Genomic DNA, 55,069 nt, shown 5'->3' with positions numbered 1-55,069 from the left:
TGACCCTACGCCAACTGGCCGATACGCCGTTCCTGCTGTATCACCGCAGCTTCATGCTCAACGACAAACTGCTCAGCGCCTGCGAGCAGGCAGGTTTCACCCCAAAGGAGGGCGGGCGCAGCGGCCAGGCGGATTTCCTCACCGCGCTGGTGGCCGCAGGACAGGGCGTGGTACTGCTGCCCAGCGTGGTGGCACGTGGGCTGGAGCGTGATGGGGTGGTGAGAGTGCCGCTGGTGGAGCCTGGCCACTTGCGCTGGGACATCGCGTTCATCTGGCGGCGCGGAGCGTACCTGTCGCGAGCGGCGCAGGCGTGGCTGGCGTTGGTGCAGGAGCGCAAAGGAGGGTGAGCGGCGAATCGCCACTCACCCTCCCTGGAAGAAACCTTGTTCGCAAGAAGATCGCGCAGACCCCGCGGCTTACGCCTTGAGCAGCTGCGCCAGCTCCGCCAGCCAAGGCTCTGCGTCCGTTTCCGGGGTCACGGTCTCGCTGGCATCCAGTCGCAGCATCGGCTGCACTTCCCGCACGCCGAGCTCGGCAAACAGCTCGCGCATCTGCTCGCCCCCGCCGCAGTAGGTGTCGCCATAGCTCGAATCGCCCAGGGCCAGCACCGCGCCCGGCAAACCGCGCCACTCGCCCGGCAGTACATCGCGAATCGTGCTGTACAGCGGCATCAGGTTGTCTGGCAGCTCGCCCATCCCGGTGGTCGAGGTCACCGCCAGCAGCGCCTGCGGCGCAAAACCGCGCAGATCCTCGAGGGTGGCACGCGCCGCATGCCAGGCGTCGAACCCGGCAGCCTTGAGCAAGGATTCGGCATGACGGGCGACTTCTTCGGCGGTGCCATAGACCGAGCCTGAAATAATGGCGACTTTCATCAGGAGAGGATTCCGAAACTGAGTGAAAACGTAGGATACTACCATTCGACAGTGGCAAAAGGCCGCTCCACTTGACTCCCATGGCCAGGAACATGATCAACGCGCAACTGCTACACGCCATGATCGACGCGTCGAACGACGGCATCGTGGTCGCCGAACAGGAAGGTGACGACACCATCCTGATCTACGTGAACGCAGGCTTCGAACGCCTCACCGGATACGCGCGCGACGAGATCCTCTACCAGGACTGCCGCTTCCTCCAGGGCGACGATCGCGACCAACTGGGCCGCGCCCGCATCAGCAAGGCCCTGGCCGAAGGTCGGCCGTGTCGCGAGGTACTGCGCAACTACCGCAAGGACGGCAGTGGGTTCTGGAACGAACTGTCGATCACCCCGGTGTACAACGAGGCTGATCAACGCACCTATTTCATCGGCATCCAGAAGGATGTCAGCCGTCAGGTCGAACTCGAACGCGAGCTGGCCGACGCACACACCCGACTGGCCGGGCAACCATCCGTCCAATGACCTGAACCAAACGCTCCGGGCACAGTCCATGGCAATGAAGAACCCACCGACGACGCCCGACCCGAGTCCGATCATGCAAGCAGACGCCCTCCTTACTCAGGATGAGCTGGATTTCATTCAGGACATGCAGCACACGCCCCAATTGAACCTGGCCGACCCCACCTCGAGCCTGCTGGTCAATGGCGACCGTCGTCTGCAGCAATTGCTCACCCGCCTGGTGGCCAACGAGCAGGTCACCCTGCAGGCGCAATTCAACAACCAGCAGATCAGCATTCCCCTGCAACTGGTAGAAGACGAGTTCCACGCCCTGCACCTGCAACTGGGCTCACCGGAAATCTATGAAGACGGCCCGATGCTGCGGCCCTGGCGCCTGTCGCTGGACCAGCCGGCCGCACTGGTCGACGCCCGCGGCACGCAGAGCGAGCTGTGGGTGCGCGATATCTCGTTCAAAGGGGTACTGCTGCAAGTGAACGGCGAGGCCCAGGCGCCCAGCCACTTCGAGCTGTTCTTCGCCCCACCGGGCATCGAGCCGATCGGGCTGCACGGCACGCTGCGCCGCCGCATCGGTCCGGACCTGGCGGCCTACGACCTCAGCCACAGCCCAGACGACGAAATCGACCGCCTGCGTGAGTACATTCTCCAGGCCCACCGCAAGGCGCACCCAGAGTTGCACGCTCAGGTATCGATCTGACCGGCGAGGAACTGGCGCAACCGCTGTTTCATCAACACCGCGTGGGCGCCCAGGCAGCCCACCGGCCCGCCCTCTAGATTGTCCTGAGCCATTTCGGCGGTCTCGCCTGCCAGCAACAGCGGGCAGTTCACCCGCTGCGCCAGGCGTGCCAGGCGCTTGTCCAGGTCATTGGCCGGGCGATGGTTGTCGAACAGCACCAGTGCATCCGGCGCCAACCGCTCGCAGACCAACGCCAGCTCTTCGACAGGCTGCCCCGGTGCCAGCACCGTGACCGCCACCTCGTCACTGCCCAGCAGCAGCCCCGCCACCAGCAACTCGAGCTCCTGGCCTTGTGCCGACAACGGTGACAGCAGTATCCGTCGGCTCTTGGGCTCACGTGCCAGTTGCAGGCGCAACAGCACCCGCGCGCGCAGGAACTGGTCGAGGAACAGCCACTCGCTGGCCTGCCCATACCCCGCCTGGCTGGCGCGCAGGGCCTGCCATACCGGCATGAACACCTCACCGAAGACCTGCTCCAGCGCATGGCTGGCAAACACCTGCTCGAACAACCGCCCCAACTGCGCGGCATCGAACTGGCGCACGGCCTCGCGCACCTGGGCCTGCCAGCGTGAGCGGTCGCCAACCGTGCTTCCGGCCCAGGCCCCCTCCGCCGGCCCCTGGCTACGTGCCAGGATACTGCCGACCTTGCTCACCGCGACGCCACGGCGCAGCCAACCCAGGATACTGTCGATGGCGTCGATGTCGGCCTGCGAATACAGACGATGGCCACTCTCGGTGCGGGTCGGCTGGATCAGCCCATAGCGGCGCTCCCAGGCGCGCAGAGTCACCGGGTTGACGCCAGTCAGGCGCGACACTTCGCGGATCGGAAACAGCTCCTGATGCACCAGCCCATGTGCGATCAGGGCACTCGCTTGTGGCTCTTTCATGAGCGTGACAACTCTGTCTCGTAGATATGTGACGGCCATTCTACGCCGGTATCGGCCAGGGGTCAGCGCAACCTTGCGGTCACAACACTGACCGGTCACGAAATATACGCGATAATCCGCGCCCGATTCTTGCATCCACGTCTGCGTCGCCCACCACCCCGGGCACAGGCCAAGGGGCCGGCTACCCGCCAGCCCCGTCGTAAGGAGATACACGATGTCTACCGCACCCGTCACCCTGATGGTGTCGCGCCGCGCCGCCAATGGACGCTACCAGGACCTGCTGGCCTGGCTCCATGAAGGCGAGCAACTGGCCACCGACTTCCCCGGCTACCTGGGCTCGGGCATCCTCGCGCCGCCCGCTGACAGCGACGCCTTCCAGATCATCTTTCGCTTCAACGACGAACCGACCCTGCACGCCTGGGAACATTCCGCCTCGCGACGCGCCTGGCTGCAGCGTGGCGATGGCCTGTTCGAGGGCCCCGAAGAGCGGCGCTTCAGCGGCATCGATGCCTGGTTCGGCACCGAAACGGTGCATAAACCGCCGCGCTGGAAGCAGGCTACCGCCATCTGGCTGGCGTTCTTCCCGGTGTCGCTGCTGTTCAACCTGTTGTTCGGCCACTGGCTGGCAGCGCTGGACCTGCTGCCCCGGGTACTGCTGAGCACCCTGGTGCTGACGCCGCTGATGGTTTACCTGTTCATTCCGTTGTCCACCCTCCTGCTGGCCGGCTGGCTCAATCCCCCGGCACGCCCGGCGTCACGGCGCCGCGAAGGGTTGCGCAGCCGCTGAGGAGCGGGCTCGCAAGCCCGCGCAGTTCGGGTATGCTGGGGCACGAACGAACAGACGAACAGACTGCCCCGAACATGAACAGCCCTATCCTCATCACCGGAGCCAGCCAGCGCGTCGGGCTGGCCCTGGCCCTGGCGCTGGCCAAGGCCGGCCATCAGGTGGTCAGCGCCAGCCGCAGCCTTCATGCGCAGGCCGCACACCCGAACATCATCCAGTTCCAGGCCGACCTCACCCGCGAGGCCGACCGCCTGGCGCTGATCGAACACCTGCAGCACAACTATGATGGCCTGCGCGCAATCATCCACAACGCCTCGCTGTGGCTGGACGACGACCTGCAGAGCCTCGACACCATGTTCCGCCTGCACGTCGAGGCGCCCTACCACCTCAACCTGGCGCTGGGCGAAAACCTGGCCAAGGTCGAGAAGGCCGACATCATCCACATCTGCGACGAAACCTCCTCACGCGGCAGCAAGAGCCATATCGGCTATGCCGCAACCAAGGCCGCGCTACAGAACATGGTGCTGTCGTTCGCCGAAAAGTACGCGCCCAAGGTGCGCGTCAACGGTATCCTGCCGGGCCTGCTGATCCTGAAGGAAGGCGGCGACGAACAGTACCGCCGGCAGACCCTGAAAAAGGCCCTGCTGGAATTCGAACCGGGTGCGCAGCCGCTGATCGAGGCGGTGATGTTCCTGCTGCAAAGCCAGTACAGCACCGGCAGCCAGGTGGTCATCAACGGTGGCCGCCATCTGAAGAACCGCATGACCTGAGGTAAGCCCCATGACTGAGCAACAACAGCTCGAACTCGAAGCCGCCGCATTCCGGCGCCTGGTCGATCACCTGCAAAAGCGTACCGACGTGCAGAACATCGACCTGATGAACCTCTCCGGCTTCTGCCGCAACTGCCTGTCCAAGTGGTACAAGGCCGCCGCTGACGAGCGCCAGGTCGAGCTGAGCCTGGACGACGCCCGCGAAGCGGTGTACGGCATGCCCTACGCCGAGTGGAAAGCCCAATACCAGAAAGAAGCCAGCGCCGAGCAGCAAGCGGCGTTCGAACAAGGAAAACCCCGTGACTGACCTGAACACCCTGCGCAACAGCCTCGCCAGCGGCGAACACGTTTTTGCCGACACCCTGGGCTTCATCGCCGCCAACTACAGCTACCAACCCCAGGCCTTCAACAACGGCGGCGTGGAAAACGCAGCCGGGCAGAACGAGGGCTCCTGCAAGACCCTGGGCCTGGCCCTGCTGGAAGGGCTGAGCGATGAGGAAGCGCTGCTGGCCTTTGGCGAACACTACCGCAGCGTGCTCGCCACCCCCGAGGGCAGCGACCATGGCAACATTCGCGCGCTGATCAAGCACGGCCTGGCTGGCGTGCAGTTTGCAGCACAGCCGTTGAATCGCAACGCCTGAGCGAAGCGACCGGCGCAGCAGTAGCCGCGCCGGCCCCCATCAGCTCAAGCGCTGGCCCGGCATCCCCTCCGACAGCACACCATCACGCAACCACTCCAGCGCAATCGGCCACAGGCTCGCCCGAAAGCGATCATGGAAAAACGCGAAATGCCCGACCTCCTGCTCGCCGATATCAACAGGCGATATGCGCAGATGGCGAGGTTGGGCGTGCTCCAGATAGCCCAGCAACCGCTCCGTCGCCGCCACGGTGCCGAAGGGATCGTCGCTCAGGCTCACCGCCAGCGCCGCAGCCTGAACCTGGGCGAAGGGCCGCGCCTGCAGCAGCCGTCCACTGGGCCGATGTTCATAGCGCGGTGCCGGCGTGCTCCAGTCACGCACCACCCCGGCCGGGGTGTCCTCCATCCAACCCAGGCGCTTGCCGGGGAAATAGCCCAGTAGCCGGGTCAGCAATGGCATCACCACATGCCACTTGCCCACCATCCGCCAGCGCCCTTCGGCCGCATAGTCACGCCAGTAGGCAAACTGTGCCCCGACCATCACCAGCCGCCGCACCTGCCCGGCCGAGGGCGCCAGGCCGGTTGCCCAGCCACCGAAGCTGTGCCCCACCACATTCACCGGCTGCCCAGGGAATTCGCTGGCAGCGCGCTGCAGGATGGCCTCGAAGTCCAGGCAGCCCCAGTCGCTCCACGACGCCTGGAAACCGCGCAACGATGCCGGGCGAGACTCGCCGATACCACGGTAGTCGTAGCTCAGCACATCGAAGCCGTGGGCGAACAGGTAGTCGGCAAAGCGAGCGTAGTAGCGGCAGCGCACCGAGGTGGCCGCGTTGATGATCACCAGCGGGCGCTGGGGGTCGGGTTCGGCGTGGCGCCACTGGAAACCGCCGAGGCTGTAGCCGTCGGCGGCTTCATGGCGAAAGGCAGTCGCAGGTTGGGTCAGGCTGCTCATGGTGGGCTCCCTGCGCCGTCGCGCCGGGAGGCGGGCGGCGTTTTTTGTCATCCGCCCACGCTAGCAAATTTTTCGCTGGCTGTACCGGCCTCAGGTGGTCGGCAACGCCCGCGCCACTCCAGGCTTGCGCAGCACCTCCAGCCGCGAACCTTCATAACGCGTTTCGCGGAACAGCTTCCAGCGCCCGAACAGGCCATACACATGCATCACCCGCCCCTGCTCGTGATAGCCCATGCGCAGGTGCAGCTTCATGGCCGGCACGTTGTGCGTCTCCACCACGTCCACCACCTTGCGGCAGCCCTTGGCATGCATGGCGTTCCACAGCTCGACCTGAGCGGTGACCGACAACTCGCTGCCGAAGTAGCGCCGGGTCATCTCGCCGCCGAACTCGAAGAACTCGCCAGGCTTCACCGGGAAGGTGCAGCCGTAATAGTGCTTGTCGTGGTAGTCGACCACGCTCGCCCAGATGAAGGCTACCGTGTCACCGTGCTCGTCCAGGTACATGTGCCCGGTATGGCCATCAGCAGCCAGTTCGCGCATGGTTTCCACTCGATCGCCGAAATAGCGCGCAAAGGCGTCGGCATTGGCGGTGGTGATTTCCACCAGGGTGACCGGCGGATGTTCCTTGAGTTTGTAGGGCGGCACGGGAGTGACCAGATCGCGTTCCATCCACAGCAATTCCCAGTGGAAGAATACGTAGCGTTCGACCAGGGTCTTGAAAGTACGCTTGAGACCCTTCTGGCGGATCCGTTCTTGTAGTTTTTGCAATGCGCGCATGCTGCCTCCCCGGCCCAGGCGAGATTGCCGGACCAATAGCTGCTGTATAGATCAGGGAGAAAGCGGCCATAGCAAAGGGCCAGCTGAGGATTTGTTGCAGAATGTTAACAAGCCCACGGAGGGAACCGCGCAACCGGGACAAACGGCTGCGCGGTCAAGGGCTTGCTTACAGCTCGACGCAGTCGAACCGTACGTCGGTGGCCACGTCTTCGTCGTAGTTGACGTCAGCGCGCTCGAAACCGAACAGGTTGAGGAACTGCTTCTTGTAACCGGCGTAGTCGGTCAGTTCGAACAGGTTCTCGGTGGTGACCTTGGGCCACATGGCCTTGCAAGCGTCCTGCACGTCGTCGCGCAGTTCCCAGTCGTCCAGACGCAGGCGAGCCTTTTCGTCCACTTCGGCCGGAGCACCATCGGCGCGGTACATGCGGTCGCGGAACATCCGATCCAGCTGGTCCTGGGTGCCTTCGTGAACGCCTTTCTCCTGCATGATCTTGAAGACCATCGACAGGTACAGCGGCATCACCGGAATGGCCGAGCTGGCCTGGGTGACCACCGACTTGAGCACGGCGACGTTGGCGCCGCCCTTCACTTCACCGGCCAGCTTCTTGTCCAGGCGCAGTGCGGTTTCGTCCAGGTCCTGCTTGGCCTGGCCCAGGGCGCCGTGCCAGTAGATCGGCCAGGTGATTTCGGTGCCGATGTAGCTGAAGGCCACGGTGCGCGCGCCTTCGGCGAGCACGTCGGCGCCGGCCAGGGCGTCGATCCACAGCTGCCAGTCCTGGCCACCCATGACGGTGACGGTGTCGGCGATTTCCTGCTCGGTGGCCGGCTCGATGCTGGCCTCGATGATGGTGTCCTTGTTGGTGTCGATGGCGGTCGACTTGTACGGCTGGCCGATCGGCTTGAGCGCCGAGCGGATCAGCTCGCCGGTCTGCGGCAGCTTGCGTACGGGCGAGGCCAGGGAGTAGATGACCAGGTCGACCTTGCCACCCATCTCGTTCTTGATCAGCTCGATCACCTTGGCGCGGGCTTCGTCGGAGAAGGCGTCACCGTTGATCGACTTGCTGTACAGACCCTCGGCCTTGGCGAACTTGTCGAAGGCAGCGGCGTTGTACCAGCCTGCAGTGCCGGCCTTGGTCTCGGTGCCCGGCTTCTCGAAGAACACGCCCAGGGTGTCGGCCTTGAAGCCGAAGGCGGCGGTGATGCGTGCTGCCAGGCCGTAGCCGCTGGAGGCGCCGATCACCAGGACTTTCTTCGGACCATCCTCGCGCACGCCCAGCTTGCGGGTGGCTTCGATCTGGTCACGGACGTTGAGCTCGCAGCCCTTCGGGTGAGTCGTGGTGCAGATGAAACCGCGTACCTTGGGATGAATGATGGCCAATGTCTGTACCTCGTCAGGTTTATGCTGGGGAAACGCCGCAGGGGCGATTCCGATTGATCAGAGGGTGAGACTACCCCCGCAAGTCATCCGACACATATTACGGGGTCAAGGGCCCGAGCAAAACCCGAATCCGAAAGCGACTCGCTCCCTGTAGGAGCGACCGTGTGTCGCGATCGGGCGCGAAGCGGCCGTAAACCAGGCGGCCGAGGTATTCCTCACAGATCGCGGAGCCTGGTTTTACGGCCGCTTCGCGCCCGATCGCGGCACAAGGCCGCTCCTACACAGGGACGGGTGGGGCCAGGGGCTCCAAGGCTGCGCGCAACCACGCCAGAAACTGCCGCGCCAGCGGATCGTCCTGGCTATCGCGGTGCACCAGGCAGCTCCACGCCGGGCCGCGCACGCGCTGCGCCGACAACGCTTGCAAGCGCCCTTCGTCGACCAGCCGCTGGGCCAGTAACTGGCTGACCAATGCAATCCCCAGCCCCTCTCCCGCCGCATCCAGCAGCAGCCCCGGATCGGAAAAATTCAGCCCCTTGCCCTGCTGCCCCACCGCTTCGCCGCCCTCCAGTTGCCAGTGGCTCCAGTCCATTTCCCGTTCGCCATGCAAGGTGGTGCGCCCGGTCTCGGGCAAGGCTGGATGACAGGCGGGATACAGACGGTCCTGATGCAATACGCTGAAACTGCACTCGGCCTGCGGGCCAAGGTCGTCGCGGATCGCCAGGTCGATGGTCTGGCTGCTCATGTCCGGCGCATCGAAGCTGGTGAACAGCCACAGGTCTACCTCCGGGCAGCGCGCATGGAAGTCGGCCAGGCGCGGCAACAGCCAGTGCCGGGCGAAGGCCGGAGTGGTGTTGACCACCAGTTGGTTGGGCTTGCGGTACTGGTCCAGCCGGCGGATGCCCACCGCCAGTTGTTGCAGCATGACCTGCGTGGTGCTGAGCAGGTCATGGCCCGCATCGGTGAGGCTGACACTGCGCCCGGTCCGGTGGAACAGCGGTTGCTCCAGGTAGCTTTCCAGGCTGCGGATCTGCTGGCTGATCGCCGACTGGGTGAGGTTCAGGGCCTCGGCGGCCTTGTGAAAACTGCCCAGGCGGGCAGCGGCTTCAAAGCCACGCAGGGCATTCAGGGGCGGCCAGTGCTTGAGCATGATCGATAAGCCTTTCTAATCAGAAATACGCTAAATCTATCGTTAGTCCACGCTGCTTCATAGCCATATCATGGACACCAACACCCGCGACGGCGGGCTTCGTTGATAAAAATCACTAATACATTGGAGCTAACCATGGACCTGTCCATCGCCAGCGGCTGGCGCATGCCCGCCGAATGGGCCCGCCACGCCGCCACCTGGATGATCTGGCCGCACAACCAAGGCTTGTGGGAGTCCGGTTGGCGCGTGACCCTGGCCGAGGTGCAGGGTGACTACGCCCGGGTCGCCAGCGCCATCGCCCGTTTCGAGCCGGTGAAGATGGTCGTCGCGCCGTCCGCCATGGCCAGCGCCCGCGCGCTGTGCGGCGCCGGTATCGAGCTGATCGAACTGGCCGTGGACGACAGCTGGTGCCGCGACAGCGGGCCGACCTTCATCGCTCACCCGCAACACGGCCTGGCCGGCCTGAGCTGGCGCTTCAACGCCTGGGGTGGCAAGTCCGAGCACGGACTGGACCGCAGCCTCGGTCGGCGCATCCTCGACCACCTGGGCCTGGAAGGCTTCAGCACGCCGCTGTGCAACGAAGGCGGCGCCATTCACGTGGACGGCGAAGGCACCCTGATCACCACCGAGTCGGTGCTGCTCAACCCCAACCGCAACCCCGGCCTGAGCAAGGCTGACTTCGAGGAGTGCTTCGCCCGCCTGCTGGGCATCCGCAAGACCATCTGGCTACCGGGCGACCCGCAGTACGTCACCGGTGACATGACCGATGGCCACGTCGACGGCGTCTGCGCCTTCGCCCGGCCCGGTGTGCTGCTGGTCGATGCCACCCACGAACAGGGCTCGGTCTACGCCGACGTCGCCCGGGAAAACCGTCGCGCCCTGGAACTGGCCAGCGATGCCCAAGGTCGGCGCTTCGAGCTGCTCGACCTGTTCGAGGCCAGCGCCGCAGTGGATAAAGACGCCGAAGTGTTCTGCGCCTCCTACACCAACTTCTACCTGGCCAACGGCGCAGTGATCATGCCCGCCTATGGCATCGACGCCGACCAGGCCGCCGCTCGTCAGTTGGCCCAGGCCTTCCCCGACCGCGAGATCGTGCCGGTGCGTATCGACCACATCGCCCACGGCGGCGGTGGCATTCACTGTATCACCCAGCAACAGCCGGCCTGGCCTGTAGCGGAGGACCGTCCATGAGCCTGCTGCGCATCGCCACCACGCAGATGAGCTGCGACTGGAACCTTGTCGCCAACCTCGACCGCGCCGAGCAACTGGTGCGCCAGGCCGCCGCCCAGGGCGCGCAGGTGATCCTGCTGCAGGAGCTGTTCGCCACGCCGTACTTCTGCATCGAGCAGTGCCACAGCCACCAGGCGCTGGCCCAGGACTACCACGACAGCCCGCTGCTGCGCCGCTTCGCCGCGCTGGCCAAAGAGCTGGGCGTAGTGCTGCCGCTGAGCTGGTACGAGCGCGCCGGCAACGCCTTCTTCAATTCGCTGACCGTGGCCGACGCCGACGGCCGTTTGCTCGGGGTCTACCGCAAGACCCACATCCCCAACGCCATCGGTTACCAGGAAAAGGAATATTTCAGCCCCGGCGACACCGGCTTCAAGGTCTGGGACACCGCCTTCGGCCGCCTGGGCATCGGTATCTGCTGGGACCAATGGTTCCCGGAAACCGCGCGTTGCCTGGCGCTGCTGGGCGCCGAGGTGCTGTTATTCCCGACCGCCATCGGCTCGGAGCCCGGCGCCGCCGAACTGGACTCACGTGACCACTGGCAGATGGCGATGCGCGGCCACGCCGCAGCCAACCTGCTGCCGGTGGTGGCCGCCAACCGCGTCGGCCAGGAAGTGGCGCGCAGCGACGAGCAGCTGTCGATGCGTTTCTACGGCTCCTCGTTCATCTGCGACCACAAGGGCGCGATGCTCGCCGCAGCCGATCGCGACAGCAGTGGTGTGTGGCTGCACGACCTGGATCTTGCGCGCATGCGTGAAGACCGCCTGAGCTGGGGCATCTACCGCGACCGCCGTCCCGAAATGTACGCACCGTTGATGACCCTCGACGGCCGCACCCCACAATCGACGAGGGCCTGAGCCATGTCACGCCGTCCATCAGCGCTGTTCGCCGCCCTCGCCCTAGCCTGCTGCGCGTCCGGCTCCCAGGCGCAGCAAGAGGCCCTGCGCCTGTACAACTGGGCCGACTATTTTGCCGAGGACACCCTCAAGCGCTTCACCGCCGAAACAGGCATCCCGGTGATCTACGACGTCATGGACAGCAGCGAGGTGCTCGAGGCCAAGCTGATGTCCGGGCGCAGCGGCTACGACCTGGTGTTTCCCGGCGACACCGTGGCCGAACGCCTGATGCGCGCCGGCAGCCTGCAGCCGCTCGACCGCCGGCAACTGACCGCGCTGGACGACATCGACCCCGGCCTGCACGCCCTGCACGCGCGCTACCCCAAGGCCAGCCAGGCGACGGTGCCCTATACCTGGGGCACCATCGGCCTGACCTTCAACGCGGCGAAGATCCGCGAGCGCATGCCCGACGCCCCGCTGGACAGCCTCGACCTGCTGTTCAAACCGGAGCTGGCGGCCAAGTTCGCCGACTGCGGCATCTCGATGATCGACTCACCCGACGAAGTGCTCGCCGTGGTGCTCCACTACCTGGGCCGCGAGCCGCGCAGTGCCAGGCGCGAAGACCTGGCCGCCGCCAGCGAGCTGCTGAAAGGCATCCGCCCCTACGTGCGCAAGCTGCAGTCGCAGCCGGTGACCGAGCTGGTCAACGAGAACACCTGTCTGTCGCTGGGCTACAGCGGCGACGTGATCCAGGCCCAGCGCACCGCCGAGGCCGCAGGCAAGGCCATCGACTTCCAGTACCACGTGCCGCGCGAAGGCACCACGGTGTGGATGGACACCATGGCGATCCCCGCCGATGCGCGTCACCCGGAGTACGCCTATCGTTTCATCAACTTCGTCATGCGCCCGGAAAACATGGCCGCGATCAGCACCTTCACCGGCTACCCCACGGCCAGCGTCAAGGCCCGCCCGCTGGTGGACGCGCGCATGCGCGACAACCCCGACATCTACCTCGATGCCGCCACCTATGCCCGGCTGATTCCGGGCAAGGATATTCCCCAGGCCGACATGCGCGCGCGCATGCGTGTCTGGACCCGTTTCAAGACTGCCCGGGACTGACCCATGCCGACCCGCCGTACCTTCCTCCAGCACCTGTCGATCGCCGCCGGCCTCGGCGCCGCCGCAAGCATCGGCCTGCCCCTGGGCAGCACCCGCGCCAGCGAGACGGGCCGCTGGTTCATGCCCGACGAGGGCGAGCCGCAGCAGCGCGCCTACATAGCCTTCGGCGCCCAGGACGCGATCTGGGAAGACTTCACCGAGGACGTGCAGGCTGCGCTGGGTCGCATCGCCCGGGCCATTGCGGTCTACCAGCCGGTGACGGTGTTCTGCCGCGCCAGCGAGCGTGACATTGCCGAAGAAGAATGCGGCAGCCACAACGTCACCTATGTCGAAACCGAGCTGGACGACATCTGGATGCGCGACATCGGCGCCAACTTCGTGGTCGACGACGACGGCGAACTGGGCGCGGTGGACTTCAACTTCAACGGTTGGGGCGACAAGCAACAGCACCGCTACGACGCGAAGCTGGCCAGGCAGGTGGCCACGCGGGCGAACGCGACCTACCAGCGCAGCGAGCTGGTTGGCGAAGGCGGTGGTATCGAGGTCGATGGCCATGGCACCGGCATCATGACCGAGAGCAGCTGGATCAACGCCAACCGCAACCCCGGCTGGAGCAAGGCCGAGGTCGAGCAGGAACTCAAGGCGCGCCTGGGCCTGCGCAAGATCATCTGGCTGCCGGGCATCAAGGGCAAGGACATCACCGACGCGCATGTGGACTTCTATGCGCGCTTCGTGCGCCCCGGCGTGGTGCTGGCCAACCTCGATACCGACCCCGATTCGTATGACCACGCCGTGACGCTGCGGCATCTGGAGATACTCAAGCAAGCCACCGATGCCGAGGGTCGGGCGTTGCAGGTGCACACCGTGTCGCCGCCGCTGAATCCACGCAAGAACGCGCTCAACAGGGGCAACCCGGATTTCGCGGCGGGGTATATCAATTATTTCGTGATCAACGGCGCGGTCATCGCCCCGCAGTTCGGAGACCGAGAGGCCGATGAAAAGGCCCGGGCGTTGTTGGCCGAGTTGTATCCGGATCGGGACGTGGTGCAGTTGGATATCGATGCCATCGCGGCGGGAGGTGGCGGCATCCATTGTGTGACGAGCCATTGTCCAGCGGTGTGAGTACCGGCCCTATCGCGGGGCAAGCCCGCTCCCACAGCCCCCGATATATTCGGGTTCAGCGCCGTACTTGTGGGAGCGGGCTTGCCCCGCAATGAGGCTGGCACAGACACCCCATTCATTTGCAAACCCGATCAATCACAAAGAAAAACAAACTTCTCAAATGAGCCCCGGGCAGTGATGCTGTCGCGATCCACTTCGCCTTCCGGAGAACAACAATGAACGAAGTCGCCATCGTCGCCGCCACCCGCACTGCCATCGGCAGTTTCCAGGGCTCCCTGGCCAATGTCTCGGCCATCGACCTCGGCGCTGCGGTGATCAAGCGCCTGCTGGAGCAGACCGGCCTCGACCCTGCGCAAGTCGACGAGGTGATCCTCGGCCAGGTGCTGACCGCAGGCGCCGGCCAGAACCCCGCCCGCCAGGCTGCGGTCAAGGCCGGCCTGCCCCACGCGGTGCCGGCGCTGACCCTGAACAAGGTCTGCGGCTCGGGCCTCAAGGCCCTGCATCTGGCGGCCCAGGCAATCCGCTGCGGCGACGCCGAGGTGGTGATCGCCGGCGGCCAGGAGAGCATGAGCCTGGCGCCCTACGTGCTGCCGTCGGCCCGCACTGGCCAGCGCATGGGCCACGGCCAACTGGTCGATACCATGATCACCGACGGCCTGTGGGACGCCTTCAACGACTACCACATGGGCATCACCGCCGAGAACCTGGTGGACAAGTACGCCATCACCCGCGAACAGCAGGATGCCTTTGCCGCCGAGTCCCAGCGCAAGGCGGTGGCCGCTATCGAAGGCGGTCGGTTCAAGGATGAGATCACCCCGATTCACATCCCGCAGAAAAAAGGCGATGCGCTGGTGTTCGACACCGACGAGCAACCTCGCCCGGGCACCAGCGCCGAATCGCTGGGCAAGCTGCGCGCGGCTTTCAAGAAAGACGGCAGCGTCACCGCCGGCAACGCCTCGAGCCTCAACGACGGCGCCGCTGCCGTGCTGCTGATGAGCGTCGACAAGGCCAAGGCCCTGGGCCTGCCAGTGCTGGCCAAGATCACCGGCTACGCCAGTGCCGGTGTGGATCCGGCGATCATGGGCATCGGCCCGGTCTCGGCGACCCAGCGCTGCCTGCAGAAGGCTGGCTGGCAGCTGGCCGACCTGGACCTGATCGAGGCCAACGAGGCCTTCGCTGCACAGGCCCTGGCTGTGGGCAAGGAGCTGGCGTGGGATGCGGCGAAGGTCAACGTCAACGGCGGCGCCATCGCCCTTGGCCACCCGATCGGCGCCTCGGGTTGCCGGGTGCTGGTGACCCTGCTGCACGAGATGATCAAGCGCGATGCGAAGAAGGGCCTGGCGACGCTGTGCATCGGTGGCGGCCAAGGGGTCGCGTTGACGATCGAGCGATGAGTCTGGGGTGAGTTCCTCGCAGGCAAGCCCGCAGAGAACTCACCATCAATCTCAGAATCTGTCATCCAGAATCGCCGGCAAGCTCAGCTCCCTGACAAAGCTGGCCGGCGACAGTGACAGGACCATCCTGACCACCTGCACCACATCGTGCACCGGTATCAGTGCCCCTTCGCCACGCTGCGCAGCGTCTGCAACCGGCACCTCCAGGCCATCCTCGGTATTGAGATAGCCGAGGTTCAGGCAGGTCACCCCAAGACGCCGATCGCGGTAGCCCTCACGCAGGGCGTCGGCGATGCCTTGCAGGGCGAACTTGCTGGCACCGAACGTCACCTCCGGACGCCCGCTGCGCGGCAGGCCCGAAGTCGAGCCCGTCAGCAGGATGCGTGGGTGCTGGCTTTGCAGCAACAGGGGCAGCAGACGTTTGATCAGCAGGATGGTCGCGGTGATGTTGCAACCGACCATGGTTTCAATCTGGGCGTCCTGGTCGTCGAGAAAATCGTAGGCGGGGTCGAAGGCCAGGGGCTCCCAGATGCCAAGGTTGTAGATCAGCGTGTCGATGCCTTGATCAGCCACCGCCTCGGTGATGGTGGCGACGGCGGCTGCGGGGTGAGCGAGGTCGGCTTCGATCCAGCGGGTGTCGATACCCGCGATGACGGGGACATGCGGGGGGATGGCGCGGGCGACGCCGATCAGGGTGTCACCGGGGTTGCCCAGGCCTTGCATCAGGGCCTTGCCCAGCCCTTTGCTGGCGCCGATTACCAGGGTCTTCATCAATAACTCCATTTATCGAGGTTTGGGGAAAGAGGCCGGGACAGCGGTGACCTTTTCGCGGGCAAGCCCGCTCCCACAGGTACTCCACAGTCTTCAGAGCCGCGGGGCCTGTGGCAGCGGGCTTGCCCGCGAAAAGGTCCCCGCCAAAACCAGATTCGCTCCACAGAGCGCAGCATCCAAGCAGCCCACCAGCTCGATGACAAAGCCCGGCTTGTATCCAGATGTAAACCGCGCCGCGTGTCTGTTTCAGATCAATGCCGTACGCTTGCAGACAACCCACTGCGCCCCCATCCAGCCACACTGCCATCCTGCCCGCACCCGGTACCCGCCATGAGCCTGCTCAGACAAGCCCTGAACGACCAATCCTTCGTCTGCATCATGGAGTTCGTTCCCAAGCCTTCTGCCCAGCGCTTCGCGGCGCTGGAGAGCATCATGGCGCGTGCGCAGTTGTGTGGTTGGCCCCTGGCGGTGTCCATCGCCGACCGGGTCGGCAGCGCGCTCGACATGTCGCCGCTCGACGCCTGCCGCAGCTTCGATACACCGGTCCCGACCCTGCTGCATTTCTCCGGCAAGGATCGCGAGCGCCAGGACCTGCTCGCCCAGTTACCGCGGATGGACGCCGCTGGCCTGGACCAGCTTTTGCTGCTGACCGGCGACCGCCTGCCCGGCCACACGCCGGGCCAGCGTCCGGTGCGTTACCTCGAATCCGTCGCAGCCCTGCAGATCGTTCGCCAGGCGCGCCCCGACTGGCTGCTCGGTGCAGCACTGAACCCCTTCAAATACCGCGAGGAAGAAGGCGGCGCGCAGTACTTCAAGGCCGAAAAGAAGCTCGCAGCCGGCGTCGACTTCTTCATCCTGCAACTGGGCTTCGACTTCCAGAAATACCGCGAGGCCATGCACTGGATGCAGCGCCAGCCCACGCCTCGGCCTATGCTCGCCTGCATCATGGGGCTGACCGATGGCCGTGCCGGGATGCTCGAGCATGTGGCGGGTGTCACCGTAAGCCCCGCGATGCGCGCGCTGCTCGCCGCCGAGGCAGCGGTGTCCAAGGCCCACGCCCGGCAGCGCGCCACCGAGCGCCTAGCCCTGCAGATCATCGGCCTGCGCCTGCTGGGTTACGCCGGGATCAACCTCTCCGGCGTGCACGAACTCGAACAGTTTCTCGAACTGGAACAAGCCCTGGAGGACTGGCTGCCACGCATCAACAGCCTCGAGCAATGGCGCAGCGCCTGGGACGCCGCCTGGCAGATGCCCGACGTGGCACCGGTCACTTTCCACCCGCCCGGGCATCACTGGCAGCAGGGCCAGCGCCAGGTCCAGGCGTCGTTTACGGAAAAGGCTCGCTACCATTTGCTGTCGGCCATGCACCATCAACTGTTCAGCCGCGAGACGCTGTTGAGCAAGGCATTCGGCTGGAGCGTGCGCCGCACGCTGTGGTCGACACCGGCAGCGGCGCGCGTGCTGCACGGCGTGGAGCGCAGCCTCAAGCGGCCGCTGGTCGGTTGCGACACCTGCGGGCAATGCCGGCTCGAAGACACCTTGTACATCTGCCCGGAAACCTGCCCCAAGGGCCTGGCCAACGGGCCCTGCGGCGGCACGCAACTGAACCGCTGCGAGTTCGGCGACCGCGAATGCATCCACAGCCGCAAATACCGCACGGCGGTGTCGGTCGGGCAGACACAGGTGCTCAGCGACAAGCTGATCCCCTGCGTCGAGGTCGGTGGGCGCCAGCAGAGTTCCTGGCCGCGCTGGTTCGCCGAGCCAACCCCAGTGCAACCCGCAGCGCGTGCCAAGCGCCCACAACCCGAGATCGCGGACCTGTAGGCGCGACCCGGCAAGCCCTGGCACAGGGGGCCCGACAGCCTCTATCCTGAGCGGCCGTCGCCCCACACTCGCCCACAGGACCGCCGCGTGACCCGAGAGCAACTTGAAACCCAGCAGATCCCCATCTACTTCGCCGCCGTGGTCCTGGCCATCGCCGCGGGCCTGCTCGCCCCCGGCACCGCCAGCTACCTGCAAGCGCTGGTGACTCCGGCCATCGCCGTGCTGATGTACGCGATGTTCCTGCAGATCCCCTTTCTCGACCTGCGCCAGGGGCTGGGCAACCGCCGCTTCATGGGCGCACTGTTGCTTGCCAACTTCGTGCTGGTACCGCTGCTGGTGTGGGCGGTCACGCGCGGCCTGGTCGAGCATCCGGCGATCCTGATCGGTGCGCTGCTGGTACTGCTCACGCCCTGCATCGACTATGTGGTGGTGTTCACCCACATCGGCAAAGGCGATTCACGCCTGATCCTCGCCGCCACGCCAGTGCTGTTGCTGGTGCAACTGGCCCTGCTGCCGCTGTACCTGGCCCTGATGCTCGGTGCGCACAACCCGGTGGCACTGTCCATCGAGCCGTTCGTGGAAGCCTTCGTGCTGCTGATTGCCCTGCCGATGCTGCTGGCCGTACTCACCAGCGCCGGCGCACGCCGCTCGCAGGCCATCGCTCGCTGGAACGACGCCTGGGCGTGGATGCCGGTGCCGGCCATGGCCCTGGTGCTGATTGCCGTGATTGGCTCGCAGATCGCCGTAGTACTGGGCGACTTCCAGCGCCTGTTGCCGGTGATTCCGGTGTATGTCGGGTTCGCGCTGCTGGCACCGCTGCTGGGGCTGCTCTCGGCGCGGCTGTTGCGGCTGCAGGCGAGCGAAGCACGAGCGGTGACGTTCAGCGCCGCGACCCGCAATTCGCTGGTGGTACTGCCGCTGGCGCTGGCCTTGCCGGAAGACTTGCGGGTGCTGGCGGCAGCGGCGGTGATTACCCAGACACTGGTAGAACTGGTGAGCGAACTGATCTACGTGCGGATGGTGCCGACAGTGGTACGAACCTGACGGGCTCCGCCCACCTCACACAATCACGAAACCCACTTCGATATTGCCCCGGGTCGCCTTGGAGTATGGGCAGATCTGGTGCGCCTCGGCCACCATCTTCTGCTTGTCCTCCTGGGCAAGCCCGGGCAAGTGCACCGTCAACTGAGCGGCCAATGCAAAGCCGCCATCGGCGGTATTGCCCAGCGACACATCAGCCTCCACCGCCACGCCCTCGGGCAGGCGGATGTCGAACTTCTGCCCCGCACGACGCAATGCGCCGATGAAGCAGGCCGACCAGCCGATGGCAAACAATTGCTCAGGGTTGGTGCCTGGACGTCCGGAGCCGGGCGGGCTCAGCGGCAGGTCCAGCGCACCATCACTGGAGCGACCGCGGCCGTCGCGGCCGCCGCTGGTGTGAGTACGGGCGGTGTAGAGCGTGGTTGTCAGAGGGGTAATCACGGTGCATCTCCTTCTGGGCGATCAGGACGTTGCGCACGGCCCTCCCCGACCAAGGGTGCGGGAAGGGCGCGAATGGCCGTTACTGCTTGGCCTGGCTCAGGCGGCTGTAAAGGTCGGATGGGAACGGCTTGCCGTTGGCGTCGAACTGATGCTTGCGGAACTGATACACCTCCGCCTCGGACAGGTAGCCATCGTGGTTGGCATCGATCGCATCGAATTCGGCGTTGGCCTTCGGCGCCACGGCCAGCAGCTCGGCACGCGAAACGCGGCCATCGTGGTCGGTGTCGGTGCGGGCGAAGGAGGCATCGCCGCATTTGCCTTCACCACACTTGCCCTCGGCTCCAGTGGCTTTCGCCTGGCCACCGCACTTGCCCTCACCACACTTGCCTTCGGCCTTCGTGGCCTTGCCCTGGGCACCGCACTTGCCTTCGCCACACTTGCCTTCGGCCTGGGTGGCCTTGCCCTGGGCACCACATTTGCCTTCCCCGCACTTGCCTTCCGGGGCCTTCTCGTTGGCCGCAAGCTGGTAGCCCTGCGGCAGTGCTTCAACGGCGAAAGCGGAGCTGGTGACGTTGATACCGCCAGCCAGGGCGATGGCGAACAGGCCGATGCGAGCCTTGGTGGAAATCGGGGTATGGGACATGGCATTTCTCCGGATGTCAGTGCGGTCGTACCGCTGGGTTCATTGCCCCTAGGGCGAGAGAGCCGATGAACCGGGCGCCTGGCCCCGTTCGTTCGGGTGGAGCCATTTGAACGTCAGCGTGTATCGGGGGCGTATCCGGAGAGGGAGGGATTTGTATGCAAGTACGCAGGATCAGGGATGAGATACAGGGCGATACAATCGCGACAGGAGCGTCAACGGTGGGTGCAAAAACGGCGCCGTGAAGGCGCCGTCGATCATCAGCTATCAGGCCTGGACAGGCCCCTGCGAACCAGGCTGGCGTCCGAAACAGTAGACGAGTACGCAGTAGCCAATCATCACCGAGAACGTCCAGAACAAACCGTGCTCGTAGAAGATGACACCCTCTCCTGGCACCTGGGAGAAGTGATAGCCCGCCAGGGCGCCCATGATGCCGAATGCCGAGATGGTAGAGCTGGCGTTCAGCGGCATGCTGGCCATGATGCCCATGATGATGCTGGCGCATAGCAGGGAAATGACTGCCACAGGCCAGCCGCCAACGGCGTAGCCTGAGATATGTACCGCCGCCGGTGCAGTGCCTTTGCCGAGGAATTGATCGGCCCGGCCTGCGAACATCTTGTCGTAGATGTAGGTGGAAGGCCGGCACTTCGGACCAGGCCGCGCCTGGGCGAGAATCCCGCCACATGCAGATGGATGATCAGTGAACTCTTGATAGTAATAGGGATACGGGATCGACATGCGGTTGACCAGATGCATCATCAGGCTTGGCGCTGCGCCCATCGCCACTTCGGACAACTGCGCAGCACGCTCGGCGATGGAGGCACTCTTGCGACTCTCGGGAACCATCGGTGGCTGCGGCGAAGGTGCAGTTTCTACCACCGCCACTGCAGGTTCTTGAGCAACTACCGGCGAAACGGCAGCCACTTCAGCGGCAGCGACAATCGCCGACTCGTTACCTTGCGCGGAAAGCTCGGCGTCCTCGATCACTTGCACCGAACCGATGAACGCTTGCGCCACCGGTGGCTCGCTCGACTGCCCGAAACGAAACACCACGGTGGAGATCAACAAGTAAGTCGCTACAACCAGCACGCCACCCACAATCGCTTTAGCGTAAGCGTGCCGTTCGGTATGCATGAAAATGGCGAGCACTGCACCTGCATAGTAAAGAACGACCGGCCATTTCATGTTGATCATGATAAAGAACAGCGAGGCCATGACGATTGAAATGATTGCGGCCACTTTCCAGAACCAGCCCGGCCGCTTCGATGCATTGATGATCGCCGCGTATGACAAATAAGGCACAACGGCTTGCAGCACGATAAAGACCACGAAGCTCAGGCGCTCACGAATTTCGAATCGGGCAACTACTGACGAAATCGAGTCACGGCCCGACATGAACAGCTCCGCCACGCCGTGCCGATAGAAGCTGAACAGCACGTAGGTACACGCCAGGGTAAACAAGATGACGAACCACCGCTCTGTCAGTTCGGGAAATCTTCGACTGACAGCGTCCACCTTGTCTCCGGCCAGCCTCTTGACCGCATAGACTACGGCCGGCGTGACCACGAACGGCATGAGCAGCAGCACCCAGAAGCCGGTACTGAAGATATGATTGAGCTGCAAGACGGCGGTAGGATATTCAGTGATCGCAATCGCCTCATAACCCCAAGGTGATGCATAGATCAAGTTACCGAGAACAACCAGAATAAAGTAGGCTACGAGAAAACATATGGGCTGAACATTTCTTGAAAAAAAACCTCTGAATCCTTCAATACGCGCCGCTTCCATCTCACCACTCTCAATTATGAAGTCTATGTTCTCCGCATCTCTTTGTGTTGCGGAAAGGTCGGCCATCATAAGGCCGATCGCGTATCTAAGCCAGCATCACCCAGCACCGCCCACGTCCTCGATCGAGCCGAAATCCGCCCCGGCGACCTCCACCGTCGAACCTCACAGCGGCATGCGCGCTCGGAGTGGCGGGCATACGCCTCGGGCGCGGTAATGGTGGCTGAAACTGCCGATAATCTTTGTTATGCCTGGCGGTAAAAGGACAATTTCATCTATCCATGACCTGCCAAGCCTCCTCTGACCACCATCCCGGAACAGTCTGACATACTCCCCAATGCCACCTTCTTAAGCTCGCGAGTCCCTCAATCGCGGGCTAGCGGCTGACCCAACGGTCTCTCCTGACGCCCTGCTCAGGACCCGTCATGCCTCGCCCGCCCATCACGGAACTAGGTGGCAACCCGTTCAAGCCTTTCGCCCGAGAGCGGATCGAAAGCTCGATCGATCTTTCCAAACTGTATGCCGCAATCGACCGCGATCCCGCCATCGTTGGGGCGGGGGTGGTTTATGTCGATGTTCATTACAACGCGATTACCTTGCGGGCGTTTCAGCCTGTTTGCAGTGTGCTGCCGAAGAGGGTGGTGTTGCAGGAGCTGCCTAGGGCGGTTACGGCTGAGCAGTATCTTGAGCAACAGGTGAAGGATCCGCGGCAGTCCAGGTTGATTTCGGATATTTGGGATGCGGGGTTGGCGTGTGCAGGGTTGATAGGTGGAGTGGTACTGATGTGGTCGGGCGGCACTGTAGCCGCTTTCACAGGGGGTATCGGACTTGTGATAAGCGCTGCTGGTCATGCTGCACTTGGAGCTTCCGCCGTTCAGTGTTATCTGGGTGGAACGCGTGTTTATCTGGAACTCACGCGACCGGAAGCAAACGATGAACTGGACCACGAAACTTGGTTTAAAATTCTCTCACCGCTTCTGGAAACAATCTCTCTCCTTGGCATCGCCAGCGCATCCCTTAATACAATCAAATATCTCCAGATACTTAAGCGAACCACAGGCTTGGGATGGTTCGGATCGAGCAGAAAGCTGACTCGTCAGCAACGCAGCAAGCTGATGACAGAAATACTTTCCATCCGGCACCCATCGCTAACAGCCAAGCAACTTAAGCTCAAGCAGCGCCTTGGCATTTTCCCCAAACGGTTTACACCTACACAAGTCAGGAACACGACAAAAGCACTTATTATTGAGTCCATTCTCAGCGGCATCGGTATTGCCAGCAGTGAAATAATCCAAAATCTTGCAGTAATTTTGCTTGAGGAGTTAGCAGAATGATGTTCCTCACATTTCCTTGGAGCAAATTTTTCAAACGCTTTTTTCCAATCAAAGCTCTAGGCATGCTCCTGACTATGGTAACTGTCCCGATAGCATGCGGACTGATTACCGATATCTATTTTCACAAGCACCCCCACTACCTTGAGTACATGGTCGCCATGCTTGGACTGTGTGGCGTTGTGCAGGGCAGTGCTCAGTACTCCGTTATTCGCGGTAGAACAGGAGCGACATGGTGGATCGTGGGGATGCTAGCCATATGTCTTATTGCCAGCGGTAGAGGATATTTCGAACCTGGCATGAAGTTGATATCGCTGACTGGCATGCTCTTCGCCGCCTTGGCTCTCGCCTGCTACAACAGCCGCCGCTACCGCCAAATGTGTAAAAGACTTCAAGTGATCCGGCGAATGCGCGAGGAATGGATCGCCTATGAAAAGCTCCGTCGGTAGCTCAAACCCAATCCGTATAGGAGTGGCCTCGTGCCGCGAAAGGGTCGCAAAGCGGCCCCGGCAATTCCAAAGCAGCTAAAAAGGCTCTCGGAGGTAGTCACGATGCAGGCCAGTGGCATCCGGAATTGGCTACGCCAAGTTCGCAGAAGCAATGTCTGGACATTCTTACTTGTGGCAATCCTACTAGTAGTAAAAGCTTGGGCCGGCTACCAGAGCTTTCTCCATCGGGCCGAATTACAAGCCCGCGCAGCAGCCAAAGCCAAGGCGGCCCAAGTGACACCGGTAGCACCACCGCGAAGTCCACCGAGAATCGAAGTCACCGCCCCCCAGGGCATCAGACCCGAAACGATCAAAGCCATAGAGCAGGCAATCCGTCGCTGATCGTGAGAGATAGCCAATTCTTCAACCCAGCCACGTAGTGCGACTCAGCAATGATTGGTGAGTCCTTCAACAGCGGAGTCGGCATCATAGGAAACGGGATGATCGAAAATCTTGCAGTAACGTTGATCGAGGATGTCGGTGAATGATGTTCCTTACCTTTTGTGTGAGGACTTTCCTCAAACGATTTTTCCCGATCCTTGCGCTGGCAATGTTGCTGGCAATTATCGCCATCTCTACGGGAGCAGGCGCCATAGCAGATGTCTACTTTCGCAAGCATCCAAACTACCTTGAGTACTCCTTTACTCTGCTGATGTTGGGCACGACCGTGCTGGGGTGCGCTCAGTACTCGGTAATCCGTGGCAGAGGAAAATTCACATGGTGGATTGTAGGGGTATTGGTGATATGCCTTGCAGCCAACTGCATAAGCTACTTCAAGCCTGGATTAGAGTTGTTTTCGTTGGTGGGCATGCTCTCAGCCGCCTCGGCCCTCGCCTGCTACAACAGCCGCCGCTACCGCCAAATGTGTAAAAGACTTCAAGTGATCCGGCGAATGCGTGAGGAATGGATCGCCTATGAAAAGCTCCGTCGGTAGTTCAAACCCAATCCGTGTGGGAGCGGCCTCGTGCCGCGAAAGGGCCGCAAAGCGGCCCCTGCAGTCGAGGGCCAACAACACCTCCAACAGCTACACAGCCTCCCCCGCCAAATCAATCAACCTCCCGCACTCCTCCGCCGTCATCCGACCGATGATGCGGATGGCCTGATGAATCCCCGCCGCACCTCGACCGCTCAACTGCGGGTTGTGCTCACACTCGAGCAGTTCATCGTATTGAGCCAGTGCCTCGCCCAGGAGTTCGAGGGTCCAGGCATAGGATTGGATTGTGGAAAGGCGCTCGTGGTCAGTCATGGGACACCTGCCTCAGTTCGCGGGTGGACTGACTGTGGATAGGGAAAAAGCGATGAGGTCGAGATACCGGAGCCGGCGAGAAGCGGCGGAGAGCGGATGCGAGGATCCTGTAAGGGATAACGATAAACATGCATGAGATCCTTTTCAGTTGAAGCACCACGTCAATCGTCGCCAAACGATTGGGTGGCAGCTGTACGCAGGTTGGCGAACCGAGGAAAAGGAACCCGGCAGACCCGAAGGTCTCCCACGCACAGCCGCCATTGCACGAAACTGCGGACACAAAAAAAGCGCCTGCAATCGTGATCGGGGCGCCGATGCGCCTTTTCGTACGGGTCGCCAAACCCGGTCGCGGATGTGCCGCGACTGAGGGGAATTTATGCCTAACGGGGCATCAGTGCAAGGAGCGGCGAAGCCCGAAGAAGCCGTGAGCTGCATTTTGGGAACGGTCCGACATACGTGCTGAGGGGGCGACCTTGATCTGTTAACCCTCAACTAATCCGCCTGTAGAACACTGGGTGCAACTCGGCGCTCACGGCGCCGCAAGCCCCCTCACGACAGACAGGTAACTTGAAAATGAAAGCGTTAGTGGCATTGGTGTTTGGCGGCCTTTGCAGCACGGCAATGGCCGATGAAGTGGCGCAGGATTTCAAGCATCCGCCGGTTGAACGCTACAACTATTCGCAGCACCTGGACATCGCTAGAGTGATCTCCGTGAGCGAAGTGCCCGACGTGCGCGAATTGGTACCCGCGCGCATGATCTACGAAGACTCCAAGGGCCAGCGACATACGCTTGAATACACGGCGATGGGGAAAGGTTTGACTGACGACTGAGGCTTTGGGGTGATGCTGAATCCGTCAAGAAATGTTCAGCAGTGCCGACAGATCAATAGGGCAAGTGGATGATGAAAGTGGTGCCATAGATTGGGTTGGACGTCACGGTAACCCGGCCACCATGGGCTTCGGCGATCTGCTTGACGATAAACAAACCAAGCCCGAGCGAACGCAGCGCATCTTGCCGGTCGCTACCACGCGTCATCGGCTCGAATAACTTCGGCAACAGTTCCTCGGCGATGGCAGGGCCGTGGTTGTGAACGCCCAAAACCACACCTTTGGCGCAGAACTCGGTAGTGAGCGTGATGGGATAGCGAAGGTCGCCATATGTCGCACTGTTGGCGACCAGGTTACCGATCATCTGCTGCAACCTGTCCTGGTCCACCTCGAATGTGCCTTGGCCCCGAGACAAATGACGAATGCTTGCGTTGCCAAAAACAATCCTGAGCTCGCTCACGGATTGGTCCATGGCCTTCAGAAGATCAACGTGTTGGCGACGGATGCCGATGCCCTGACCGAGTTTGATCGACGCGAAATCCAGAAGATCGACGATCATGCGCTGCGCTCTTTCGGCAGAAGTGCCAATGCTGCCCAGCAGTCGACGCCCCCGGTCGGATTGGACATCGCGTGCAAGCAACTCTGTAGCCATCTTGATGGCCGTCATCGGATTCTTCAGGTCATGGCTAGCCACAGCGACCATTCGTTCAGCCAGCAGTGCCCGATGTTGCACATCCTCATAGGCTGCGGCCAACTCGACTTGGGCACGTTGCAAAGCCGATTCGGCAGCCGCCTTCTGCGCCAGCAGTTCCTCGGCGCGCTGCATTGCCAAGAATATCCCCCGCTCATTACGGTCTCGCTGGCTAATGCCGAACAACGCCAACTGGTAGACGACACCGTCTTCACTTGCCTGCCGTACACCATTTAGCAACATGGCAACGGCTGTTCCATTGCGGTGTTACAGGTCGACCTTAACCTCCGCAACAGAGCCCTGCATGTCCATCAATGGCTTCCAGTGTGTGCTTTGGAACACACGCCCAGCCACCGTCAGCAACTGGTCGAAACTGCACGCGTGCATCCGCGTCGAGTCGTATCCCAGCCAATCGCAGAACGTCTGGTTGGCGCGGATGATGGCGCCATCCGCAGCCATGACAACCAGTCCGCACGGGGCATTCTCGAAATACGATGCTGTGAACAACTGCACGGCGTCATCCATCACTCAACCCACGTTCTACGAAGAAAACATCCATTGCAGCCGTGCATGCACTGGGTGCGCTCAACTGCGGGTAATGGCCGATGTTGTTGATGATGCTCAACTGACTGTTGGGCAGCACGCGGTGCAGATAATCGCCAACCCCCATTGGCACGACCACGTCGCCGGGACATTGCAGGATCAACGTGGGTGTCGACAGCCCGCAAATGTCCTGCCGGTGATCGGACAGGAAAATCACACGGGCAAAATGCCTGGCGATAAAGGCGTTGGTGCGGGCAAAGTTTTCCAGCAGCTCTTCGTGAAGCCCCGGCTGCCCCGGTGCCCCCATCAAGACAGGCGCCATGGTCCCGGCCCATCCGAGATAATTGTCGTCGATGGTGGCCAGCATTTGCCGCACTTCATCCGGCGAGAATCCGCCGGTGTAGTCACCCTTGTCGACGTAGCAAGGCGAACCGCCGATCATCACCAGTGCAGCAATCCGCTCTGGCGACTGCACAGTGGCCAAGGCACAGATCATCGCGCTGACCGAGTGCCCGACCAGGATGACGGGGCCTGTCGCAAACGCGTCGATGATCTCGTTGAGATCCGATGCGTGCCCCCACAGCGACGCGTGCCTGCCATGATCGTACGCCCCCAGGTCAGACTGCCCGGCGCCGGTCAGATCGTAGGTGACAACGCGAAAGCTCTTGGAGAAATGTGGCACCAGCAACCGCCACATGCTCTGGTCACAGCCAAACCCATGCGCCAGGATCAAGGTTACCCCTCCGTCCCCAGCAATATGCACGTTGTTACGCTTCTGCAGGGTCATAAAAATCCTGGGGTAGTTGGCTATTAGCAGCGACTGACCGCCCAATCTACCGAAAGATTAGGTGAGTCATGGGACAAGCGGGGTACGACTATGGTTTGCGCAGCGGTTGAACGTGACTGTTGTGCCAGCACAGGCACACGTGGGCACCATACGCGATAAGCCTGGACATAGCCCGCGGATTATTGAACGAGGCGCCGTTCGAGCAGGTTTCGGGACGGGCGGGTTCAGGGGGTAGGCCAGATTCAGGTGATTGATCTGCTTGTTGATCGAGCACAGGTCCGATTTACAGGTTACAGCGCTAAGCCCAGCCATCTGGACAGCACGTGGCTGTGGGCGTTGTAAGCGGACGCGTTAGCCGCCATGAGGATATCGCGGGCCAGACACTTTCGAGGCGAGCTCTCGATTTTTTCCGCAACAATCATTTGTCTCTCTTCGCTGTTATAGCCTGCTCTATCAGCGGGCTGTCATAGCCAGTAACCGAACTTGCAGGCATCGGGACGGGCTCTTGCCAGAACGGTGTCTTTCCGTCCTGACTGTCGAACCTGTGGCGGGCATCGCGGATCTGCTCCACGTTTTCAACCACCCACGTCCAAATAGGCGACATGCGGACAAGCAGCTGCATCCCCAGCGCAGTCAGGTCATATTCAACACGGGGCGGAATCTCTTGGAACTCGTGTCGGCTGACCAAGCCATCCCGCTCAAGTGATCGCAGCGTCTTGGTCAGCATGCGCTGTGTAATGCCACGCAACTGCCGTTTGATATCGGCGTGGCGCATTGTGCCGTAGACACCTAGCGCATGCAGAATGCCCAGAGACCAGCGACTGCCCGCATGTGCAAGTACCTCACGCCTGACCCCATCGTCATCCTCTCTAAGCGTCTGGCAGATGGCTTGAGCCTGCCTCAAAGCTTCATGATCGGCCATGCTTCCCCCTGGTATCACGCGTGTGCCTTCTTACGAGCGCTGCATAGTCGTGCAAGCATTTGTCCATCTTACAGGCAACTTTAACCAGGACAAATCATGACCCATCCCACCCAGCCAACCCCTCAATCGATCCTCGTATTAGGCGCAGGAGAGCTTGGGCTGCCCGTGCTTCGCAACCTTGCTCGGGTTGCAGAACGAGCCCCAGGCTCAACGGTCAGCGTGCTGCTGCGCGAATCCACCATCAACACCCAAGTCCCGACGAAAAAGGCCGAAATCGATGAACTTCGTAGCCTCGGCATTCAGATGGTCGCTGCCGATCTGGTGAGCGACTCCATCGACCAGCTTGCGGCGGTATTCGCTCAATTCGATACCGTCATTGGCTGCGCAGGGATGGTTGCAGGCCGAGAAACTCCGATGAAGCTTGCCACTGCGGCCCTGAAGTCCGGCGTCAAGCGCTACTTCCCGTGGCAGTTCGGCGTGGATTTTGAAGTGATTGGACGCGGAAGCCCGCAGGACCTTTTCGATGCCCAGCTTGACGTTCGCGAGTTGCTGAGGGCTCAAGACAAGACTGAGTGGGTCATCATCTCGACGGGGATGTTCACCAGCTTCATGTTTGAGCCCATTTTCGAAGTGGTGGACTTCGAGAATGACACGGTGAACGCGCTGGGCGGGCTGGATAACAGCGTCACCCTGACCACACCCGACGACATCGGGGCGCTGACAGCAGAAATCGTTTTCTTCGAGCCCCGCTTGCGCAACGAAATCGTGTACCTCTCGGGCGATACGGTTACTTACGATGAAGTTGCTGGGCTGCTCGAACGTGTCCTTGGACGACCTTTCAAACGTAACGAATGGACGGTTCCGTATCTGATGGACGAACTGGAAAAAGACCCGACTCATCACATCAAGAAGTACCGGGCCGTGTTTGCCCAGGGCCGAGGCGTGGCCTGGCCGAAAGCGGGCACCTTTAATGAACAGCAGGCGATTCACGTCACGACCGCCGAGCAGTGGGCTCGCGCAAACCTTCAAGGGAGGTAAGCGCTGGTAGAGGGTGGGGACGATCGGAGTGGAGCCTGGGGGGGGAAAGGGGTGGGACTGGTGCGGAGACAGACGGACGGTTGTTGGCCGTGAGGGCCCGGTTTTCGCGGGACTGGAATTTGGTGGATTTTTTGATGTACCTCATAGGGTATCTATAAAAAAATCAGCTAGTTATGGCTTTGAGTGGAATCGAACTGGGATTTTTTGGTTCCAGTGAGGGCTACGACCACCCGCTTCAAATTCTAGGTGGGGAACGGCAGAAAACGCTACGTAGTCACCATCATCCAAGCAATATAAGCCGTGGCAACCCTAGATCTTTCAGCTATGCGGCTCCGCTCCTGCATGGTCATCCGCGCCGAATACATCACCGCTGAGCTATCCCACTCGGCGGTATGCTGATCTCGAAATGTGCCCTAATTTCACGTGACCTAAAGACTGGTCAAAAATCAGTCTAATCCTGATTGACAAGCACCTGCATTCGATTTGAGCCAGACCTCGGCTATGGCCTCAGGGCCGGGTACCTCATCCGCTGCTGAGCCAGCATATTGCCCTTATCTCTTATTACTGAAAGACTAGAATCCACTTGCTTAACCGGAAAGGGATTTCACGGGTCGTATGCGTGAGTTCCCCCTTCAATAGAGAGCTCACATGACAGACCAAATACTGTTCAACGACGTTTCATTCGCCGACAACCCTGAGCCAAGGGTCCCCTGCCTTCTCCTTCTGGACGTGTCGGTAAGCATGCGCGGCCGCCCGCTCACTGAACTGAACGCAGGTCTACAGCAACTCAAGGACGAACTCGCTGCCGACTCACTCGCAATGCAACGCGTGGAGGTTGGAATTGTCACGTTCGGACCAGCAAAAGTGGAGACGCCATTTACCACTGTCGATGGTTTTTACCCTCCGAACCTAGTGGAGCAAGGCGACACCCCGATGGGTCAAGCCATTACCATTGGCTTGGACATGCTCGAGGGCCGTAAAGCGCAAATTCGAGCCGCAGGGGTTTCGCTTTTCAGACCGTGGATTTTTCTCATCACTGATGGTGGTCCCACGGATGAGTGGCGAGCTGCTGCTGCCGCGATTAGAGAGGGTGAGGCTGCCAAGAAGTTCGCGTTCTTCGCCGTAGGTGTTGAAGGTGCAAACTTTGATGTGCTCTCACAACTGAGCGTTCGCGAGCCGTTGAAACTCCAAGGGCTGAAGTTTCGCGAGCTTTTCCAGTGGCTGTCGGCATCGATGAAGAGCGTGTCGCAGTCTACCCCAGGGACAGCAGTGAAGCTGGAGGCACCCACCGGATGGGCAGAGGTTTAACTTGGGAGTATGCCAGCGCCGCTGTCGTCGGCACCTCTCACCTAGAGCGCAAGGGTGTCTGCGAGGACAGATGTAGCGCGGCCACTACTCTTCAAGGCGTTCGCCCATGGCTATCGATGTTCGTGGCCGATGGCGCAGGTAGTGCGAGTTTTGCTGATGTCGGTGCCCAGCTGGCCGTTGATACTGCTAATGAGGTTATAAGCACCCTCATGCAGCAACCCGAGTTTGCACTCGACGACTCGCTAGCTGTCGAGCTTGTGAAGCAAATCCGCGAGGTCATTTACAGCCGAGCCGAAGGTTCGGGCCACACCGCCCGTGATTATGCCTGTACCTTCCTCGGCCTGGTGTCTTCTGAACTAGGCACCCTACTCCTGCAAATCGGGGACGGTGGTATCGTCTTCGATGTAGGCAACGGACTGGAGCTAGCTTTCCAGCCCATGTCTGGCGAATACGCCAATATGACACATTTTGTCACCGATCCGGATGCGCTGGATACACTGGTCACCAAGCAATACCAAAGCATCGTACTGCGCGCAGCAGCATTCTCAGACGGCCTTCAGCATCTGGCGATCGACCTACCTACTGGAAGCCCCCATGAGCCTTTCTTTCAGCCGTTCTTTAACGTCCTTGGGACATTGAAGCCCGACGCGCGAAAGCAAGTGCCTAACGCACTCGCCGCCTTTCTGGGAAGCGAAAAAGTAAATGAACGGACTGACGATGATAAGTCTATCGCCCTAGCCGTTCTTAGGGGTTAAGGGGGCGCTGATGTCCATGTTGTTCTACAACGCGGCCGGACAGCGGCTGAAGCTCTTGAATGAGATAGGTAAAGGTGGCGAAGGATCCGTCTACACCATTGAGGGCGTGAAGCATCTGGTAGCGAAGGTCTACCACAAACCGCAAGACGGAGCGAAACAATCCAAGCTCCGTCATATGGCCCATCAGCGGGATGAGCAACTGCTCAAGTATACCGCATGGCCACAGGACACCCTTCATGCCAAAGTCGGCGGATCGGTAGTGGGCTTCGTGATGGCGAAGGTCGAAGGTATGACACCGATTCAAACCGTCTATAGTCCTGCCCATCGCAAGCAGGAGTACCCCCAACGTGCCTGGGACTTCCTGCTTTTTGTTGCCAGGAATACAGCAGCCGCCTTCACCACGTTGCATCAGCATGGAACTATTCTGGGGGATGTAAATCACGGGAATGCGTATGTTGGCCAAAACGCCGCTGTAACCCTGATCGACACCGATTCATACCAGCTAACTCAGGGAAGTCTCGTGCACCTTTGTGAGGTCGGAGTCTCCCACTTTACCCCCCCTGAGCTACAAGGAATGTCGTTCAATGGTCTCACTCGTACCACGAACCACGACGCCTTCGGCCTCGCGCTTCTAATCTTTCACCTACTATTTGGTGGAAGACATCCCTATGCAGGTGTGCCGCAGAAGGACAATGTGGGGGACTCACTAGAGGACAACATCAAGCATCTGCGCTTTGCCTACTCCAAGACGGCAAATCAGCGACACCTGACAGCACCACCAAACTCCTTACCGCTGTCATTAGTTCCCCCTGTCCTATCAAGCATGTTTGAGTCCGCCTTCACCGAAGAAGGCAGGAGCGGTAGGCGTCCGACGGCAAGACAATGGCTTGACGAGCTTGACAAGCTTCGCAATGCTCTGCGGAAATGCTCGAACAGTATGCACGTCTTTTCAAACCATCTGAATGCTTGCCCTTGGTGCGCACTAGAGGCCTCGGGTGTGGTGTATTTCCTTTCGGCATCAGTTTTCACCGCTTCAGCGCCAGGCCATGCGCCGGTCAAAGTTGCAGACATTTGGCTCGCCATATCCAAGATCCCATCCCCGGCGGACGTTGCCATACCTAACGCTAATCAGTTCAAGGGGAACGTAAAGGGCAGACCACTTCCAGCAGGAATTATTAGCAGACCGCTCCGCAAGTTCGGAACATTTGGTATCGTCACTACAGCATTTGTTAGTTTCAAAGCCCTACAAGGTCCGCCGCTGCCATACATCATCATCGCTGGACTGCTCATTCTTGGTCTTTGGAATTACGGAGCAGTCGAACTCAAAAACGAACGCAAGGCTCGTTCAGACGCTCGTAACACTGCCTTGAAGCAGTGGAACAATGCCGTCGAGTCGATTAAGCGGGAGGCGGATCCTCACCACTTCTACCAGAAACGAGACGCACTAGCGAAACTCAAAACCGAGTTCGACTCTCTATCAACGCGTGAGCAAAATGACATCAGAGCTTTAAGTCAGAACATGGAGAGGCGGCAACGGCAACGTTACTTAGAGGCCTTTTTCATTGATCGAGCGAATCTATCCGGCATAGGTCCAGCCAAGCGGGCAGCCCTTAGTAGCTTTGGCATAGAAACCGCGGCTGACGTAGAGTGGAACCGTGTTCGTCGGATAAAAGGTTTTGGCGAGGTACTTACACGTACACTGGTAGACTGGAGAAAGGGCCTTGAACGGGGCTTCAAGTTCAACCCCACACAGGCAGTCACTCAGAACGACGTCAACAACGTTAGACGCAATATTCAGAACCGCGCCCGGGAGATCGAAGAGCAGATGCGTAAAGGCTTAGCGGAACTTCAGCAGTTCCAGGTGCGACAAGATAATGCAGTCCGACACCATATGCCTATCGTTAAAAACGCTGCTCAGCAACTAGCTCAGACAGAAGCAGATTTATCTTGCTGCGTATGATTTGAAATAGCCTGACGGGCGGCTCCGCTTCTGAAGAGATCGCGCCAGCTTTAGAGATAGAGCACGACTGTTCTTGTCACAAAGTTTGCGCGAGAACTGGGGGTTTGAGAATTGCTGTTGGTACTAGATTCATTTTAATTCCAGAACTGGCGATAGATAATAATAGTGTACGCATTGCGCAATGCACTATAAATTGAAATGGGAGCATGACGAATGGCTACTCAGGTGGCAGCAACGTATTTACCCGACTACCAATGCATCAGGCTGAAATCTGTATTTCCCGCTTTTGCAGACCCAGCAGAACCTCAAGGATTTCAAACACCGCATCAATCTGGTTTTTTTATCCATGAGTGGTTTCATTATTTACATAACAACTCAACCATTCATGGGGCAGCCGCATACTCACACGCCGTTTTACTGTGGTCAAATGTTCGGGCCATCATCGACCACAATGGTCTCTGCATCGGAGATGAACACCTGCCGGATCAAAATTTTGCCGACATCCGAAAGCAATACAAGCATCGCTTAAACGCTAGGACGGCGCAGACCAATGAGATAGGGAGCAATCTCCGCCTAAATGACCTTGACTTTATATCCTGCACAAAAGAGACAACATACATAGAGGATGACGAAAAATACCCATGCACAACTCTGCTTTGCAAGGCCATAATCAAAGTTGACGACAGCGAACTTAAGATTAAAATAGGTTGCCATGAAATCATCGAATATATAGCATTTGCATTAGAGTCCAAATTCCTGAGAAATTTAAAAGAATCACCATTACCTACCCCCATCTCACCATACATGCTAGCTGATGGTCTCGCATCACTTATATCTCCTTCTCTAGAAAAAGATACAATACTGCGCTGCGCAATATTTTCCCTCCAATTTCCCGACCCTCCCTCTTACTTTTCCGGGTTATTACATTGGTCCGAGAAAAACAAAAAAGAGCATAAAGACCCCGATATTGAACTAACGAAAAAAGCATCCGAACATCTTAAAACTAACATCAAGGTCATGAATGAAAACGTGGACCTGATCGAAAAAATCTTACCTTTAGACTCACCATTTCCGCGAGCCGTCAAACATACCGCACAGCTAATCAAGAGCAACTATATTTATCGGATAACCAATCCTTTCTTTGAAATTGAACTGGTAAATTTCTTTTCTAGATTTGGTGGCGCGGCAATCAATGCCGCGATGGATAAACATGGAGTCGGATTTCTCATCCAAGAGAGATTTGGCCCAGGCGATGAATTTATGCGAGATCTTATGCTAGATATATCCCTACCAAATAAACCAGATACAGACATCCTTTATGGCCGAAGAGTAGCCCAAGCTGCCTTTAGCTATGTACTCGAATTTTTCCGAGTTGAACATGATAAAATAAAGCAGCCAGCAAGTATGCGATGCCCTTTTTTCACATCATGCAGCTCAGAATATCGACGCGAAAATCCAAGAATATGCAGCACCACGCCTTGGGAGTCTCAAAAGCTTGAGCATTCTAAAATATGTTACTTTGGAGAGGCCGTGATAAACACTAAAAACCACCCACCCAGCGATTTAAAAGCTCAAAAGGAAGTTTGTAAAAATGACACGAGCAACTGAAGACAAAGCAAAACATTACTTGCTAACCGAATTCAGCCACCCTGAATTCGGCTTTCGGGAGAAGGAACTACACGACAAAGGCTTTGACTTATGGCTAGACGAACTAGGTTGTCCCCCCAAAAAAGTTGAGTTAAAAGCCACTGACGCTGCCTATCAAAGGCCTAGCAATATTTTTGAACGTTTGATTTTCAACGCCGAAATTGAAAAGCAACTATTTGAGAGTGGCGAATCAATTATCGCACGAGTATTCATGGGCTCAACGCCTCCTCGATTATTTTTAGTAACTAATGCCATACTCGATACCGGTGCATATCTTGCGACCGAGTCGCGATATGTGATTCGAGGCAGAATTAACTACACAGACTCAATACAGGAACTCGCTTGACTTACAACTTACAGCATGCATTCCCTAGAGACTCTACTAGAAGAGTCGCCTAGGGTCGATTGCAGCAGCCGCACCACCAGAAGTCAGATATTTTTTCAGATATTAAATTTCCATGTTTTTTGTAACCGAAGAGAAAGCAGCTGCACAGTCAGCGAATAGTAATACCGCGTTGCTGCGCTGCATCGTTCTAGACGATGCTCAAGAAACCAAGCCAAGTGTTTTCTCTGCCAGCCCCAAGGCGCATCTCGCTGCCAGCGCTCTGCGATCGCGGCCTGGATGATTTTCGCCTGCCGTACATGGCGTCGCCGGGTTGCGTGTGAGCCAGTCAGCACTCCAGCCAAGAACAGCTCCATGTCGAATGGCTTGCTCATGCCCGCCCACCTATGTAGGCAGCGATCACATCAATCCGACCGTGCCCCAGCTCATAGCTAATTTGCCTCCGGGCCTCACGATCAAGAGTCATATCCACCTGGCAACATTGGCCGCCGTTGATAGGCGCACGGTGTTGGGTGATTTGCTCGTAACGCTCACATGCGTATGCCGCTCGTAGCTCATGGAAGCCTTTCAGATTGTGTGAATGCAGGATGTCCCGCGCCGGGCGGACGATGTCCTGTAGAACGTCAAGGTAGCTTTCGTGTGGCGCAATTAGGTTGCGGCTACCCGCCGGCGACACCTGTCGTGCAAACCCAAGTGCACCTCGAACATGGTCTTCTACCGCAATCCAACGTGGCGCCGAGGCGCCGGCGCGCCCGCCTTTGGTGCCGTCTTGGATATTGATCTTGTCGAAGACTTCAGCCTCACGACTTAGCCGTGACAGGTCAGCCAAGATGGCTTCACGCAAGCGCATGCCGGTGGCTCGCGCCAAAAATACAATCGCGGCGGCCCGTTGCTGATGATTGCGGCAAAGCGTATTGATAATCTCTTTAACCTGACCGCGAACTTGGCCCTGCGGCACTGAGTGACGAACCCCGGAGCGCTGCATACCCAACGCCTTGCTCGGACTTGGCAACTTCACGCACTGATCACCGCGAAGCGCCGCCATGGTCCTGTTAACGCTGGATAGCCGGTTTTGCGCGGTGCTGACAGCGAGGTCACCGCACCTAACCACGTCGCGCAGATAGGCCGCATAGTCGGCCAACACCTTTCGATCAATCTGCCGCGCATCATTGATTCCGGGCCCCTGTTCGGAACGGCACCACCTCACGAATGCCAACCATCGATCACTGTGCGCCTTGACCGTGCCGTAATGGCCACCGCCAAACATGTCTTTCAGCGCCTGCGGCCCTGCGTAGCTCAATTGCCTGCCGTAACCGAAATTACGACCATCGCGTCTACCCATCAATGCCATGTCGGTCACCTCATCTGCCGTTCTCCGATCCTCGCCCCACGTCATCCCGCCAAGAATGCTGAGTGTTATCAGGGATCAAGGCCCCTGCGACCTGTGGGGATGTCCTCTAACGCAGGACTGGCGGCTCCTTACGACCGGGAGCAAGGGCATCTCATTATCTGGCCTCCTGAGCACCGTTACCGGTGGGCGGGTGGAGGCTGCATTGGCTGACGAGACCGGTGCCGCGAGATCCTGAGCCGGGTGAACACAGCTATGCGATGACCGGGGCATGCCTGACTGTCAGTCAGGTGCAGTCCATTCCCTGGTCTGCGGCACCATCATCTGTATGGCTGTTGCTGGTGACATCGGCGTTTGTCACGCCGATTGTCACAAGGGAAGTTGCCGCAAAGCCAAATGTGATGAGGGCTGCAGCAGTGTTAGAAGCGCCCGTCTCTTTCCAGAGAAAGAGACGGGCGCAGGTTGGCGCAAGATTCGGCCAAGCGGATAGGTTGCTGCAGGGCAGCGAAGTAGGAGGTGTTGTCTGGCGCACGAGGGCCATGATCTGAAGTAGGCATCCATCACCGGGGAGGTGACCGGGCGAACTGCCGGACGCGAATCGCCATTTGGGGGAGAACCACCGCGGGAGCGGCGTGACTTTTAAGGTTCGGGTCACCTGGGGTGCTGTCATCGACAGCGCTTGCACGGCCAGTTCTACGCCTGTGGATAAACCCGGTCAAGGCTCGAAATTCAGCGCTACTTGAGCCGTGAAAAGCGGTTATCCACCGGTGGAGTTCCGTGGTAAACCCCGGACAACGTCGTGGCTTTTAGCTCTTCAAAGTGAGGTCCATCCAAACAGGGCGGCTTTGCAGCCCTGTTTGAATGGACCCGCGTGAAAGAGCAGCCAGCGCCGATTTTGCAGGCTTACCCGCGATTGAATGCGCCATGGCCATTTGGCAAGGCGGTGACGTTGTCGCCTACCGGATGAGCAAACTCATGCGGGGTGACATGGCCCGATCTGTTGGCATCGATGTAGTTACTCCACCAAGCCATGATCAACCGACGCTGCTCCAGAAATTGGGCCTTGTGGATGTAAGCAGCGCGCACGCGGTTACGCTCCTGATGGCTCATCTGTCGCTCAATCGCCGCGTCCGTCCACAGCCCTGATTCGAGCAAGGCACTACAAGCCATGGTCCTGAATCCATGCCCGCAAACGTCCTTGGTGGTGTCGTATCCCATATTGCGCAGCACCTGGTTAACCGTGTTCTCCGACAAGGGCTTCCAGTACCTGTGGTCACCGGGCAACACCAGTTCAGAGAAGCGATTCAAGCTGCGCAGCCGTTCAAGGATCTCGATGACTTGAGGCGACAACGGCACTATCTGAATGTCCCCACTCATCTTGGTCCCGCGCGTGGAATAGCGGACGCCTTCAATCGGCTTGCGGGTATCGGGGATCTCCCACATCGCACGTTGCAGGTCGAATTCATCCCACCTAGCAAAGCGCAGTTCGCTGGAGCGCACGAATACATGCAACGTTAGCAGCACTGCGAGCCGGGTCAGTTCGCGACCGGTGTAGTTGTCGATTCGATCCAACAGTTCAGGAAGGCGGTTCAGCGAGAGTGCAGGACGGTGCACAGTGCGTGGCGCTTGAATCGAGCCAGCCAGATCGAGCGCCGGATTTTGAGTGATCTGTCGCGCTCGCTTAGCGCCCCGCATGATCGTAGATAGGTAGTTCTGCACACGCAGTGCAACATCCATCGTGCCGCGATCTTTGACTCGCTGGGTGACCTCAAGCAGATCGTGGGTGTCGAGTTCAGCTATAGGCCGCTGGCCAATCAGTGGAAACACGTGGGTGCGTAACCTGCTCAGCACCGTCTTGGCGTGCCCCTCAGTCCAACGCCGAGACATTTCGACGTGCCACTCCAGGGCAACGGTTTCAAAGAGAAGGCTCGCCCGCTGGGCTGCGATCTTGGCCTTCTGCTTTTCTTCCATCGGATCAAGGTTGTCGAGCAACAGTGCTTTGGCCTCATCGCGCTTGGTCCTCGCAACGGCCAACGAAACGATGGGGTACTTGCCGATAATCAGCGTGCCTTCCTTGCCGCTGGGTTTGAAATACCGCAGCCGCCAAGTCTTCGAGCCACTGGGCGCGACGTACAGGTACATACCCCCGCCGTCGAACAGTTTGTAGGCGCGATCACGCGGTTTGGCCATACGGCATTTGAGGTCGCTGAGCGGAGTGGCTAGGCGTGGCATAGGGGTACGTTCTCCATTCAGGAAAGACGCTGTACCCCAAAAATACCCCCGGTTATTGGGGATTTTGTTGGTTCCCGACGGAGGGTCGTGGAAACGAAAAACCGGCCAGAAGGCCGGTTTAGAGGGCTTCCAAAGCATTCAGCGGAATGCAGTGGAGCTGGATGTGGTGCCGGAGACAGGAATCGAACCTGCGACCTTCGCGTTACGAGTGCGCTGCTCTACCGACTGAGCTACACCGGCGTGTCCGCAAAGCTACCACCGCCGCCATCCATACGCAAACCCCTGTTTCCCTTCACTTATTACCCTGCGCCCCACCCTGCCCCGCCGAACCTGCACAGCCACTAGGCGCAAGATCCTCTTCGATGTCGGTGCTGCACGTCCACCCGGTCGCCGCGCGGGTCAGTGTCAGGCGCTTGCCCACCACGTTCGCAGGCGCATCGGCGAGGGTGCAGACGATGCTGCCGGTGCCTGCAGCCGCATTGCCGCTGGCGACGATGGCGCAGTGGTTGGTCGTGGGTTGTCCGCCTAGCGCGGCAACGTCGGCGACGTCCTTGCCTTCGTTCAGGCGCAGGTCCATCGGGGTCTTGAGCGCGGAGATTTCCAGCAGGCCGGCCGCTGCTTTGGTGCGGGCCTGGTGGTTGGTGTACATGGGGATCGCGATGGTCGCGAGGATGCCGATGATCGCGACGACGATCATCAGTTCGATGAGGGTGATACCGCGTTGCCCTTTCATAACAGGTTCCTTGTCGATTCGGTCAGGCCTCGAGCCGCTGGGCGGGCCGGGGTCGGCTGGGGCGCAGTAGAGCCCAATGGACACCTTTTGTCACCCCTGCGTGGCTGGACGTCGTGTCCGCTCAACTACTCTAGTGAGCGTCTGGAATTTCTGCCCTGGGATGGGCGCGGCAAGCTGTTACGGGGCTTGTCGGGTGTGGCAAGGAGCTGGCGAATGAAGGATTCGACTCGGTTGTATGCGTGGCGAGGCGTAGATGCGCAGGGGGCGCGGGTCAGTGGGCAGATGCAGGGGCGTAGCCCGGCATTCGTGCAGGCGGGGTTGTTGCGCCAGGGAATCAAGGGCGCGCGGGTGTGGCCAGCGGGTGGGCGAGGTTGGAAGCTGCCGCTGCGGCGGGAGAAGGTGGATGCGCCGGGGTTTTCGCGTCAGTTGGCGACGCTGTTGAAGGCGGGGGTGCCGCTGTTGCAGGCGTTCGAGGTGATGGGGCGCAGTGGTGCAGACGCTGGGATGGTGCGGTTGCTGGGGCGCTTGCAGCAGGATGTTTCTGCAGGGTTGGGGCTTGCGGATGCGCTGCAGCGGCACTCGCGTTGGTTCGATGCGTTGTTCTGCAACCTGGTGCGGGTCGGGGAGCAGTCGGGGACGCTGGATCGGCAACTGGAGCAGTTGGCAGACCTGCTGGAACGGCGTCAGGCGCTGCGGCGCAGGGTGCGCAAGGCGATGCTGTATCCGCTGATTCTGCTGCTGACGGGGCTTGGGGTGTCGGCGTTGCTGTTGCTGGAGGTGGTGCCACGCTTCGAGGGGATGTTTGCGGGGGTGGGCAAGGAGTTGCCAGTCTTTACGCGGTGGGTTATCGAATTGTCTGACGCGCTGGGGCGGCATCTGCTGGGTGTGCTGGGGATATTCGGTGTGGCGGGGCTGGCGGTACGCAAGCTGTATCGGGAGCACTTGCCGGGGCGGCTTTGGATGATTCGCCAGGCGCTGCGGGTGCCGGTGTTCGGGCGCTTGTTGAGCCATGCGGCATTGGCGCGCTTCGCACGTAGCCTTGGGACGGCCTATGGTTCGGGGGTGGTGTTGCTCGATGCGTTGGAAACCGTGGCGGCGGCGAGCGGCGATGCCTTGCACGAGCGGGCGATCCGCCAGTTGCGCCAAGGCATGGCCAATGGCTTGGGGCTGCATCAGGCGATGGCGCTGGAGCCGTTGTTCGCGCCGCTGTTGGTGCAGTTGACGGCGATCGGTGAGTCGAGCGGCACGCTGGAAGCGATGCTGAACAAGGCGGCCTGTCATTACGAGGAACAGGTCGGGCAGGCGCTGGAGCAGTTGACCAGCCTGCTGGAGCCAGCCATCGTGCTGATCCTCGGTGTTCTGGTGGGTGGCCTGGTGGTGGCCATGTACTTGCCGATCTTCCAGTTGGGTAGCCTGATCTGACATGAATCTGTGGACTTTTCTTGCCGACCAGCCAGGGTTCTTCCTGGCGAGTGCAGCCGTGCTCGGGCTGCTGGTGGGCAGCTTTCTGAATGTGCTGGTGCATCGGTTGCCGGTGATGCTCGAACGCCAGTGGCAGAACGAGGCGCGTGAGGTGCTGGGGATGCCGGTGGAGGCGCATGAGCGTTTCGACCTGTGCCTGCCGGCCTCGCACTGCCCGGGCTGCGGGCATCGGATTCGGGCGTGGGAAAACATTCCGGTCGTGAGTTACCTGGCCCTGCGTGGGCGCTGCTCGGCGTGCAAGGGGCGGATCAGCCTGCGTTATCCGCTGGTGGAGCTGGCCTGCGCGGGGCTGTCGCTGGTGGTGGCGTGGCATTTCGGAGTGAGCGTGCAGGCGCTGTTCGCGATGGTGCTGACGTGGTGCCTGCTGGCCCTGAGCCTGATCGATGCGGAGCATCAATTGCTGCCGGATGTGCTGGTGCTGCCGACGTTGTGGCTGGGGCTGGTGGTCAATGCCTTCGGGGTATTCGTGCCGTTGGCCGATGCGCTGTGGGGTGCGGTGGTCGGTTACCTGAGCCTGTGGTCGGTGTATTGGCTGTTTCGGTTGGTCACCGGCAAGGAGGGCCTGGGCTATGGCGACTTCAAGCTGCTGGCGCTGCTGGGCGCATGGGGCGGCTGGCAGGTGCTGCCGCTGACGCTGTTGCTGTCGTCGGTGGTGGGGGCGGTGATCGGGCTGTGCCTGCTGCGGCTGCGCAAGGCTTCGCTGGGGACGACGATGCCTTTTGGGCCCTATCTGGCAATTGCGGGCTGGATCGCATGGCTCTGGGGTGATGAAATATACGCTTCCTACATGCAACTGCTCGGATACTGATGACCACTGCTGCATTTACCCCCTGGATTCTCGGACTGACCGGCGGCATCGGCAGCGGCAAGAGCGCTGCCGCCGAGCGTTTCGTCGAGCTTGGCGTGCACCTGGTGGACGCCGACCAGGCGGCGCGCTGGGTGGTCGAGCCGGGTCGGCCGGCGCTGGCGAGCATCGTCGAGCGCTTTGGCGCGGGCGTGCTGCTGGATGACGGCACCCTCGACCGCTCGGCCCTGCGCCAGCAGATCTTTGCCGACCCTGCGCAGCGGCGTTGGCTCGAGCAACTGCTGCACCCGCTGATCGGGCAGGAGATCTTCAGCTACCTGGCCAAGGCCGAGTCGCCCTATGCGGTGTATGTGTCGCCGCTGCTGATCGAGTCGGGGCAGTACCAGAAGACCCAGCGCATCCTGGTGATCGATGTGCCGCAAGCGCTGCAGATCGCGCGCACGCTGCAGCGTGACAACACCAGCGAGGAGCAGGTGCAGGCGATTCTCAAGGCGCAGTTGGCGCGGGAAGAGCGCCTGCGCCATGCCGACGATGTGGTGGTCAATGACCGCGACCTGCCGTGGCTGCATGAGCAGATCGACCAGTTGCATGCCTTTTACCTGACTTTGCGAGGAGGCCAGCCTTGAGCCAGCCAATGACCGTCGATTGCCCGACCTGTGGCGCACCTGTGGAATGGAGCGAGAAGAGCCCGAACCGGCCGTTCTGCTCGGATCGCTGCAAGCTGATCGACCTGGGGGCCTGGGCGGCCGAGGAGCACAAGATTCCAGCGGCGCCGGAGTCGGAGGATGAGCTGTATTCGGGGGATCTTGAGCCTCGGCATTGATTTGATGAGGGTGCGAGAGGCGATTCAGTCCTTCCCCTCGCCCTCTTCATCCTTCCACGGGGCCTGCAGGTAGCGGGTGCGGTTGAAGGTTTCCAGCCACTCGGGGCAGAACACCACCAGGGCGCTGATCACGGTGCCGTTGATGAAGGCCTCGGGGAATATCATCAGCCACAGGTAGCCGACGAAATCGCTGAGCCACTCGGGCATGGCGAACAGCCCGTCCAGCCATAGCACACCCAACGCGGCCGTCAGGCACAGCAGGGTCGCCAGGGCGGCCGCGAAGAATCCCGAACAGAAGATATAGACGAACAGGTTACGCGGCTGGGCGCGTTCGACCAGGATCGCGCACACCTCGGTGACCAGCACCGGCAAGCCGATGATCAACAGGCCGTTCACGCCCAGCGCTGCCAGGTCCTGGCGGCCGAGGGCGAGCAGGCCGAGCTGGGCGAGAAAGCCGCCGAGTATGGCCAGCGGCCAGTCCAGCAGGAGGGTCACGGCGGTCATGCCGATGAAGTGGTAGGACACGCCGGTGTCGAAATCGCGCCGCACGAGCCACAGCGCGAACAGGCCGAACACGGTGCCGAACAGCAGGTGCTGGCGGCGCGGGTCGCTGAACAGCTCGACCCAACGGGTGCGGCTGGCCGCCCAGATCAACAGGGGAACATAGGCCAGCCAGCCAAGCGTGAGACTGGTGGAGGACAGGACCTGTGCGCTGATCACCGCGACCTCGCGTGCATGTCGGATGCTTTCGAGTCTACACCCATTCCCTGATGACGATTCCCACGAACAAACAAGCCCTTATCCTTCACAATTGCAGGCTAAGCTTGTTCCCATGGATGACTCAGACTACCTGCGCCTGCTTACCATCCAGGCCGAACAAGCCAACGCGTTCCTGTCCAATGCCCGCAAATGGGAGCGTGAGCGTTGGGTCTGCCAGCGCCTGCTGCAAGGGTTGAACATTCCCTACCGCAGCGAGGACTTCACCCCGGCCGGGCAGGAGCCGCCTGACGTGCTGTTTCGCGATGCGGCGTTCGAGGTGTTCTTCGTACTCGACGAAGGGCGTCGGCTCAACGACGAATGGCGCGAGGAGCTGCAGCGTCGGCGCAGTGCCTTCTCCCTGGCCCAACTGGTGCGCCGCGAAGCGCGCCCCCGGCGAATCAGCGCACAGGAGCTACTCGCGCGCCTGGCCCCGACCCTGCGCAAGAAGGCGCACAACTACCGTGAGCGCGGGCTGGACTTGGGCGAGCTGGACATCATCGCCTTCGCCAGCCTCAAGCGCGAGGTGCTCGACCTCAACAGCCATTTCCCACCGCCCACCGAATACCTGCGCCAGGGCTGGCGCTCGTTGTCGCTGGTGGGGCCGACCTTCGCCCGGGTGTTGTTCGCCCACCCGGACGCGCCGGATTTCCTGCGCGGCAACCTGGGGCGCAGCATTCTGTTCGATGTCGGTATCAGTCTTTGATCGCGTGCCGGGTGTCTTTGCGATGGCGTACACTCGGCGGCGGAGATGAAAGGTATTATCATTTGTTTCACGTGCTTGCGATAACGCTGCAGGAAAGGTTGTAGCGTTATCGTCATCCCAAGCGTCTACCCACGAGGCCCACCATGACCAGCCGCCTGAATCCGGAAGATCAGCGTCGCGTCGATGAGTATCTGCGAGCCCCCCAGCATCAAGTCGAGCGCAAGCCTTTCAGGCCCTGGCTGCTCCTTGCCCTGGTGGTGATCGTGACTATTGGTCTGGGCCTGTTGAGCCGCTTGCTGAGTGGACTGGTGCTATGAGCTGCCTTGCGCTCGCCCTCCTCTCTTGCACGCAGCGGCCGGACCTTGTGTCCAGGAATTCCGTAAAACTTGTGAGATATCCCCATGACTCATCGCATCGTGATTGTCGGCGGCGGCGCCGGCGGCGTGGAACTGGCGACCCGCCTGGGTAAGAGCCTCGGCAAGCGCAAGCGCGCCGAGATCACTCTGGTCGACGCCAACCTGACGCACATCTGGAAACCGCTGCTGCACGAAGTGGCTGCCGGTTCGCTGAACTCCTCGGAAGACGAGCTGAACTACGTGGCCCAGGCCAAGTGGAACCACTTCAACTTCCAGCTGGGGCGCATGAGCGGCCTGGACCGTGAAGGCAAGCAGATCCAGCTGGCCGCGACCCTCGACGAAGAAGGCCGCGAGCTGCTGCCGGCGCGCACCCTGGGCTACGACACGCTGGTGATCGCCGTAGGCAGCAACACCAACGACTTCGGCACCCTGGGCGCGGCGCAGCACTGCCTGTTCCTCGACAGCCGCAAGCAGGCCGAGCGCTTCCACCAGCAACTGCTCAACCACTACCTGCGCGCCCACGCGGGCGATCAGGCCAGCGAGCAGATCAGCGTGGCCATCGTCGGCGCCGGTGCGACCGGTGTGGAACTGGCGGCGGAGCTGCACAACGCAGCCCACGAGCTGGCGGCCTACGGCCTGGACCGCATCCAGCCCAAGGACATGCACATCACCCTGATCGAGGCTGGCCCGCGCGTGCTGCCAGCGCTGCCGGAGCGCATCAGCGTGCCGGTGCACAAGACCCTGGAGAAACTCGGGGTGACGGTGATGACCAACGCTGCGGTCAGCGAAGTGACCGAGGAAGGCCTGAAAACCGCGACCGGCGAAGTGATCCAGGCGAGCCTGAAGGTGTGGGCGGCAGGTATTCGTGCGCCAGGCTTCCTCAAGGATATCGACGGCCTGGAGACCAACCGGATCAACCAGCTGGTGGTGCGTCCTACGCTGCAGACCACGCGGGATGACGACATCTTCGCCTTCGGCGACTGCGCCGCCTGCCCGCAACCAGGCAGCGACCGCAATGTGCCGCCACGGGCGCAGGCGGCGCACCAGCAGGCTTCGATGCTGGCCAAGAGCCTGAAGGCGCGGCTGGAGAACAAGCCATTGCCGACCTACGCGTACAAGGACTACGGCTCGCTGGTGTCGCTGTCGCGGTTCTCGGCGGTAGGCAACTTGATGGGCAACCTGACCGGCAGCGTGATGCTGGAGGGTTGGCTGGCGCGGATGTTCTATGTGTCGCTGTACCGCATGCACCAGATGGCGCTGTATGGGGTGTTCCGCACGGCGATGTTGATGATCGGCAGCAAGATCGGCCGCGGCACCGAGCCGCGCCTGAAGCTGCACTGATCAGCTGAGATCACGAGGGCCGCTTTGCGGCCCTTTTTGCGAGCACGTCGCCGCGCAGGTGCCGCAAGCTCTGGCGTGATCGGCAGGGCAGAGGCCAGGCAGGGTCAGTTGCATGGCCGCTCAAGGTGCGCGAGCAGACGCGAGACGGTGTCGGCCAGTGGCCCGGAGTTGTCGAGCACCAGCAAGCCGGGGTCGGCCTCGCGCGCTTCGCTGGCAAAGCGGGCATTACGCGCCAGGCGCGCCTCCACTTCCTCCTGCGACTCACGTCCCCGCGCCAGCAGGCGCTGGCGCAGGATGTCCTGTTCGACACTGAGCAGTACCACCTGCAAATTCGGATAACGCTGCCGCGCCGTGTTCAGGTAGCCACGCGAGCCGTTCACCAGCACGTCGTGCCCTTCCCCCAGCCACTGGTCGATGACCCGTGGAATGCCGTAATGCAGGCCATTGGCCTGCCAGTGCAGGGCAAAGGCGCCGTCCCCGCGCATCTGCTCGAACTGTGCGGCGCTCACCGCCAGGGCGGCTTCGCCCATCGCTTCGGCAGACCGGGTGATGACCCGCCGGGCAATGCGACAGCCACGCGCTGCCAGTTGTTCGCGGGCGGCGTCCAGCAGGCTGTCCTTGCCGGATCCGGACGGCCCGATCAGGTAAATCAACCTGCCTGCCATCAGTACACCCTCTTCGCTTCTCGCCATACCTGCCGCACCGACGCGGATATCGCCACGGTCATGCAACCCTCACAGCACTGACCCTTTGGCACAATACGGGGCAAACCGATGCCGCTTTGCTCGGCTGTGCCGAGAATGAACACGGCAGCAGGCTGGTCGAATGATAATCGCTGGGAGGATATCCAGCAGCCCCTAGCGCGCCAAGTCGGCCGCTGCCACAGAGATTGTGGCTGGCCTTCAGATTTTGAACAGGACAGTTGCTACCCAGGAAAACAGCCGCGAGTTACGAAATGATTTTCTTGAGACAAAAGAAAAAGGGCATCTCATTCGAGATGCCCTTTTTACATGGTGGGTCGTGTAGGATTCGAACCTACGACCAATTGGTTAAAAGCCAACTGCTCTACCAACTGAGCTAACGACCCGGAAAATGGTCGGGGTGAGGGGATTCGAACTCCTGACATCCTGCTCCCAAAGCAGGCGCGCTACCGGACTGCGCTACACCCCGAAATTGGCTCCGCGACCTGGACTCGAACCAGGGACCCAATGATTAACAGTCATTTGCTCTACCGACTGAGCTATCGCGGAACTGAACTTCGTACAACTCTTACAGCTTCGAAGCTTGTGTTAGCTTCAATCTCTTTAGCGTTGTCGCTGCTGAGGTCGGCTATTCTACATTCTTCGTTTTGCTTGTCAACCACTTTTTTTTACCCAACTTACTGATTTGTAAGTTGTTTTCAGATCATCTTTACCGCCGGTGATCTGCGTAGTGCCTGACAGCGGGGCGAATATTAGGGGCACTCGTTTTTTTGTGCAAGCATTTTTTTCAAAATTTTCAGCGAGTTAGATCCAGCGCCGAAAAATCAGGGGTTTGCGGGGTTGCGCAGGTGCCATCGCGGGGCAAGCCCGCGATGGCAACACCGTCAGGCGAAGACGATCTCGTCGCCCTCCACCTTCGCCGTGATCGCCGCACCCGGCACGAACTGGCCACCGAGGATCAGCTGCGCCAGCGGGTTTTCGATCCAGCGCTGGATCGCACGCTTGAGCGGCCGTGCGCCGTACACAGGGTCGTAGCCAACGGCAATCAGCTTGTCGAGGGCCTCCGGGCTCAGGCTCAGCGACAGCTCGCGCTCGGCCAGACGACCGCGCAGGCGGCCCAGCTGGATCTCGGTGATACCGGCGATCTGTTCGCGGCCCAGCGGTTCGAACACCACCACTTCGTCGATCCGGTTGATGAACTCCGGACGGAAGTGCGAACCCACCGCATCCATCACCGCCGCACGTTGCGCCTCACGGTCGCCGACCAGTTCCTGAATCTGCGCCGAACCCAGGTTGGAGGTCATGACGATGACCGTGTTGCGGAAATCAACGGTACGCCCGTGGCTGTCGGTCAGGCGGCCATCCTCCAGTACCTGCAGGAGCACGTTGAACACATCCGGGTGCGCCTTTTCCACCTCGTCGAGCAACACCACCGAGTAGGGCTTGCGACGCACCGCTTCGGTCAGGTAGCCGCCCTCCTCGTAACCCACATAGCCTGGCGGTGCACCGATCAGGCGAGCGACAGAGTGCTTCTCCATGAACTCGGACATATCGATGCGCACCATGGCCTCCTCGGTGTCGAAGAGGAATTCGGCGAGCGCCTTGCACAGCTCGGTCTTGCCCACGCCGGTCGGGCCGAGGAACAGGAACGAGCCGCTCGGGCGATTCGGGTCGGACAACCCGGCACGCGACCGGCGCACGGCGTTGGCCACGGCAGTGACCGCCTCGTCCTGGCCAATCACCCGCTCGTGCAGCAGGCCTTCCATCTTCAGCAGCTTCTCGCGCTCGCCTTCGAGCATCTTCGACACCGGGATGCCGGTCCACTTGGAGACGACCTCGGCGATCTCTTCCTCGGTGACCTTGTTGCGCAGCAACTGGTTCTCGGTCTTGCCGTGCTGATCGACCATCTGCAGGCTGCGCTCCAGGTCGGGGATCACCCCGTACTGCAACTCGGCCATGCGACTCAGGTCGCCTTTGCGGCGGGCGGCCTCGAGTTCCTGGCGAGCCTGTTCGATCTTCTGCTGGATCTGCGCCGAGCCCTGTACCTCGGCCTTTTCCGACGCCCAGATTTCCTCGAGATCGGAATATTCGCGCTCAAGGCGCTCGATTTCCTCGGTGAGTTTTTCCAGGCGCTTCTTCGCCGCTTCGTCCTCTTCCTTCTTCAGGGCCTGGGACTCCACCTTCAGTTGGATCAGGCGACGATCAAGACGGTCGAGCACCTCTGGCTTGGAGTCGATTTCCATGCGGATGCGGCTGGCGGCTTCGTCGATCAGGTCGATGGCCTTGTCCGGCAACTGGCGGTCGGTGATGTAGCGGTGGCTGAGCTTGGCCGCAGCGATGATCGCACCGTCGGTGATGGCCACCTTGTGGTGCACTTCATAACGCTCTTTCAGGCCGCGAAGGATGGCAATGGTGTCTTCCTCGCTCGGCTCCTCGACCAGCACCTTCTGGAAACGCCGCTCGAGCGCTGCGTCCTTCTCGATGAACTGGCGGTACTCGTTGAGCGTGGTGGCGCCAACGCAGTGCAGCTCGCCACGGGCCAGGGCCGGCTTGAGCATGTTGCCGGCGTCCATCGCGCCCTCGCCCTTGCCGGCGCCCACCATGGTGTGCAGCTCGTCGATGAACAGGATGATCTGGCCTTCCTGCTTGGACAGCTCGTTGAGCAGGCCTTTGAGGCGCTCTTCGAACTCGCCGCGATACTTGGCGCCAGCGATCAGCGCCCCCATGTCCAGGGCGAGCAGGCGCTTGCCCTTGAGGCCATCGGGCACTTCACCATTGATGATGCGCTGGGCCAGGCCTTCGGCGATGGCGGTCTTGCCGACGCCGGGCTCGCCGATCAGCACGGGGTTGTTCTTGGTGCGGCGCTGCAGTACCTGCACGGTGCGGCGAATTTCGTCGTCACGGCCGATCACCGGATCGAGCTTGCCTTCTTCGGCACGCTTGGTCAGGTCGACGGTGTACTTGTCCAGCGCCTGGCGCGATTCCTCGGCGTTGGCATCATTGACCGCCTCGCCGCCGCGCAGGTTGTTGATGGCGTTTTCCAGAGCCTTCTTGCTCACGCCCTGGCCAAGCAGCAGCTTGCCAACCTTGCTGTTCTCGTCCATGGCGGCGAGCAGCACCAGCTCGCTGGAAATGAACTGGTCGCCCTTCTGCTGGGCCAGGCGGTCAGCCTGGTTGAGCAGGCGCGCCAGATCCTGGGACATGTTCACGTCGCCCGTGGGGTTCTGGATTTTCGGCAGCTGGTCGAGCTCTTTGGTCAGCGCCTTGCGCAGGCTGCTGATGTCGAAGCCTACCTGCATCAGCAGGGGCTTGATCGAACCGCCCTGCTGCTCGATCAGTGCCTGCAGCAGATGCACTGGCTCGATGGCCGGATGGTCCATGCCAACGGCCAGGGATTGGGAATCGGATAATGCCAGTTGCAGCTTGCTTGTCAGTCGGTCTATTCGCATGGGGATACCTTCCTTTAAAGGGCAGGCGGAGCGATGGACAGCACCTGTAATGAAGAACCTGCCTGAGATGACCAATAGATAAGGCTGATTCTGGAAGATTCAAGCTTAGCGGGGTTGACCGAGGTCAGCCTGATGAACCGACCGAAACAGAAACGCCCCGGCAAGCCGGGGCGTTCTGGGAGATGACACGGAGTTGGTTTTTGAACGCTTAACGCACGCCACTCTGACGCAGGGCCGCAGGCTGGAAGTCAGCCTTGTTGGCGCTGAAGCTGAAGTCGTAGGATTTTTTCTCCTCGTTCTTCATGCCCAGTGCCAGGTAACGGCCCGACTGCAGGTCATAGATCGCTTCGAGGGTGTACCAAGGCACCTGGTTGTTGTAGTACGGCTGGGCATGCGCCTCGGACACGCGCCACAGCTGGTTGCGCCCGTCGTACTGGTCGATCACCGCAGCCTGCCAGGTATCTTCGTCGATGTAGAAGTCACGCTTGGCGTAGATGTGGCGCTGGCCTGGCTTCAGGGTCGCGACCACATGCCACACACGGCGCAGCTCGTAGCGGGCCAGGTCCTGGTTGATGTGGCCGGCCTTGATGATGTCGGCGTACTTGAGCTTCGGATCGTCGAGCTTGTAGGCGTTGGAGGCGATATACATCTCCTTCTTGCCTTCGAGCTTCCAGTCGTAGCGGTCCGGCGCGCCGTTGTACATGTCCAGGTTGTCGGAGGTGCGCAGGCCGTCTGCGGCGGTACCCGGGCCGTCGTAGGAAACCTGCGGCGCCTGGCGCACACGGCGCTGGCCGGCATTGTAGATCCAGGCCTTGCGCGGTTCCTTGACCTGATCGAGGGTCTCGTGCACCAGCAGCACGGTCCCGGCCAGACGCGCCGGCGCAGTCACTTCCTGCTTGAAGTAGAACAGCACGTTGCCCGGGTTGTTCGGGTCGTAGTCCTTCATCTTGTCGCGGAACACGAACTGGTCGTTGAAATACACCAGGCTATAGGAACCGTTCTGCTGCGGCGTGGCCTGGGTGACCAGACGCGACACACTGCCACCGCGATAACGGGTGATGTGGTTCCAGATCACCTCGACACCGCTCTTGGGAATCGGGAACGGGATCGCGCCGCGGAAGTTGTTCAGGCCGTTGCCGCCTTCGACCAGGGTGGTCTGGGTGGCGTTGGACTTGATGTCGGCGTACACGGCATCCGGCACGGTGGCGCCGCGGTGGGTCTTGTACACCGGCAGCTTGTAGGTGTCCGGATAGCGCTTGAGCATCGCCAGTTGGCCAGGGGCCAGCTTGTCCTTGTACTGGTCGGCGTTCGCGGCGGTGATGGTGAACAGTGGCTTTTCGCTGCCGTACGGGTCGGACAGGAAGCCCCTGGCATCGACACTGCCGGCGGTCTTGGCCAGCGGCTCCCACGGGCCGATCGAGCCATCGGCGTTACCGGCCTTCTCCGCGCCCATCGGCGTGAGCGTGGTACCGAGCTTGGCCGCCTCATCGGCGGAAACCGCAGCCATGACGCTGGTCGCCAGCAGGGACATGCCCAGCACACCGGCTTTCAGCAGACTTGTGGTCATCTTCATCGTTGTCGTCCTGGATCAGAGTTCTTAGAAGTTCACGCCGAAGCTGAGGGCGACGAAGTCGCGGTCATCCACGGTGCTGTACTTGCCATCGAAGAAGTTGGTGTACGACAGGCTCGCCGTGTAGGTGTTCTGGTACTCCGCGTCCAGGCCCAGGCTGATCGCCTTGCGGCCTTCCTCGAAGTTGCCACCAGGGCCCGGCGAGTAGCCGGACACGTCGTGGGACCAAGCCACGTTGGGCTTGAGGTTGACCCCGGCGAAGACGTCGTTGTAGTCCCAGATCACCCGGGCGCGATACCCCCAGGAGGTGCTGGTGGTGTAGCCGTCGTTCTCGCACTTGCGGTTGAGGTTGGTGGTCGACGCCCCAGCCCCGGCACCGGCGATGGTGCTGGCGTTGAGTGCCTGGCAGGTGTCGGCGCCGCCGGTCGCCGGCAGCGGGCCTGGGCCGAACACTGGGTCGCGGCCGTAACGGGTGTCGTGTGCGCTCTCCAGGCCGCCCACATGGGTGACGCCCAGTTCGCCCACCACGGTCATGCGGCTGGCGCCCATCACCTGGTCGAAGAAGTGCGTCAGGGTGGTCTGGAACTGGGTGATTTCCTTGCGGCGATAGCCGTGCAGGTCCTGACCCGGGGTACCGTTGAGCAGCGAAGCGTTGGCCAGGGCGCCGCCCAGTGGACGCACACCGGCGAACAGAATGTCGGTGGTATTCAACTGCACAGGAGCGTTGGGACGGTAGCTGATTTCACCGCTCCACGCCGTGCCGGTGGGCAGGGTGGTGGAGAAGCTCAGGCCGTACAGGCGGATGTCTTCAGGGTACTCGACGAAGTATTGCGAGTTGCCCGCGACGATCAGCGGCGCCAGCGGGCGCAGGCTGGCCGGCAGCGACGGAATGCCGGCGAATACCGCAGGCGAGGCGCCGGTGGCGCTGAAGATCGGCGCACGGCTGTGGTAGTTCATGAAGTAGGCACCGAACTCGGTGTCCAGCGGTTCGAACATGTAGCGCAGCGCCACGCCGAACTGGCCGCTGTCACGCGCGTCGCGGTCCGGACCACGGCGCACCATCACGCCCTCTTCGTTGATGTTCACGCCACGGGTGGCGAGGAACTGCTGCGCTGCGCCTGGCACCGTGCGGCTGCTGTTGAGCACGCGCAGGTTGTCGGTGCAGCCGTCGGAGATGATGTCGGGCTGGGAGAAGAAGGTGCCGCAGTTGTCGGTGACGGTCTGGTCCCATTCGAGCTGGTAGAAGGCTTCGGCCGACAGGTTGTCGGTCAGGCTCTGGGAGATGTAGAACATGTTGACCGGGATCAGGCCTTCCTTGATCTCGGCGCCTGGGCGGCGGAAGGCAGCGACGTCGATCGGGTTGATCGAGTTGATGCCGCCCCCGATGAAGGTACTTTCACCCCAGCTCACCACCTGCTTGCCGAAGCGCACCGAACCCGGCATGTCGGCGATGGCGTAGTTGTGGTAGATGAACGCGTCGAGCAGTTGCGCGCCCGAGGACTTGGCCCCCGACTTGCGCCCCGAGTCGCTGATATCCTTGAACTCGCGGCCTTCGTCCTTGAGCTCGAAGTCGTACCAGTACTTGCCACGGACGAAGACGCCGGTGTCGCCGTACTTGAGTTCGAGATCGTGGATACCCTTGAAGATCTTGGAGAAGGTCTCGCCTTTCTTGAAGTTCAGGTGGCCATCGTCGGAGGTCTGGGACAGGCCCTTGCCACCGTTGTTGACGCCGATCAGGTTCTTGTTGGGGTTGGCAGTCGACCAGCTGGCCCCGATGGAGAGCGATGAGTCGAACTGACCTTCGATTTCCCCGATGTTGAAACTCACACCGAATGCGGGACTTGCGAGCGTGGAAGCGAGGCTGACGGCCAAGGGCAGCTTGGCCCGGCGCCAGAACGGGTTTGCAGATGTCATCGACGCTACTCCATGTACTTTTTTGTTATGGCAGTGAGTCCTTTCAGAAACGGCCCCGAGCGCTGCGAGCAGGCTCCTGCCAGAGGCAGCACGGCATGCGCGTGCGCCCTCCCCCATTTCTGAAAATCCCCTGACCCGACTATAGCCAGCGGCCACACGCGCTTGATCCCTCTAAAGTGTGATTTGCGTCTCGCAAGCAGAGGCATCGCAAATGGCCACTTCGATCGCTGGCAGTGCAGAAGCATGGCTCAATTTCGTCGTTTGACAAGGCGCGATACCTCTAACACGCGGGTCACGCCAGAACAGGCGTGACCCGGGCAAGTGTTACAGGGTCGAGAGGAAAGTACTGTTACTGGCCTGCCACTGGGTGACGTCCACGCGTATACGCTTCTTGTCGAGCTTGCCCACGCTGGTCTTGGGAATTTCAGTAACAACGGCGATCTGGCTCGGAATCGCCCACTTGTTGATGTGCCCCAACTCGACGAACGGCTTGAGATGCTCCTTGAGCACCTTGGCGTCCAGCTGCTGGCCTTCGTGCACGACCAGCAGCGCGAATGGCCGCTCGCCCCACTGCGGATCGGGCACGCCGACCACCGCCACCTCGCGCACGGCCCCGTGACGGCTGATCAGGTCTTCAAGATCGAGGGAGGAGATCCATTCGCCACCGGTCTTGATCACATCCTTGATGCGGTCGCGGATATCGATGTAGCCCATGCCATCGAGCGTGGCGACATCGCCGGTGTGCAACCAGCCGCCAGCCCACAGCTCGTTGCTCTTTTCCGGTTCGTTGAAATAGCCCATGGTCAGCCAGGGGGCGCGCAGCACCAGCTCGCCCTGGGCCTCGCCGTCGGCGGGCAGGAAGTTGCCGTGGTCGTCGACGATGGCCGCCTCCACCAAGGGTACGGGTACGCCGGCCTTGATGCGGTAGCTGACGCGCTCGTCTTCACCACCGGCCAGCAGTTCTTCGTTCAGGTGCGCGCAGGAGATCAGCGGGCAGGTTTCCGACATGCCATAGGCCGCAGTGAGCTGGATGCCCCGCGCCAGGGCAGCCTCGTACAGCGCCCGGTTGAGCGCGCTGCCGCCGATGATCACCTTCCAGCCACCGAAGTCCTGGCCCTTGGCTGAAGGGCAGTTGAGCAGCATCTGCAGGATGGTCGGCACGCAGTGGGAGAAGGTGACCTTTTCCTCGCGCCACAGCTTGATCAGCATGTCTGGCTCATAGCGCCCCGGATACACCTGCTTGATGCCCATCATGGTCGCCGCGTAGGGGATACCCCAGGCATGAACGTGGAACATCGGCGTGATCGG

The 55,069-nt window shown here is 61.0% G+C and carries 56 protein-coding genes and 4 tRNA genes (2 of these 60 running past the window's edge); 31 read left to right on the top strand and 29 right to left on the bottom strand.

Annotated features, from left to right (window positions below; genetic code table 11):
- Positions 1-347, top strand: partial view of a LysR family transcriptional regulator gene (locus ACTYOL_RS04860; protein ID WP_063543077.1) — the final stretch only. 538 nt of this gene lie to the left of the window's left edge; 347 of the gene's 885 nt are visible here — the last part of the coding sequence; its start codon lies off the left edge, out of view; its stop codon occupies positions 345-347.
- A 69-nt stretch (positions 348-416) separates the two neighbouring features.
- On the opposite strand, the gene ACTYOL_RS04855 is transcribed toward ACTYOL_RS04860, so the two are convergent.
- Positions 417-872, bottom strand: coding sequence for a flavodoxin (locus tag ACTYOL_RS04855; RefSeq protein WP_054893519.1), 456 nt, complete (start codon positions 870-872; stop codon positions 417-419).
- Positions 873-964: 92 nt separating this feature from the next.
- Between ACTYOL_RS04855 and ACTYOL_RS04850 the strand changes: the two genes are divergently transcribed.
- Together ACTYOL_RS04850 and ACTYOL_RS04845 are read left to right on the top strand one after the other, a co-directional pair.
- The gene (locus ACTYOL_RS04850; protein ID WP_444757617.1) at positions 965-1,396 is read left to right on the top strand and encodes a PAS domain S-box protein; all 432 of its coding nucleotides are present in this window, start codon (positions 965-967) and stop codon (positions 1,394-1,396) included.
- Between the two features lie 73 nt (positions 1,397-1,469).
- Positions 1,470-2,087, top strand: coding sequence for a hypothetical protein (locus tag ACTYOL_RS04845; RefSeq protein WP_200603828.1), 618 nt, complete (start codon positions 1,470-1,472; stop codon positions 2,085-2,087).
- On the opposite strand, the gene ACTYOL_RS04840 is transcribed toward ACTYOL_RS04845, so the two are convergent.
- A complete protein-coding gene (locus tag ACTYOL_RS04840; RefSeq protein WP_200603829.1) occupies positions 2,072-3,013 on the bottom strand; it encodes a MerR family transcriptional regulator in 942 nt (313 codons plus the stop codon). The two genes, ACTYOL_RS04845 and ACTYOL_RS04840, sit on opposite strands and share 16 nt — an antisense overlap.
- A gap of 214 nt (positions 3,014-3,227) precedes the next feature.
- Here ACTYOL_RS04840 and ACTYOL_RS04835 point away from each other — a divergent pair, with 214 nt between their 5' ends.
- The 4 genes from ACTYOL_RS04835 to ACTYOL_RS04820 all read left to right on the top strand — a co-directional run bounded on the left by ACTYOL_RS04835 (position 3,228) and on the right by ACTYOL_RS04820 (position 5,208).
- On the top strand, positions 3,228-3,800 hold the full coding sequence (locus ACTYOL_RS04835) for an antibiotic biosynthesis monooxygenase (protein WP_444757616.1): 573 nt from the start codon (positions 3,228-3,230) through the stop codon (positions 3,798-3,800).
- A 74-nt stretch (positions 3,801-3,874) separates the two neighbouring features.
- Positions 3,875-4,567 (top strand): dihydromonapterin reductase, encoded by a 693-nt coding sequence (gene folM, locus ACTYOL_RS04830; protein ID WP_371926196.1) that lies wholly within the window; start codon positions 3,875-3,877, stop codon positions 4,565-4,567.
- Positions 4,568-4,577: 10 nt separating this feature from the next.
- Positions 4,578-4,874 (top strand): DUF1244 domain-containing protein, encoded by a 297-nt coding sequence (locus ACTYOL_RS04825; protein WP_063543065.1) that lies wholly within the window; start codon positions 4,578-4,580, stop codon positions 4,872-4,874.
- Entirely contained in the window at positions 4,867-5,208 is a 342-nt protein-coding gene (locus tag ACTYOL_RS04820; protein WP_153772527.1) for a HopJ type III effector protein, read from the top strand. Before ACTYOL_RS04825 ends, ACTYOL_RS04820 begins: the two co-directional genes overlap by 8 nt.
- A gap of 39 nt (positions 5,209-5,247) precedes the next feature.
- Here ACTYOL_RS04820 and ACTYOL_RS04815 read toward each other — a convergent pair whose 3' ends face one another.
- The 4 genes from ACTYOL_RS04815 to ACTYOL_RS04800 all read right to left on the bottom strand — a co-directional run bounded on the left by ACTYOL_RS04815 (position 5,248) and on the right by ACTYOL_RS04800 (position 9,458).
- Entirely contained in the window at positions 5,248-6,156 is a 909-nt protein-coding gene (locus ACTYOL_RS04815) for an alpha/beta hydrolase family protein (protein WP_197892832.1), read from the bottom strand.
- Positions 6,157-6,246: 90 nt separating this feature from the next.
- On the bottom strand, positions 6,247-6,933 hold the full coding sequence (locus ACTYOL_RS04810) for an N-acetyltransferase (protein WP_444757615.1): 687 nt from the start codon (positions 6,931-6,933) through the stop codon (positions 6,247-6,249).
- Positions 6,934-7,099: 166 nt separating this feature from the next.
- A complete protein-coding gene (gene fabV / locus ACTYOL_RS04805) occupies positions 7,100-8,311 on the bottom strand; it encodes an enoyl-ACP reductase FabV (RefSeq protein ID WP_063543055.1) in 1,212 nt (403 codons plus the stop codon).
- 277 nt (positions 8,312-8,588) lie between these two features.
- On the bottom strand, positions 8,589-9,458 hold the full coding sequence (locus ACTYOL_RS04800) for a LysR substrate-binding domain-containing protein (protein ID WP_153772530.1): 870 nt from the start codon (positions 9,456-9,458) through the stop codon (positions 8,589-8,591).
- 135 nt (positions 9,459-9,593) lie between these two features.
- On the opposite strand from ACTYOL_RS04800, the gene ACTYOL_RS04795 reads away from it, so the two are divergent.
- The 5 genes from ACTYOL_RS04795 to ACTYOL_RS04775 all read left to right on the top strand — a co-directional run bounded on the left by ACTYOL_RS04795 (position 9,594) and on the right by ACTYOL_RS04775 (position 15,156).
- Positions 9,594-10,649, top strand: a complete 1,056-nt coding sequence (locus ACTYOL_RS04795; RefSeq protein ID WP_444757614.1) for an agmatine deiminase family protein — start codon at positions 9,594-9,596, stop codon at positions 10,647-10,649.
- The gene (aguB, locus tag ACTYOL_RS04790) at positions 10,646-11,542 is read left to right on the top strand and encodes an N-carbamoylputrescine amidase (RefSeq protein ID WP_200602711.1); all 897 of its coding nucleotides are present in this window, start codon (positions 10,646-10,648) and stop codon (positions 11,540-11,542) included. The genes ACTYOL_RS04795 and aguB overlap by 4 nt, the downstream gene beginning before the upstream one ends.
- Before the next feature lie 3 nt (positions 11,543-11,545).
- The gene (locus ACTYOL_RS04785; RefSeq protein ID WP_444757613.1) at positions 11,546-12,640 is read left to right on the top strand and encodes an extracellular solute-binding protein; all 1,095 of its coding nucleotides are present in this window, start codon (positions 11,546-11,548) and stop codon (positions 12,638-12,640) included.
- A gap of 3 nt (positions 12,641-12,643) precedes the next feature.
- The gene (locus ACTYOL_RS04780) at positions 12,644-13,762 is read left to right on the top strand and encodes an agmatine deiminase family protein (RefSeq protein ID WP_197892824.1); all 1,119 of its coding nucleotides are present in this window, start codon (positions 12,644-12,646) and stop codon (positions 13,760-13,762) included.
- A 215-nt stretch (positions 13,763-13,977) separates the two neighbouring features.
- A complete protein-coding gene (locus tag ACTYOL_RS04775; RefSeq protein ID WP_054893536.1) occupies positions 13,978-15,156 on the top strand; it encodes an acetyl-CoA C-acetyltransferase in 1,179 nt (392 codons plus the stop codon).
- Positions 15,157-15,207: 51 nt separating this feature from the next.
- On the opposite strand, the gene ACTYOL_RS04770 is transcribed toward ACTYOL_RS04775, so the two are convergent.
- Entirely contained in the window at positions 15,208-15,927 is a 720-nt protein-coding gene (locus tag ACTYOL_RS04770) for an SDR family NAD(P)-dependent oxidoreductase (RefSeq protein ID WP_197892822.1), read from the bottom strand.
- 330 nt (positions 15,928-16,257) lie between these two features.
- On the opposite strand from ACTYOL_RS04770, the gene ACTYOL_RS04765 reads away from it, so the two are divergent.
- Complete coding sequence (locus tag ACTYOL_RS04765; RefSeq protein WP_444757612.1) at positions 16,258-17,751, top strand: methylenetetrahydrofolate reductase C-terminal domain-containing protein; 1,494 nt, start codon at positions 16,258-16,260, stop codon at positions 17,749-17,751.
- Between the two features lie 87 nt (positions 17,752-17,838).
- The gene (locus ACTYOL_RS04760) at positions 17,839-18,795 is read left to right on the top strand and encodes an arsenic resistance protein (RefSeq protein WP_444757611.1); all 957 of its coding nucleotides are present in this window, start codon (positions 17,839-17,841) and stop codon (positions 18,793-18,795) included.
- Between the two features lie 15 nt (positions 18,796-18,810).
- Here ACTYOL_RS04760 and ACTYOL_RS04755 read toward each other — a convergent pair whose 3' ends face one another.
- The 3 genes from ACTYOL_RS04755 to ACTYOL_RS04745 all read right to left on the bottom strand — a co-directional run bounded on the left by ACTYOL_RS04755 (position 18,811) and on the right by ACTYOL_RS04745 (position 21,730).
- Entirely contained in the window at positions 18,811-19,230 is a 420-nt protein-coding gene (locus ACTYOL_RS04755) for an organic hydroperoxide resistance protein (protein ID WP_054893555.1), read from the bottom strand.
- 82 nt (positions 19,231-19,312) lie between these two features.
- Positions 19,313-19,876, bottom strand: coding sequence for an HvfA family oxazolone/thioamide-modified RiPP metallophore (locus ACTYOL_RS04750; RefSeq protein WP_112897427.1), 564 nt, complete (start codon positions 19,874-19,876; stop codon positions 19,313-19,315).
- Between the two features lie 264 nt (positions 19,877-20,140).
- Positions 20,141-21,730, bottom strand: a complete 1,590-nt coding sequence (locus ACTYOL_RS04745; RefSeq protein WP_444757610.1) for a hypothetical protein — start codon at positions 21,728-21,730, stop codon at positions 20,141-20,143.
- Positions 21,731-22,083: 353 nt separating this feature from the next.
- Here ACTYOL_RS04745 and ACTYOL_RS04740 point away from each other — a divergent pair, with 353 nt between their 5' ends.
- From ACTYOL_RS04740 to ACTYOL_RS04730, 3 genes are all read left to right on the top strand, one after another.
- Positions 22,084-22,992, top strand: coding sequence for an NAD synthetase (locus ACTYOL_RS04740; protein ID WP_444757609.1), 909 nt, complete (start codon positions 22,084-22,086; stop codon positions 22,990-22,992).
- Positions 22,989-23,438: a hypothetical protein gene (locus tag ACTYOL_RS04735; protein ID WP_153772541.1), complete on the top strand. Its 450-nt coding sequence runs from the start codon at positions 22,989-22,991 to the stop codon at positions 23,436-23,438. Before ACTYOL_RS04740 ends, ACTYOL_RS04735 begins: the two co-directional genes overlap by 4 nt.
- 523 nt (positions 23,439-23,961) lie before the next feature.
- Positions 23,962-24,411 (top strand): hypothetical protein, encoded by a 450-nt coding sequence (locus tag ACTYOL_RS04730; RefSeq protein WP_125930728.1) that lies wholly within the window; start codon positions 23,962-23,964, stop codon positions 24,409-24,411.
- A 90-nt stretch (positions 24,412-24,501) separates the two neighbouring features.
- On the opposite strand, the gene ACTYOL_RS04725 is transcribed toward ACTYOL_RS04730, so the two are convergent.
- On the bottom strand, positions 24,502-24,723 hold the full coding sequence (locus tag ACTYOL_RS04725; protein WP_186667693.1) for a hypothetical protein: 222 nt from the start codon (positions 24,721-24,723) through the stop codon (positions 24,502-24,504).
- A 573-nt stretch (positions 24,724-25,296) separates the two neighbouring features.
- Between ACTYOL_RS04725 and ACTYOL_RS04720 the strand changes: the two genes are divergently transcribed.
- Positions 25,297-25,554, top strand: a complete 258-nt coding sequence (locus ACTYOL_RS04720; RefSeq protein WP_153772542.1) for a DUF2790 domain-containing protein — start codon at positions 25,297-25,299, stop codon at positions 25,552-25,554.
- A gap of 52 nt (positions 25,555-25,606) precedes the next feature.
- Here ACTYOL_RS04720 and ACTYOL_RS04715 read toward each other — a convergent pair whose 3' ends face one another.
- The 4 genes from ACTYOL_RS04715 to ACTYOL_RS04700 all read right to left on the bottom strand — a co-directional run bounded on the left by ACTYOL_RS04715 (position 25,607) and on the right by ACTYOL_RS04700 (position 28,494).
- A complete protein-coding gene (locus tag ACTYOL_RS04715; protein WP_444757608.1) occupies positions 25,607-26,485 on the bottom strand; it encodes a sensor histidine kinase in 879 nt (292 codons plus the stop codon).
- Between the two features lie 24 nt (positions 26,486-26,509).
- Positions 26,510-26,767 carry a PAS domain-containing protein gene (locus ACTYOL_RS04710; protein ID WP_444757607.1) on the bottom strand — a complete coding sequence of 86 codons (258 nt, stop codon included), beginning with the start codon at positions 26,765-26,767 and terminating at the stop codon, positions 26,510-26,512.
- Positions 26,760-27,572: an alpha/beta fold hydrolase gene (locus tag ACTYOL_RS04705; RefSeq protein WP_444757606.1), complete on the bottom strand. Its 813-nt coding sequence runs from the start codon at positions 27,570-27,572 to the stop codon at positions 26,760-26,762. The genes ACTYOL_RS04710 and ACTYOL_RS04705 overlap by 8 nt, the downstream gene beginning before the upstream one ends.
- Before the next feature lie 418 nt (positions 27,573-27,990).
- A complete protein-coding gene (locus tag ACTYOL_RS04700) occupies positions 27,991-28,494 on the bottom strand; it encodes a winged helix-turn-helix transcriptional regulator (RefSeq protein ID WP_444757605.1) in 504 nt (167 codons plus the stop codon).
- Between the two features lie 96 nt (positions 28,495-28,590).
- Between ACTYOL_RS04700 and ACTYOL_RS04695 the strand changes: the two genes are divergently transcribed.
- From ACTYOL_RS04695 to ACTYOL_RS04670, 6 genes are all read left to right on the top strand, one after another.
- Positions 28,591-29,532, top strand: a complete 942-nt coding sequence (locus tag ACTYOL_RS04695; RefSeq protein ID WP_153772546.1) for an aromatic alcohol reductase — start codon at positions 28,591-28,593, stop codon at positions 29,530-29,532.
- Positions 29,533-30,180: 648 nt separating this feature from the next.
- A complete protein-coding gene (locus ACTYOL_RS04690; protein WP_444757604.1) occupies positions 30,181-30,840 on the top strand; it encodes a vWA domain-containing protein in 660 nt (219 codons plus the stop codon).
- Positions 30,825-31,595 (top strand): PP2C family serine/threonine-protein phosphatase, encoded by a 771-nt coding sequence (locus tag ACTYOL_RS04685; protein ID WP_444757603.1) that lies wholly within the window; start codon positions 30,825-30,827, stop codon positions 31,593-31,595. Before ACTYOL_RS04690 ends, ACTYOL_RS04685 begins: the two co-directional genes overlap by 16 nt.
- Positions 31,596-31,605: 10 nt before the next feature.
- Positions 31,606-33,555: a helix-hairpin-helix domain-containing protein gene (locus ACTYOL_RS04680; RefSeq protein ID WP_444757602.1), complete on the top strand. Its 1,950-nt coding sequence runs from the start codon at positions 31,606-31,608 to the stop codon at positions 33,553-33,555.
- 213 nt (positions 33,556-33,768) lie between these two features.
- Complete coding sequence (locus ACTYOL_RS04675; protein WP_444757601.1) at positions 33,769-35,163, top strand: hypothetical protein; 1,395 nt, start codon at positions 33,769-33,771, stop codon at positions 35,161-35,163.
- A complete protein-coding gene (locus tag ACTYOL_RS04670; RefSeq protein ID WP_444757600.1) occupies positions 35,147-35,548 on the top strand; it encodes a hypothetical protein in 402 nt (133 codons plus the stop codon). The genes ACTYOL_RS04675 and ACTYOL_RS04670 overlap by 17 nt, the downstream gene beginning before the upstream one ends.
- Before the next feature lie 95 nt (positions 35,549-35,643).
- Here the strand turns inward: ACTYOL_RS04670 and ACTYOL_RS04665 are convergent, their stop codons facing one another.
- The 5 genes from ACTYOL_RS04665 to ACTYOL_RS04645 all read right to left on the bottom strand — a co-directional run bounded on the left by ACTYOL_RS04665 (position 35,644) and on the right by ACTYOL_RS04645 (position 39,858).
- A complete protein-coding gene (locus tag ACTYOL_RS04665; protein ID WP_444757599.1) occupies positions 35,644-35,919 on the bottom strand; it encodes a hypothetical protein in 276 nt (91 codons plus the stop codon).
- Positions 35,916-36,896, bottom strand: a complete 981-nt coding sequence (locus ACTYOL_RS04660; protein ID WP_444757598.1) for an integrase domain-containing protein — start codon at positions 36,894-36,896, stop codon at positions 35,916-35,918. Before ACTYOL_RS04660 ends, ACTYOL_RS04665 begins: the two co-directional genes overlap by 4 nt.
- A gap of 900 nt (positions 36,897-37,796) precedes the next feature.
- Positions 37,797-39,125, bottom strand: a complete 1,329-nt coding sequence (locus ACTYOL_RS04655; RefSeq protein ID WP_444757597.1) for a tyrosine-type recombinase/integrase — start codon at positions 39,123-39,125, stop codon at positions 37,797-37,799.
- Positions 39,126-39,289: 164 nt separating this feature from the next.
- Positions 39,290-39,365, bottom strand: a tRNA-Thr gene (locus ACTYOL_RS04650).
- A 52-nt stretch (positions 39,366-39,417) separates the two neighbouring features.
- Entirely contained in the window at positions 39,418-39,858 is a 441-nt protein-coding gene (locus tag ACTYOL_RS04645) for a pilin (RefSeq protein ID WP_444757596.1), read from the bottom strand.
- Positions 39,859-40,071: 213 nt separating this feature from the next.
- On the opposite strand from ACTYOL_RS04645, the gene ACTYOL_RS04640 reads away from it, so the two are divergent.
- The 4 genes from ACTYOL_RS04640 to yacG are packed head-to-tail and all read left to right on the top strand — an operon-like array spanning position 40,072 to position 42,968.
- Positions 40,072-41,280, top strand: a complete 1,209-nt coding sequence (locus tag ACTYOL_RS04640) for a type II secretion system F family protein (RefSeq protein WP_444757595.1) — start codon at positions 40,072-40,074, stop codon at positions 41,278-41,280.
- Between the two features lies 1 nt (position 41,281).
- Complete coding sequence (locus ACTYOL_RS04635; RefSeq protein WP_153772564.1) at positions 41,282-42,148, top strand: prepilin peptidase; 867 nt, start codon at positions 41,282-41,284, stop codon at positions 42,146-42,148.
- Positions 42,148-42,771, top strand: coding sequence for a dephospho-CoA kinase (coaE, locus tag ACTYOL_RS04630; RefSeq protein ID WP_054895241.1), 624 nt, complete (start codon positions 42,148-42,150; stop codon positions 42,769-42,771). The genes ACTYOL_RS04635 and coaE overlap by 1 nt, the downstream gene beginning before the upstream one ends.
- On the top strand, positions 42,768-42,968 hold the full coding sequence (gene yacG / locus ACTYOL_RS04625) for a DNA gyrase inhibitor YacG (protein ID WP_054895240.1): 201 nt from the start codon (positions 42,768-42,770) through the stop codon (positions 42,966-42,968). The genes coaE and yacG overlap by 4 nt, the downstream gene beginning before the upstream one ends.
- Before the next feature lie 24 nt (positions 42,969-42,992).
- On the opposite strand, the gene ACTYOL_RS04620 is transcribed toward yacG, so the two are convergent.
- Complete coding sequence (locus ACTYOL_RS04620) at positions 42,993-43,688, bottom strand: energy-coupling factor ABC transporter permease (RefSeq protein WP_444757594.1); 696 nt, start codon at positions 43,686-43,688, stop codon at positions 42,993-42,995.
- 112 nt (positions 43,689-43,800) lie between these two features.
- On the opposite strand from ACTYOL_RS04620, the gene ACTYOL_RS04615 reads away from it, so the two are divergent.
- The 3 genes from ACTYOL_RS04615 (at position 43,801) to ACTYOL_RS04605 (ending at position 46,127) form a co-directional block, all read left to right on the top strand.
- Positions 43,801-44,430 carry a DUF1780 domain-containing protein gene (locus ACTYOL_RS04615; RefSeq protein ID WP_054895238.1) on the top strand — a complete coding sequence of 210 codons (630 nt, stop codon included), beginning with the start codon at positions 43,801-43,803 and terminating at the stop codon, positions 44,428-44,430.
- Positions 44,431-44,573: 143 nt separating this feature from the next.
- The gene (locus ACTYOL_RS04610) at positions 44,574-44,747 is read left to right on the top strand and encodes a DUF3094 family protein (protein WP_054895237.1); all 174 of its coding nucleotides are present in this window, start codon (positions 44,574-44,576) and stop codon (positions 44,745-44,747) included.
- Between the two features lie 84 nt (positions 44,748-44,831).
- A complete protein-coding gene (locus tag ACTYOL_RS04605; protein ID WP_054895236.1) occupies positions 44,832-46,127 on the top strand; it encodes an NAD(P)/FAD-dependent oxidoreductase in 1,296 nt (431 codons plus the stop codon).
- A gap of 104 nt (positions 46,128-46,231) precedes the next feature.
- Here the strand turns inward: ACTYOL_RS04605 and phnN are convergent, their stop codons facing one another.
- From phnN to ACTYOL_RS04565, 8 genes are all read right to left on the bottom strand, one after another.
- Positions 46,232-46,792: a phosphonate metabolism protein/1,5-bisphosphokinase (PRPP-forming) PhnN gene (gene phnN / locus ACTYOL_RS04600; RefSeq protein WP_444757593.1), complete on the bottom strand. Its 561-nt coding sequence runs from the start codon at positions 46,790-46,792 to the stop codon at positions 46,232-46,234.
- Positions 46,793-47,138: 346 nt separating this feature from the next.
- A tRNA-Lys gene (locus ACTYOL_RS04595) sits at positions 47,139-47,214 on the bottom strand.
- 6 nt (positions 47,215-47,220) lie between these two features.
- Positions 47,221-47,297, bottom strand: a tRNA-Pro gene (locus ACTYOL_RS04590).
- Between the two features lie 4 nt (positions 47,298-47,301).
- Positions 47,302-47,377: transfer RNA gene (locus ACTYOL_RS04585), tRNA-Asn, on the bottom strand.
- Between the two features lie 335 nt (positions 47,378-47,712).
- A complete protein-coding gene (gene clpB, locus ACTYOL_RS04580) occupies positions 47,713-50,277 on the bottom strand; it encodes an ATP-dependent chaperone ClpB (RefSeq protein ID WP_054895234.1) in 2,565 nt (854 codons plus the stop codon).
- A gap of 208 nt (positions 50,278-50,485) precedes the next feature.
- Positions 50,486-51,850 carry a DUF1329 domain-containing protein gene (locus ACTYOL_RS04575; protein WP_112897346.1) on the bottom strand — a complete coding sequence of 455 codons (1,365 nt, stop codon included), beginning with the start codon at positions 51,848-51,850 and terminating at the stop codon, positions 50,486-50,488.
- Between the two features lie 24 nt (positions 51,851-51,874).
- A complete protein-coding gene (locus ACTYOL_RS04570; RefSeq protein ID WP_153772567.1) occupies positions 51,875-53,761 on the bottom strand; it encodes a DUF1302 domain-containing protein in 1,887 nt (628 codons plus the stop codon).
- A gap of 324 nt (positions 53,762-54,085) precedes the next feature.
- Positions 54,086-55,069, bottom strand: partial view of a fatty acid--CoA ligase gene (locus ACTYOL_RS04565; RefSeq protein ID WP_200602690.1) — the 3' portion only. It continues 699 nt past the right edge of the window; 984 of the gene's 1,683 nt are visible here — the last part of the coding sequence; its start codon lies off the right edge, out of view — the gene reads right to left on this strand; it ends in the stop codon at positions 54,086-54,088.

The sequence above is a fragment of the Pseudomonas sp. A014 genome, assembly GCF_052378495.1.
Taxonomy (GTDB): domain Bacteria; phylum Pseudomonadota; class Gammaproteobacteria; order Pseudomonadales; family Pseudomonadaceae; genus Aquipseudomonas; species Aquipseudomonas machongensis.
Note: the sequence above shows the minus strand (reverse complement) of the source record. Positions and strands in the feature narration are given on the sequence as shown.

Bases quoted from the DNA above. Each gene is read 5' to 3' on its own strand.
- ACTYOL_RS04575 (WP_112897346.1), bottom strand. From the start codon at position 51,850: ATGAAGATGACCACAAGTCTGCTGAAAGCCGGTGTGCTGGGCATGTCC.
- ACTYOL_RS04705 (WP_444757606.1), bottom strand. From the start codon at position 27,572: ATGACCCTGCAGAAGCGTAACAACGTGCATATTGCTGGGGACGGAGGG.
- phnN (WP_444757593.1), bottom strand. From the start codon at position 46,792: ATGGCAGGCAGGTTGATTTACCTGATCGGGCCGTCCGGATCCGGCAAG.
- ACTYOL_RS04720 (WP_153772542.1), top strand. From the start codon at position 25,297: ATGAAAGCGTTAGTGGCATTGGTGTTTGGCGGCCTTTGCAGCACGGCA.
- ACTYOL_RS04775 (WP_054893536.1), top strand. From the start codon at position 13,978: ATGAACGAAGTCGCCATCGTCGCCGCCACCCGCACTGCCATCGGCAGT.
- clpB (WP_054895234.1), bottom strand. From the start codon at position 50,277: ATGCGAATAGACCGACTGACAAGCAAGCTGCAACTGGCATTATCCGAT.
- ACTYOL_RS04610 (WP_054895237.1), top strand. From the start codon at position 44,574: ATGACCAGCCGCCTGAATCCGGAAGATCAGCGTCGCGTCGATGAGTAT.
- ACTYOL_RS04615 (WP_054895238.1), top strand. From the start codon at position 43,801: ATGGATGACTCAGACTACCTGCGCCTGCTTACCATCCAGGCCGAACAA.
- ACTYOL_RS04795 (WP_444757614.1), top strand. From the start codon at position 9,594: ATGGACCTGTCCATCGCCAGCGGCTGGCGCATGCCCGCCGAATGGGCC.
- ACTYOL_RS04730 (WP_125930728.1), top strand. From the start codon at position 23,962: ATGATGTTCCTTACCTTTTGTGTGAGGACTTTCCTCAAACGATTTTTC.
- ACTYOL_RS04850 (WP_444757617.1), top strand. From the start codon at position 965: ATGATCAACGCGCAACTGCTACACGCCATGATCGACGCGTCGAACGAC.
- ACTYOL_RS04800 (WP_153772530.1), bottom strand. From the start codon at position 9,458: ATGCTCAAGCACTGGCCGCCCCTGAATGCCCTGCGTGGCTTTGAAGCC.
- ACTYOL_RS04710 (WP_444757607.1), bottom strand. From the start codon at position 26,767: ATGGATGACGCCGTGCAGTTGTTCACAGCATCGTATTTCGAGAATGCC.
- ACTYOL_RS04635 (WP_153772564.1), top strand. From the start codon at position 41,282: ATGAATCTGTGGACTTTTCTTGCCGACCAGCCAGGGTTCTTCCTGGCG.
- ACTYOL_RS04855 (WP_054893519.1), bottom strand. From the start codon at position 872: ATGAAAGTCGCCATTATTTCAGGCTCGGTCTATGGCACCGCCGAAGAA.
- aguB (WP_200602711.1), top strand. From the start codon at position 10,646: ATGAGCCTGCTGCGCATCGCCACCACGCAGATGAGCTGCGACTGGAAC.
- ACTYOL_RS04700 (WP_444757605.1), bottom strand. From the start codon at position 28,494: ATGGCCGATCATGAAGCTTTGAGGCAGGCTCAAGCCATCTGCCAGACG.
- ACTYOL_RS04680 (WP_444757602.1), top strand. From the start codon at position 31,606: ATGTCCATGTTGTTCTACAACGCGGCCGGACAGCGGCTGAAGCTCTTG.
- ACTYOL_RS04605 (WP_054895236.1), top strand. From the start codon at position 44,832: ATGACTCATCGCATCGTGATTGTCGGCGGCGGCGCCGGCGGCGTGGAA.
- ACTYOL_RS04665 (WP_444757599.1), bottom strand. From the start codon at position 35,919: ATGAGCAAGCCATTCGACATGGAGCTGTTCTTGGCTGGAGTGCTGACT.
- ACTYOL_RS04670 (WP_444757600.1), top strand. From the start codon at position 35,147: ATGACACGAGCAACTGAAGACAAAGCAAAACATTACTTGCTAACCGAA.
- ACTYOL_RS04815 (WP_197892832.1), bottom strand. From the start codon at position 6,156: ATGAGCAGCCTGACCCAACCTGCGACTGCCTTTCGCCATGAAGCCGCC.
- ACTYOL_RS04640 (WP_444757595.1), top strand. From the start codon at position 40,072: ATGAAGGATTCGACTCGGTTGTATGCGTGGCGAGGCGTAGATGCGCAG.
- coaE (WP_054895241.1), top strand. From the start codon at position 42,148: ATGACCACTGCTGCATTTACCCCCTGGATTCTCGGACTGACCGGCGGC.
- ACTYOL_RS04715 (WP_444757608.1), bottom strand. From the start codon at position 26,485: ATGTTGCTAAATGGTGTACGGCAGGCAAGTGAAGACGGTGTCGTCTAC.
- ACTYOL_RS04725 (WP_186667693.1), bottom strand. From the start codon at position 24,723: ATGACTGACCACGAGCGCCTTTCCACAATCCAATCCTATGCCTGGACC.
- ACTYOL_RS04675 (WP_444757601.1), top strand. From the start codon at position 33,769: ATGGCTACTCAGGTGGCAGCAACGTATTTACCCGACTACCAATGCATC.
- ACTYOL_RS04765 (WP_444757612.1), top strand. From the start codon at position 16,258: ATGAGCCTGCTCAGACAAGCCCTGAACGACCAATCCTTCGTCTGCATC.
- ACTYOL_RS04825 (WP_063543065.1), top strand. From the start codon at position 4,578: ATGACTGAGCAACAACAGCTCGAACTCGAAGCCGCCGCATTCCGGCGC.
- ACTYOL_RS04780 (WP_197892824.1), top strand. From the start codon at position 12,644: ATGCCGACCCGCCGTACCTTCCTCCAGCACCTGTCGATCGCCGCCGGC.
- ACTYOL_RS04835 (WP_444757616.1), top strand. From the start codon at position 3,228: ATGTCTACCGCACCCGTCACCCTGATGGTGTCGCGCCGCGCCGCCAAT.
- ACTYOL_RS04685 (WP_444757603.1), top strand. From the start codon at position 30,825: ATGGGCAGAGGTTTAACTTGGGAGTATGCCAGCGCCGCTGTCGTCGGC.
- ACTYOL_RS04570 (WP_153772567.1), bottom strand. From the start codon at position 53,761: ATGACATCTGCAAACCCGTTCTGGCGCCGGGCCAAGCTGCCCTTGGCC.
- ACTYOL_RS04740 (WP_444757609.1), top strand. From the start codon at position 22,084: ATGCCTCGCCCGCCCATCACGGAACTAGGTGGCAACCCGTTCAAGCCT.
- ACTYOL_RS04655 (WP_444757597.1), bottom strand. From the start codon at position 39,125: ATGCCACGCCTAGCCACTCCGCTCAGCGACCTCAAATGCCGTATGGCC.
- ACTYOL_RS04785 (WP_444757613.1), top strand. From the start codon at position 11,546: ATGTCACGCCGTCCATCAGCGCTGTTCGCCGCCCTCGCCCTAGCCTGC.
- ACTYOL_RS04810 (WP_444757615.1), bottom strand. From the start codon at position 6,933: ATGCGCGCATTGCAAAAACTACAAGAACGGATCCGCCAGAAGGGTCTC.
- ACTYOL_RS04690 (WP_444757604.1), top strand. From the start codon at position 30,181: ATGACAGACCAAATACTGTTCAACGACGTTTCATTCGCCGACAACCCT.
- ACTYOL_RS04745 (WP_444757610.1), bottom strand. From the start codon at position 21,730: ATGATGGCCGACCTTTCCGCAACACAAAGAGATGCGGAGAACATAGAC.
- ACTYOL_RS04750 (WP_112897427.1), bottom strand. From the start codon at position 19,876: ATGTCCCATACCCCGATTTCCACCAAGGCTCGCATCGGCCTGTTCGCC.
- ACTYOL_RS04845 (WP_200603828.1), top strand. From the start codon at position 1,470: ATGCAAGCAGACGCCCTCCTTACTCAGGATGAGCTGGATTTCATTCAG.
- ACTYOL_RS04645 (WP_444757596.1), bottom strand. From the start codon at position 39,858: ATGAAAGGGCAACGCGGTATCACCCTCATCGAACTGATGATCGTCGTC.
- ACTYOL_RS04660 (WP_444757598.1), bottom strand. From the start codon at position 36,896: ATGGCATTGATGGGTAGACGCGATGGTCGTAATTTCGGTTACGGCAGG.
- ACTYOL_RS04735 (WP_153772541.1), top strand. From the start codon at position 22,989: ATGATGTTCCTCACATTTCCTTGGAGCAAATTTTTCAAACGCTTTTTT.
- ACTYOL_RS04840 (WP_200603829.1), bottom strand. From the start codon at position 3,013: ATGAAAGAGCCACAAGCGAGTGCCCTGATCGCACATGGGCTGGTGCAT.
- ACTYOL_RS04695 (WP_153772546.1), top strand. From the start codon at position 28,591: ATGACCCATCCCACCCAGCCAACCCCTCAATCGATCCTCGTATTAGGC.
- ACTYOL_RS04770 (WP_197892822.1), bottom strand. From the start codon at position 15,927: ATGAAGACCCTGGTAATCGGCGCCAGCAAAGGGCTGGGCAAGGCCCTG.
- folM (WP_371926196.1), top strand. From the start codon at position 3,875: ATGAACAGCCCTATCCTCATCACCGGAGCCAGCCAGCGCGTCGGGCTG.